This window comes from Pseudomonas sp. NPDC096917, from assembly GCF_044762555.1.
Taxonomy (GTDB): Bacteria; Pseudomonadota; Gammaproteobacteria; order Pseudomonadales; family Pseudomonadaceae; genus Aquipseudomonas.
Genome location: NZ_JBIWEO010000004.1, coordinates 172726 through 229085, shown reverse-complemented (window position 1 = coordinate 229085; position 56360 = coordinate 172726). Strand labels below are relative to the sequence as shown.

Sequence of the window (56360 nt, the reverse complement as noted above, 5' to 3'; positions counted from 1 at the left end):
AGGGGGAAATATGAAAGACAAACTGAAAAATTGGCTGCATGACGTCGGTGTTGCACTGGGCCTGATTGAGCCGCCGTTACAACCGGTACCGATTCCGGTCGAAGATCCACGTCGCCGCCCGCAACGTCGCCGCTAAGGTTTGAGTTGCGTAACAGAGCGCGTGTTTTTGAGGTCTGCTGATTCTTGGCTGCAAGGCAGCCAAGGCTCCAGGCTGGTAATACGAATACTGCATTGAAAAAAAGGGGCACGACCTCCGACGTCGTACCCCCTGAAGAGCGCGTGTATCAGACGGCGCTGGCCAGTGTGGCGGGGCGTCGATCCAGCAGGCTGACCACGATAAAACTGACAAGCGCTACGCCCAGGCTGTAGTAGATGGGGGTGTTGGCGTCCAGGCCATCCTTGAACATAAACACCAGTGCCGTAATAAAACCCAGGCTCATGCTGCTGATGGCGCCTGCGGTGGTGGCGCGCTTCCAGTAAATCGCCCCGATCAATGGCACCAGCATGCCGCCAACCAACAGGTTGTAGGCCAGCGTAAGGGCGCTGATCACATCGTTGACCACCAGGGCGATAGCCAGCACCGCAAAGCCGGTGAGCAGGGTGAAGAGGCGGTTGATCTTCAGGTTTGATTGCTTGCCGCCGCGCAACGTGGGCAGCAGGTCTTCGGTCAATACCGTGGATGCTGCGAGCAAGCCTGCACTGGCGGTCGACATCATGGCTGCCAGCGCCGCTGCAATCACCAGCCCGCGAATACCATCGGGCAGCGACACTTTAACGATGGCCGCAAACGCATTGTTGACGTTGTCCAGGTCCGGGATCAACACATGGGCAGCCATGCCGATCAGCGCGCAGGTCAGGCCGTACACAATGCAATAGAAGCCTGCGAACGTGCCGGCGTACTTGGCCACCTTGGCTGTTTTGGCGGTAAACACTCGTTGCCAAATGTCCTGGCCGATCAGAATCCCGAAAAAGTAAATCATGAAGTAGGTAATGATCGTGTCCCAGCCGATGCTGGTGAAGCTGAAGTTCGACGCAGGCAGCTTGCTCACCAGTTCTTCCCAGCCACCGACGCGGTACATGCAAATCGGCAGCAGGACGAACATCAGGCCCACGGTCTTGATCACAAATTGCACGATGTCGGTCAGGGTCAGCGACCACATACCGCCGATGGTCGAATACACCACGACCACACCGCCGCCGAGCAGAACCGAGACCCAGAACGGCAGCCCGAACAGCACTTCAAGCACGGTGCCGATGGCCAGAATCGAGGTCACGCCGATCATCAGAGCATAAGCCAGCATGATCACCGCGCTGGCCTGGCGGGCCATCGGGTTGTAACGCTTCTCCAGCACTTGGGTCACGGTGAAGATTTTCAGCTTGAGCAGCGGCTTGGCCAGAAACAGGTTGAGCGCGATGATCCCGCAACCCAGGGCTGCACACAGCCAGAAACCCGAAATGCCGTGTACATAACCCAAGCGCACGGTGCCGACGGTCGACGCGCCGCCCAGCACGGTGGCGGCCATGGTGCCCATGTACAGCGTCGGACCCAGGTTGCGTCCTGCGACCAAATAGTCTTCGTGGGTTTTTGCCTTGCGCATGCCGTAGTAACCCAGCACCAGCATGGCCGCAGCGTAGATAAGGACGACGAGTAGATCTAAAGCCATGATGGCAAGTCTCCGATTATTTTTTTTATGAGGCGGTCAGGCGGTGTGTGGCTTCACCGGGTTGTTGGCTGTGGTCTTGGGCGTGCCCCGTGAATCGTTGGGTGCGAACACCGCTGCAGGTTCCGGGAACAGACTGAGCAGAGCCAGGTACACCAGCGACGCCAACCCGAGGGTTACTGGCAAGCTGATATCAATGCCTTCGGCCAGATTGCCCAGCGGCCCGACGAACTGCCCCGGCAGGTTGACGAAGCACAGGCCCACCAGCGCGCTGGGGATCCAGGCGCCCAGACCGCGCCAGTTCCAGCCCTGCTTGAACCAGTAACGGCCGCCACTTTCGCCACGGGTGAAGACTTGCAAGTCATCCGAGCAATAGAAACCGCGCCGCACGATCAGGCCGATGATCATGATCACCATCCATGGCGTGGTGCAGGTGATGATCAACACGGCGAAGGTCGACACGCTTTGCACCAGGTTCGCCGCGAAGCGTCCGATAAAGATGAAGGCAATCGACAGCACGCCGATCAGCAACGTCGCTTTTACCCGTGAGAGCACTCGTGGAAACACACTGGACAAGTCCAGGCCGGTGCCATACAGCGATGTGGTCCCGGTGGACATGCCGCCGATCAGCGCGATCAGGCACACCGGCAGGAAGAACCAGCTCGGGGCCACGGCCAGCAGGCCACCCACATAGTTATTGGCCGCAATATAGTCCGGCGCCTTGCTGGCGACGATGGTCGCCGTGGCCAGGCCAAACAGAAACGGGATCAAGGTGGCGATTTGAGCCGCAATCACCGCCAGCATGATTCGCCGTTTCGGGGTGTTGCGCGGGATGTAGCGTGACCAGTCGCCGAGGAAGGCGCCGAAGGAGATCGGGTTGCTCATCGCCACCAGCGCCGCCCCGATAAAAGCGGCCCAGAAACCGGTTTGGCCGATCGCCACCGTGCCCGCGAAATGGCTATCAAACGTGGGAGCAAAGGCGAAGATGCCCAGCAGAAACAGCAAGCTGGCGGCCCATACGGCAATGCGGTTGACCCACAGCATAAAGCGGAAGCCATAGATGCACACCGTCAGAACCAGAATCGCGAACACGCCGTAGGCCAGGCCCAGGGTAAGGTCGGTCTCTGGAAGACCGATCATCCGTTTGGCCCCTCCGATCAACGCATCACCGGAACTCCACACCGACAGTGAGAAGAAGGCGATGGCTGTGAGCAACGAGAGAAACGAGCCGACAATTCGTCCGTGCACACCAAAGTGCGCCCCTGAAGACACTGCGTTGCTCGTGCCATTGATCGGGCCGAACAGGCCCATCGGTGCCAGGATCACTGAGCCCAGCAACACGCCCAGCACAATGGCGCAGGCGCCGGCCTGGAACGACAAGCCAAACAGCACCGCAAAACTGCCCAGCACTGCAGTGGCAAAGGTATTGGCGCCGCCGAAAATCAGTCGAAACAAATCGCTGGGTCTGGCATTGCGCTCGTTGTCCGGAATCTGTTCGACGCCGTGGGTTTCAATTTGACGCACAGTATTTTGGTTATTTTTATTATTCATGATCATCTCCGATCACATTGGCTAAGGGGGCGGCAGCCCTTCCGGCATAGCGGATAAATGTTCGTGACAGGCCAGCCACAGGCCTTCTTGTTCTTGTGTGCCAGACCGTTGTCTCTTGAAGACAATGGTCTCGCGCTCCTGGCTAAAGAATTGCTCCCCTTGCATGCGCAGCTCGGTGGCCACGTCATGCACAAAAATCGCCATGTCACCTTGCAGGCTGACAAAAGCGTTACTCGAGGTGCACGACAGCACCTCGAACCCTTCCTCCTGCCGCCAGCTGTCCCACAACGCCTGGTAGGCATCGCGACTCAGCAGTGGCTGGGGCAAGGTGTAAAACACAAAGCTGGCATCTACGCTGAAGGCGCCGAAGTAAGCCTCGCGATCATTGCGGGCGAAGGCTGACACCAGATCGGCGGCAGCGCTTAAAACCTCATCGTGTGCGCTCATGAGCGGGCCTCAGCGATGGGCTACGCCGGGCAATACGCAGAGCATTTCGTAGAGCAGGTTTGCGCCCAGCAACGAGGTGTTGCCGGTGGTGTCGTACGGCGGCGAGACTTCTACCAGATCGCAGCCGATCAGGTCGAGGCCTTGGCAGCCGCGAATCACCTCAATGGCTTGAATGGTGGTCAGTCCGCCGATTTCCGGTGTGCCGGTGCCGGGAGCCCATGCAGGGTCGATACCGTCGATGTCAAAGCTCAGGTACACCGGACCATCGCCGACTTTTTCCCGTACTTCAGCCATCAGCGGGGCCAAGGATTTGTGCCAGCACTCTTCAGCCTGAACCACGCGGAAACCTTGTTTTCGGCTCCAGTTGAAGTCTTCAGCGGTGTAGCCCTGGGCGCGCAGGCCGATTTGCACGACCCGGTCACAGTCCAGCAAGCCTTCTTCTACGGCGCGGCGGAACGTGGTGCCGTGGGCGATTTTCTCGCCAAACATGTGATCGTTCACATCAGCGTGCGCATCGATATGCACCAGGCCGACCTTGCCGTGCTTCTTATGAATGGCCCGCAGGATCGGCAGGGTGATGGTGTGATCCCCGCCCAGGGTCAGCGGGATGACATTGTGCTCAAGGATTTCGTCGTAGGCTTCTTCGATGATGCGCACAGCGTCCAGCAGATTGAAGGTATTGATTGCCACATCGCCGATGTCGGCCACCGACAGCGAGTCAAATGGCGCAGCCCCTGTGGCCATGTTGTAAGGGCGGATCATCACTGACTCGGCGCGGATCTCGCGCGGACCAAAACGGGTACCGGCGCGCAACGAAGTACCGATGTCCAGAGGTACGCCAATAAAGGCAGCGTCCAGGCCAGCGGCCGATTGCAGGTGCGGCAGGCGCATCATGGTGGCGATGCCGGCGAAGCGCGGCATTTCATTACCGCCCAGTGGTTGATGAAGAATTTTTTCCACGGGATAGGCCTCGTCGTCTGTTGTGGTTATTGCGGCCGATTCTGCGAAAGGGGCGCGCCGGGAAGAATCCCTGCGGGCAAATACTTACTTCAGGTTTTTCTAAACTAAGGGCAAGGCTCGGGTTAGACTTGGGCCTCAAAATTTAGGCTCAACATCGCCCGTAGGAGCGAGCTGAGGCCAGCTCGCCCCCAAGACAGATGTAGAAAGTGAGTCATTCATGAGCAACGCTTTACCCGATCTAAAACTATTAAGAATTTTTGCCAGCGTGGTCAGGCATCAGGGTTTCGCCAATGCGCAGCAGGCACTCAACCTGTCGACCTCGGCCATCAGCACCTACATGAGCCAGCTTGAGTCCAAACTGGGGCTGGTGCTGTGCCATCGCGGTCGAGGCGGGTTCACCCTGACCAGCAAAGGCGAATTGTTTCATCAGGAAACCTTGCGCCTGTTAGGCGAGCTGGAGGGCTTTGAGCAATATGCCGCCGCGCTCAAGGGCGAACTGCGCGGCACGCTCAATCTGGGTGTCATTGATTCCACCGTCAGCGATAAGGCCTTGCCCTTTGCCGAGGCCATTGGCGCCTACAGCCAGGAGCACCCGGCCGTGCACCTGCATTTGTCAGTCATGAGCCCCTACGAATTGCAGCTGGGTGTGCAAGACAATCGGTTGGACTTGGCCATTGGCGCATTTTCTTCGCGCATGAGCGGTCTGGTCTATCAGCCGCTGTATCGCGAGCAACACTGGTTGTATTGCAGCACGCGGCATCCTCTGTTCAGCGAGCGGCGGATTCCCGAGCCGGTGATTACTCAGCAGCGCATGGTCGGACGCGGTTACTGGAGCCAGGCCGAACTGGCGCGGCACGGCTTCAAGCACAGTGCAGCAACCGTCGACAGCATGGAGGCGCAACTGATTCTGGTGCTGTCGGGTGCTTATATTGGCTACTTGCCCGAGCATTACGCCGAGCCTTGGGTAGAAAAGGGCGACTTGCGCGTGCTGCTGCCAGCGACCTTTGGTTATCAGGCACCGTTTTCAATGATCGTACGCCGTGGCCGCAGTCGAGAGCCGCTGATCCAAACCTTCCGTGATCTGCTCAAAGCGCAGCTCAATCAACCCTGAACGAGAGCTTTACCTCTATGTCCCGAGCACAATGCCCTCGCTGCTTGCGCCCGCAAACGCACTGCCTGTGCGAATTGATCCCACAATTGCACAGCCGCACCCGTGTCTTGTTGTTACAGCATCCGAGTGAGGTCAACCATGCGCTGAACACTGCGCGTCTGGCAGCCTTGGGGTTGAGCAATGCCGAGTTGCGAGTGGGCGAAGTGTTTGAGGACCTGCAGAGCATGCTCAGCCCGCCGGAGTATCAGGCGTGCTTGTTGTTTCCGGGGGAGGGCGCGCAATTGCTCCAGCCGGGTATTGGCGAGGAGCAACCGCTGTTGCTGGTGGTGCCGGATGGCACATGGCGCAAAGCGCGCAAGCTGCTGCACCTCAACCCATTGCTGGCGCAACTACCCCGCGTGACCTTGCCCGAAGGCGCGCAATCGCGTTATCGGCTGCGTAAAGCCCCTGGGCCGGGCGCCTTGTCGACCGTGGAAGCCATCGTGCAGGCGCTGGACATTCTCGAAGCGCCCGCTTCATTCGCCCCTCTGCTGCGCCCGTTTGAAGCGCTGATCGGAGGGCAAATAGAAGCCATGGGCGCTGAGACTTATCAGCGTAACCATGGCGATAAATCGCAGTAACGCCATTTGTGGGAGCTGGCGGAGGCTTCGATCTTTCAACCCTCAAAAGATCGCAGCCTTTGGCAGCTCCCACCCAAAACAGAGAGCGGCTTAACGCTTTTCCAGGGTTTTTTGCCGCAGGATGTAAATGCTCACCAGCACCGCGCTGGTCAGCATAAAGCCGCGTGCCCACGGCAATGGCACCAGGAAGCAAGACACGCCAATGCTCAGCCACATCAACCCAATGGCGTAGACCTTGCCCTTGAGCGGAATGCCGTTGCCGTCCAGATAATCACGGATCCATGGCCCCAGCCGAGGATGCTCGACCAGCCATTGGTAAAAGCGCGGAGAACTGCGCGCAAAGCAGGCGGTAGCCAATAACAGAAAGGGGGTAGTAGGTAAAACTGGCAGGAAGATACCAATAACCCCCAGCACTACGCTCAGCCAGCCAATGGCAAACAGAACATAGCGCAACAGCCGCGAACGGCTGTTGAAAGGGGGTTGAGTCACTGAATCAGTGATGACGCGGCTTGAGGATGGCCGGCTTTTCGTCAGGTGCGTTGCACAGCAGGTACAAAGCGGTCAGGGCTTCCGGGATCTGGACAATCATGTCGTCCATCAGGTTGGCGTCCTGAGCGATGTCAGCGAATTCAGGCTGGTCGTCGAACAGACCCGACCCCACCATGATCGGCAGCAGCATCTCGCTGACTTCTTCTTCGGCGGTTTCGAACCAGGCGGCTTCGCGCATGAAAACGCCTTCCATGAAACCGACACACCAGCCGCGCAAATCGGAATCGTCTGGCTCGTCGCCCAGATCCAGATCGCAGGGCAGTTCGAATTCTTCATCCGAAGCCAGTTGGCGAGCGATGTGCGCCTTGAGTTGAATGAGGGTGCCTTCGATCTCGGCGCGCTGGGCGTCGTCCTTGTAATGCGGGGCTTCGGAGAAGATCGCATCAATCCACTCGCGCTCAGGGACTTCTTCGCTGCAGATGGAAAGAGCCGTCAGGTAGCCGTGAGTGGCTACGTAGTCCAGCGCCTCGTCATGCAGCTCGTCAGCGTCGAGGAAGGCTTGCAGGCGGGTTAGTTGCTCAGCGAAGGACATTGAAGGACTACCTAGAAAATAAACAATAACGAATTCTAGGCTTTCTTGAGCTTCCAAGCCAGTCGCAGGGCACATTTGCCATCACTTCCCGGTGATCGGCACTGCAATCAGAGCGCCCTGCGCGAGGGAGTGCTCGGGTATACTGCCGCGTTTTGTGATGCCCTGCGGTTCATGCAGCGGATCCAGCGCCCTGCGCCCGAGCTTTTTCAGATGCTTGCGGCCGCGCCGGATCCCGCTGGCGCAGGGGTGTTTCGGCGATTTCTGGAGTTTCTATGCTCGAACAGGCTCAACGCGTACTCAAAGACATCTTCGGCTACGACAGTTTCCGTGGCCGACAAGGTGACATTATTGAGCGCGTGGCCAGTGGTGGCGACGCTTTAGTGCTGATGCCCACCGGCGGCGGCAAGTCCTTGTGCTTTCAGGTGCCGGCCTTGCTGCGCGATGGACTGGCGGTAGTGGTCTCGCCGTTGATCGCGCTGATGGATGATCAGGTGGCCACGCTTGAAGAGCTGGGAGTGGCCGCCGCCGCCCTGAACTCGACGCTGAGCGCTGAACAGCAACGAGAGCTGGCCAGCCGTATCAAGCGTGGCGAAGTCAAAATGCTCTACCTGGCGCCTGAGCGCCTGGTGCAGCCGCGGATGATGGCGTTTCTGCAGGGCCTGGACATCGCCCTGTTTGCCATTGATGAAGCGCATTGTGTGTCGCAGTGGGGGCACGACTTCCGTCCCGAATACCTGCAATTGGGCCAACTGGCCGAAATGTTTCCGCATGTGCCGCGCATCGCCCTGACTGCCACGGCTGACAAGCGGACCCGTGAAGAAATCGTGACCCGTCTGCATCTGCAGGACGCGGAGCGCTTTTTGTCGAGCTTTGACCGGCCGAATATTTTTTATCGCATTGTGCCCAAAGAGCAGCCGCGCAAGCAGTTGCTGGCATTTCTCTCTGAGCGGCGCAGCGATGCCGGCATCGTCTATTGCCTGTCGCGCAAAAAAGTCGACGAAGTGGCGCAGTTTCTCTGCGATCAAGGTTTCCCGGCCCTGCCGTATCACGCGGGCTTGCCCAGCGAGACGCGTGCCGCCAACCAAAAGCGCTTCCTCAACGAGGAAGGGCTGATCATGGTCGCGACCATTGCGTTCGGCATGGGCATCGACAAATCCAACGTGCGCTTCGTGGCCCACCTGGACCTGCCCAAATCCCTCGAGGCCTATTACCAGGAAACCGGGCGCGCAGGCCGTGACGGTTTGCCGGCTGACGCGTGGATGGCCTACGGCCTGCAAGATGTGGTGATGCTCAAGCAAATGCTGCAAAACTCTGAAGGCGATGAGCGCCACAAGCGTCTGGAGCACCATAAGCTCGACGCCATGTTGGCTCTGTGTGAAGAAACCCGCTGCCGTCGTCAGACCTTGCTCGCTTATTTTGATGAAGACATGCCTCAGCCTTGTGGGCATTGCGACAACTGCGTCGACGGCGTGCAAACCTGGGACGCCACCGAACCTGCGCGTCAGGCGTTGTCAGCGATATACCGTACGGGTCAGCGTTATGGCACCGGGCACTTGATCGACGTGTTGCTGGGCCGTGAGAACGAAAAAACCCGCAGCATGGGGCATCAGCATCTGTCGGTGTTCGGTGTTGGCAAAGCCCGTGCAGAGGGCGAATGGCGCACGCTGTTCCGTCAATTGGTGGCCCGTGGTTTGGCTGACATTGATATTGAAGGTTATGGCGGGTTGCGTCTGAGCGACACCTGCCGCCCGTTGCTACGCGGTGAAGTGACACTGGAGCTGCGTCGCGAGCTCAAGCCGCAAACCTCGGTCAAGAGCAGTTCTGCCAGTCCGGCCAGCCAATTGGTTCGTGGCGACGAGCGCGAACAGTGGGAGGCCTTGCGTGCCTTGCGGCGCAAGCTGGCTGAAGAGCATGGCGTGCCGCCTTACGTCATCTTTCCCGATTCGACCTTGCTCGAAATGTTGCGCAGCCAGCCGACTTCGTTGTCCGACATGGCCAAGGTCAGTGGCATTGGTGCGCGCAAGCTGGAGCGCTACGGCGAGGCGTTCCTCGACGTGTTGGGCGGGCAGGCCGACACCCCGAAAGTGGTCGCGGACATTCGCCACGAACTGATCAGCCTGGCGCGCGCCGGTATGACCCCGCTGCAGATTTCCGGGCAGTTGCAATGCTCTGAAAAGAACGTCTACACGATGCTGGCAGAAGCCATCGGTCGGCAGGAGTTGTCGCTGGAGCAGGCCCTGGACTTGCCCGAAGACCTGATGGAAGAAGTGCAGGATGCGTTCCTGGATGGCGAAGGCGAGTTGCCAAGCGTCGCCAGCATTGCCGAACAGTTCAAGGGGCGGGTGCCCGAAGGCGTGCTGTACTGTGTGCGCGCCGCTCTGCAATCCGAGTTTGAGATGTAACGGTTATCAGAAAGTAACGAATTGATTGACTTATAGACCTTGCCTATGAGCAAGCTCCATGCTTAGCTGACTAACAATTAGTTTCACTCTATTTCAGTCTAACCGTTGAGTTTTTTATGCCGTTAACCGATCAACACCGCTTTGGTATGCAACTGGCCCAAATGTCCCGTGGCTGGCGCGCTGAACTGGATCGACGCCTGGCCGGTCTGGGCTTATCACAAGCGCGCTGGCTGGTACTGCTGCATTTGGCGCGATTTGACACTGTGCCGACTCAACGCGAGTTGGCACAGAGCGTTGGTGTAGAAGGGCCGACCCTGGCGCGCTTGCTCGACAGCCTTGAAGCGCAAGGGCTGGTGCAACGCCACGCGGTGCTGGAAGATCGCCGGGCCAAGAAAATCGTCTTAAGTGATTCTGCACGGCCTTTGATCGCACAGATCGAGGCCATTGCCAGCGCGCTGCGCCAAGAGCTGTTTGTCGGTGTTGATGAAGAAGAGCAGCGCATCTGTCTACGCGTGCACAAGCGAATCCTGGAAAACCTCGAGAAACAATAATTTTCGAGGCTTCTCACATTCTGTGTGAGCTGACGAAGGCTGCGATCTTGTGATCTTGAAAATCAAAAGATTACAGCCTTCGGCCGCTTCCACAAAAATAGAGGCATCAGCCTTTAAAACGTCTGCCCCAAGTTCAAATACAGCGCCTGCTGACTGTCCGTGTTGACGCCATAGCTGAAATTCAACGGGCCCAGCGGTGTGTCAAAGCCGATAAAAATGCTCGCTGCATTGATATAGCCGCTGTCGAATTCATTGTCGTTATTCCAGGCGCGACCACGTTCCAGTGAGGCACCGGCATACAGCGGGAAATCAAACGGCAAGTACGAGCGCGGCGTCAGGCGGCGGTAGTAAACGGCACGCATCAGGCTGATGTTCTGCCCCGAAATCGAGTCCTGCCTGAACCCCGACAACTGCCGCGCACCGCCGAGCAAGAAACTCGACGTGACGATGTTGGCCTGATCCAGCGTTCGCCCATAACGCCCGCCCAAAATCCAGGTGTTCGGACCTGAGCTCAAGGCCTTGTCCAGATTGAATTCCCATTGGCGGTAACGCTCATCCGAGCCCAGTCCAGGTTCAAATTGGCGCATGCTCAGGCTGATATCTTCGCCGGAGTGCGGAAAATAGACGTTGTCCAATGAATCGAATGAATACTTCACGTCATAGAAGCCCTCATTGAAGCTGGCGCTTGGTAAATCACGTTCGCCAATTCGCACATTGGCCTCACCCCAAGCTTCACCGACGCCTACACGGATTTCACCACTGTTACCAATTTGACGACCGAAGTTCAGGCCAAATCCGTAGCGCTCCAGGCGGTACTCAGCGATGGGGTCGTTATCGAGAATGGCTTCGATGTTCTGTGACTGGGCATTGATATACGGCGCGACAAAGTAGCGCGAGCCAGCATCCAGCGGCTGGTAGAACTCGCTGTACAACTCTTGCTGATCGCCAATCTGCGCCCGCGTCAGCCACTCGGCGCCCAGCCGATTGATGCCGTTGACCCGGTAGCTGGCGCCCAGATTAAACGCACTGCCTCCGCGCATGTCGTCTGACAGATTGATCCCCAGTCGCAGGTAATCAGTGCCGCTGCGCTTGGCTCGGGCCGTGATCACCAGCGTTCGATCCTGGCCCTTGTGCGCCACGCGGTATTGCACCTGGTCAAAATAATCCAGGCCATACAGCGTGCCCATGTCTCGTTGCAGGCGGGCCAGGTCGAGCGGCTCACCGACGGGCTGGCGAATGTAATAGCGGATGACCGAGTCATCGATTTTCGAGTCGTTTTCGATCTTGATCGCTGTAATGACCGGGGTCCGCTCCTCGGCGGAGCGGGCGCTGGTCAGTTGCGCATCGGCGGGTTGGCGCAGGCTTGCCATACGTTGTTCAAGGATCTGTGTGGCGCGATACCCGGCATTGATGATCTCTTCTGAGCGGCCAAAATCAGTCGCGCCAATGCTGGCAAGTGCAGGCTGAATCAGTATGTCGTTCGGCTTCAATGACGCCAGCTGTACTTCAGAGTTGCTTCGGGTCATCAGGGTGATGGATTGGTTAAGAATGTCGAATACAGTGTTGAGTTGCTTGCGCCCGCGCAGCGGGGTACCGATGTCGACCACAATCACTCTGTCGACACCCATCTCGCGCGCCACGTCCACCGGGATGTTGTCGACCATGCCACCATCGACCAGCAACTGGCCATTGATTTCAACCGGCGCAAACACCGCCGGGATCGACATGCTGGCGCGGATGACTTGCGGTAAGTGGCCTTTGCGAAACACGACTTTCTCGCCATTGACGATGTCGGTTGCCACCGCGCGGAACGGGATGGGCAGCTTGTCGAAGTCGCGAATGTCGCTGCTGTGGGCTAACAGGCTTTCGAGCAGTAACGCGAGGTTTTGCCCCTGAATCACCCCCAATGGCAGACCGAGGCTGCCATCGTCGCGAAAACTGAGTTTTTGTCTGACCAGAAAATCACGGTCGTCCTGTTTGCGTCGAAACGGTACGTCTTCTCGGGCGGGGCTGTCAGACAAGGCCTTTTGCCAGTCGATGCTCAGCGCGAGTTTTTCCAGTTCGTCGATCTTGTAACCCGAGGCATACAGACCGCCGATCACCGCGCCCATGCTGGTGCCAGCGATGGCATCAATGTGAATGCCTTGTTCTTCCAGTGCTTTGAGCACGCCGACATGGGCCAGGCCACGGGCTGCGCCGCCGGATAACACCAGGCCGATTTTCGGTTGTGTTTTTTCAGCGGCAAACAGCCCTAATGGGCATAAAAACAGGATCAGGCAGATCAGCAGGCGGCGCATCATGGGTCTCTGGGCAAGCGACAAAGGCGGCTATTATAGCGGCGCCTTTCACTCCAGGAGTTTGAGAAACATGTCTGCCAGCAAGCCGCAAATTGTCATTACTTATTGCACGCAATGTCAGTGGTTGCTTCGCGCTGCGTGGCTGGCGCAAGAGCTGCTCAGCACCTTCGCCGACGATCTGGGCCGGGTTGCGCTGGAACCGGCCACTGGTGGGGTGTTCCGTATTACCTGTGACGGCGTGCAAATCTGGGAGCGCAAGGCCGATGGCGGCTTTCCAGAGGCCAAGGTGCTCAAGCAGCGGGTGCGCGACCAGATCGACCCGCAGCGCGACCTTGGCCATAACGACCGGGCTTAGTGAGTCGCTGAATCAAGTGCTCCTTTAGCCGGGGGCGGGCCGCTGGCCATGCGACTCGACACGACAATCGCGACGATGATCAACATGCCGCCGAGCAGCATGCGCACGGTCGGGGTTTCGTGGAACAGCAGCCACGCCAGGGTGATGCCATACACCGGTTCCAGAGCGAAGACCACGGCGGCGGTGCGGGCCTTGATCACCGCCAGACTGGCGACAAACAGGCTGTGCGCAACGCCGGTGCAGAACACGCCCAGCAGGCCGATCCACAACCAGTCCTGCGCACGCACCTCGCTCAGGCCCGGCGCGGCGAAAGGCAGCAGGCACAAGGCGACCACCGCGTTTTGCCACATTGCCGCCTGCACGGCTGGAACCCGCCCGGAGTTGGCCCGGTTATTCAGCGACAACAGTGAGAACAATAGGCCGCTGGCAATTGCCCAGAGCAGTCCTTCAGTGGCCTGACTGGCCAGATCAAAGCTTGGGGTCACCAGAATCAGGCCAACGCTGACCAGCACCACCAGCACAATTTCGTTAAGGCGGATGCGCTCACGGAAAATCAGCCCTTCCAGAATGACTGTAAACGCCGGAAAGCTGGCAAAGCCCAAGGTCGCAATCGCCACCCCGGCAATCTTCACCGCCACGAAAAAGCTGACCCAATGCCCAGCCAGCAACAAGCCGCTGATCAACAGGTTGCGTGCGTCGCGCAGCGCCAGTTTTTTCCAGCTCGTGCCTTTGGCCAGTGCCGCAAAGCAGGCGAGTGCCAGCACCGCGAAGCCGGCGCGGCCAAACACAATAATGGAGGCCGACGCGGCGGCGAGTTTGCCGAACACGCCGGTCAGGCCGAACATCAACGCGCCAATATGCAGGGCGCCCAAGGCGGTACGCGGGGTCATTGCAATCCTTAAGTCGATACAGGCAAGGCGAGCAGTTTAAGGGGCGGGCGGCTGAGCTGTCTGTCGCCAGGCTTGCCTCAGTTGTCGCCAGACTCGCGGCGCAATGCCGAGGGCGAGGCGCCAAATTCGCGCAGCATTGCAGCGCTAAAAGCGCTTTGCGACGCGTAGCCGACCTGGCTGGCGACTTCACCTACCGGCAGATGGCTGTGACGCAACAACTGCAATGCGCTGTTCAGACGGCGCTGGCGGATGTAATCCATGGGCGTGAGCCCGCATTCACTGAGAAAGCGGCTGTGCAAGCGGGCGCAGGACAAACCGGCGATACGGGCCAGATCCGCGACTTGAAGCGGGTAGGCGGCATGTTGATCGATGTAGGCGTCCAGCGCGGCAAACGGCAGCCGTTTTGCCGCAACCGACTCGGCGGCGCTGTTATTGAGGCTGGCCAACAGCAAGATGGCGCCTTGGCGTGCAATCACGGGGTCGTTCATCGGGCTACTGGCCAGCCAACTCACCAACTGGTGCTGTTTGGCATCCAGGCTTAAATGCCCGGCATTGTCGAGCAGGCGGCGGCTGGCGTCGGCATGGCTGCCCAGCGATTCGCCCAGCCAATCCTGGTCTGGCACATCGAGTACCAGGCAATGGCTGCCTTGTTCACTGCCGCAGGTATGATGCGCGCCTGCGGGTACCACGACCAGATGCTGTTGACGCAGCAGGCGGACGCGGCCGTCGACCTCGAAGTCGAGCTTGCCGGACAAGCTGATCACCACTTGCGCGTGCTCATGGCTGTGCGCAATCACGTCGTGACGGTAATGACGCAGTGACAGGATCTGGCCCATGGTGACCTCTTGAATGACCGTACCCATCGCAGTGGGAGCGGGTTTGGCGATGTGAATCAGTGGCGCCAAAACGCTGGAATGCACAATACGAACACGGTAATGATCTCCAGGCGCCCAAGCAACATGCCGAGTGACAGGATCCACTTGGCGGCATCCGGCAGGCTGGCGAAGTTGCCGGACGGCCCGATGATTTCACCCAGCCCCGGCCCCACGCCGGATACAGTGCTGGCGGCGCCGGTGAGAGCCGTCATCCAGTCCAGTCCAAGCAGCGACAGTGCCAATGCGATCACGCAGATGGTGATAGCAAAGAAGAACGAAAAGGTCAGAATCGAGCGCACGATTTCTTCGTCGAGACGGTGGCCGTTGTATTTCTGCTTGATCACCGCTCGTGGGTGAATCAATTGGTTAAGGTTGGCCTTGAGCAGGATATAGGCGACTTGAAAGCGGAAAATCTTGATCCCGCCTGCTGTCGAGCCCGAACAGCCGCCGATAAAGCCCAGATAGAAAAACAGCATCAGTGAGAAATTGCCCCACAGGCTGTAGTCGCCCAGTGCAAAGCCGGTGGTGGTCACCACGGATGTCACGTTGAGGGCCACGTGGCGGAAAGCGTCCCACCACGGCATGTGAGTGGTCCACCACAACCAGGTGCCGAGTACGAGCCAGGTCACCACCAGTAGCCCGAGCAAGCCTTGGACCTGTTGATCCTTGATCAGCGCTCGGCGATGACCGCGCAAGGTGGCGACGTACAAGGTAAACGGCAGGCTGCCAAGAATCATCACCGCAATCGCCACCCAGTGCACCGCCGGTTGCGTCCACTTGGCCAGCGACTGATCAGACGTCGAGAACCCGCCGGTGGAAATCGCTGACATCGCGTGGTTGATCGCGTCGAACACGCTCATGCCCGCCCACCAGAACGCCAGACTGCCGACGATGGTGATGCTGACATAAGTGGCCACAATCAGACGCGCCACCATGTGCGAGCGGGGCATGACTTTTTCGGAGCGGTCAGATGACTCGGTCTGGAACAGGCGCATGCCGCCGATGCGCAGCAACGGCAGAATCGCTACCGCCATGGCGATAAAGCCGATGCCGCCGAGCCAGTGGAGCATCGAGCGCCACATCAGAATGCCGGGTGACATGGTGTCCAGGCCGCTTAATACGGTCGAGCCGGTAGCGGTGATTCCGGACATGCTTTCGAAAAACGAGTCGGTGTAACTGATGTGCTGCGTCAGCAAAAAGGGCAGCGCGGCGAAAATACACACCACCAGCCAACTGGAGACTGTCAGCAGGTACATATCGCGCGGGCGCAGGTGCACTTGCTCCGGGCGCCCAGGAATCACTAGAGCCAGACCGGCGACGAAGGTAATCAGGCTGGCCCACAGAAAGGATGGCAAGTCGCCCATGCGCTCAAAAATGACCAGCGTCAGCATCGGCACGGCCATGCTTACGGCGAGCGTAATCAGGAAGATGCCGATAATAAAACCGATGATCCGTAAGGTCGGCAACGCCATGAAGTCAGCTCGGGCAAGAAGGGGGGCGCCATTCTACCTGTGGGCCGGGTTATGTAAACCGCCAGACCTTCGGTGGATACCGTTAGAATAGCCGCACATTTTCTTCAGGAGGTGGCCAATGGAGGCTCTCGACGCTTTGCTTCACCGTGTTTCTGCTCCGCGCTTGCTGGACCCTGCGCCGTCGGCCGAGCAACGCGAAGTCCTGTTTGCGGCGGCCTTGCGCGCGCCGGACCATGGTCAACTGCGGCCTTACCGTTTTTTGACCGTTGAAGGCGAGGCGCGCAATCAATTGGGTGAAATCCTCGCCGAAGCTGTGCAGGGGCAGGGTGGCGACGTCACTCAGGCCGCACTGGACAAGGCCCGTGCCATGCCATTGCGTGCGCCGCTGGTGGTGGTGGTCATCGCTCGCTTGCAGGATCACTTCAAAGTGCCCAAGTCTGAGCAATTGATTACAGCGGGCTGCGCCGCTCACGCGATTGAACTGGCGGCCTACGCTCAGGGCATTGGCGCGGTATGGCGCACCGGCGAGCTGTCGTATAACGCCCATGTGGCCAAGGGCCTGGGGCTGACCGATGGGGAAGAAGTGGTTGCGTTCCTGTACTTGGGCACCCCGCAGAATGAACTGCGAGATGCGCCGAAAGTGAGCAGCGCCGAGTTCGTCAAGGCGTGGTCGGTGTAATACACATGCATGCCTTTTGTAGGAGCACGTTTGCTCCTACAGGCTGGCGTTGGGTTCCAATGGCAGTTCCAGCGTGGCAATAAACCCCCCCTCAGGGTGATTGCCCAACACCAATCGTCCGCCATGGCGTTCAGCCGCACGGCGGGCAATGGCCAAACCTAATCCATGCCCGGCAGCCGTTTGGCCCGGTGCGCGGAAAAATGGCTCGCCCAGTTGTGCCAGATATTCTTCAGCCACTCCCGGCCCGTGGTCGCGCACGCGAATGGCAATGTGTTCGCCAGTGCGTGCGGCAGTTAACTCAATAGGCTGCCCCGACGGGTTGAAGCGTTGTGCATTACGCAGCAGGTTATCGACTGCCCGTTCGATCATGGTCGGCCAGCCGCTGAGGCTTAAACCGGGCTCGGCATTGAGTTGCACCGGTTGTTCGGGGGCCGCCAGAGAGGCGTCTTTTTGGACGGCGTTGAGCAGCAGGTTCAACTCGATGTGTTCAGCGCTGGCCTGATCGGCATCTACCCTGGCCAATGTCAGAATTTCGCTGATCAATGATTCCAGGCGATCGCACTCACGCGTCAGGCGTGGCCAGAGCTTTTCGCGTTCTTCGGGGCCGGCACGTTCGGCCAGTGCCAGCGCGATGCGCAACCGCGCCAATGGCGAGCGCAGTTCGTGGGACACGTCGCGCAGCAACTGGCGCTGGCTGCCAATCAAACTTTGCAGACGGGCGCCCATGCGGTTGAAGTCAGTCGCCAGCACGCCAAACTCATCACGCCGCGACGCCAGTTGCGCCAGGCTGTTTTGCTGGTAGGTGGTTTGCCCCAGATCATGCACCGCGACGCGCAAGCGGCTAAGCGGGCGGGTTATCGACAGCGTCACCAGCAAGCTGAACAAGGTGAGCACCACCAGCGCGATCCCCAGCGCGCTGAGCGGCCAGATCAGGCTTTTACGGTGCCAGGCGTCGAGTTCGGGGTTCGGGATGCGATAAATCAGCAAATAGGTTTCGGCGGTCTTTGGGCTGGTGTATTCGACGGTCAGGCGGCGCCAGGGCAGTTCTTCCCTGCCATGCCCCTGACGAGCTTCCCAGGCGGCAGCCCGGCGCGGGAATGTGCCCGCCACCACAGGGTCGCCACTCTCGTTGAGTACTTGTACGTCAATGTGATAGCGGCGTTTGCGCCGTTCGAGCAACTCCTGGGCCGCGTCCGGGCCTTGGGTTTCGAAGCGTTCGGTCCACTGCTGCGCCAGATTATTGAGGCCGGGATGGCGGCTAAGGATCCAGGTGTCCTGATTGAGCATGTGCCCCAACAGGATCGATAACCCTGCGACCAAGGCTATCGCCAGCCAAAAGCTGGCCAGAATGCGCCAAAACAGTGATCGCACGGCAGTTCCTCACAAGTCGATGATTCAAACGAGCAAAGCCCAACGGCTGGGGGCCGCTGGGCTTGGCAAACATGCAGATTATTGCGCTTTTGGAGCCTGTTGTGCTTTCCACTCCTGGAACTGTTTCCATTCGGCTTGACGCTCAGCGCGTTTTTTTTGCAGCTCGTCGAAGGTTTTTTGCTGATCAGGTTTGAGCAAGGCACGAATATCGCTCTGAGTTTTCTGTTGCTTGGCAGCGATTTCGTCTTTCAGTGCTTTTTGATCAGCCGCCGGGAGTTTTTCCAGGTACTTCTCAACCAGTTGTTTGCGTTCGTGCATTTGTTCGCCCATCAACTTGCCAATCTGCTGGCGCTGTTCGCGGCTCAGGTCCAGTTGGCTGTAAGGGGCATCACCGCGACCGTGCTCACCGCCGTGACGTGGACCCATTGGGCCGTCGCCACCAGGCATGGCCATTGCGACGGTTGGCAGGGCTGCAGCAAACATCAAAGCAATTAGAGTCTTACGCATGGTGTGTCTCCTTATTACGATTCCGGTGAATCCGGATGCGCCCAGTTTAGGGAGATCAAGGTCAGTTGCTGTCAGTCAAGCGTAAAGCTTAGGTAAAGACGGTTTGGGCGTAGATTGACAAAAGGCTTGTGTGCGACGCATTCGTGGGCTTTTCCAGTCACGGCTGCAGGCTGCGACGGGTTGCCGCGCGACCCCGTGTCTGTGGGGGAAAAGCGAAGGTGCGCAGCCTGTGGCAGCGGCGACAACGTCTGGGTCCGCATTACGCGCTATAGAAATAGCCCCGGCTGCGCAAGGCGACGATGCGCGGGCGGCCATCGGGGTGCGGGCCTATCTTTTTACGCAGGTTGCTGACGTGCATATCGAGGCTGCGGTCGTAGAGGGTCAACTTGCGGCCCAGGGCAATTTGCGCGAGCTCCTGTTTGTCCAGCGGCTCGCCCGGCTGACGCAGTAATGCCTCAAGCAAACGGCTTTCGGACACTGTCAGGACAATGTCATGTTCATTGATCGTGACAACACCGCGTACCGGGCTGAAGCACAGATCGCCCAGTTCCATTTGGCTGGACACCGCCGCCGGGTGGCTGCGTCGCAGTACAGCACGCAGGCGTGCAGTCAGTTCACGGGGGTCACAGGGTTTGGCCAGATAATCATCGGCGCCCAGTTCAAGCCCCAGGATTCGGTCCAGCGGTTCGCCGCGAGCGGACAGCATCAGCACCGGCAGGTCTGGGTGGTCGTGGCGCAGTTGCTTGAGCAACTCCAGGCCGCTGCCGTCCGGCAACATGACATCCAGTACCACGGCGTCGGGGCTGGAATCGAGCAGCGCCTTGCGGGCGCTCAGGCCATCGTGGCAGGCGCGTACCTCAAAGCCTTCCTGGCTTAACCAACTGCTCAAGAGCTCACACAGCTCCTGGTCATCATCTATCAGTAACAGGTCGCTCATGTCTCACTCGATTTTAGCCAGTGGCCGCGGCAATTTGCGGCGGTCACTGGCAAAGATAGCCCGGATTAAGGCAGGACTTGCTTGAACGGCTTGACGATCACATTGGCGTATACGCCCGCGCCCACGTAAGGATCGACATCGGCCCAGGCCTGGGCAGCGCTCAGGGACTCGAACTCGGCAACCACCAGGCTACCGGTAAAGCCGGCAGCGCCCGGATCATTGCTGTCGATTGCCGGGTGCGGGCCAGCCAAAATCAAGCGGCCTTGTTCTTTTAGCTGAGTCAACCGCTCAAGGTGCGCCGGACGAACACTCAGGCGTTTTTCAAGTGAGTTTTCAACGTCTGTGGAAATGATTGCGTAGAGCATGTCAGTCCTCGGATTTTGTGTTGGTCGGTGCGGAGTCGGTGTCATGCAGGTGGCGTGACAGGTAGATGCCCTGAGCGATCAGGAATAGCACCGTCATGCCCAGGCTGCCGAATACTTTAAAGTCGACCCAGATGCTCTGATAGGTGAACGCAACGAACAGGTTGGCCGCGCCGCAAAACAGGAAAAAGCCGATCCAGGCCAGGTTCAGGCGGGTCCATACTGCATCGGGAAGGGTCAGTGCATGGCCCATGATGCGTTTGATCAGCAGCTTGTCGCCGATGAAGTGGCTACCGGCAAAGGCCAGTGCAAACAACCAGTTCACCACGGGCGCTTTCCACTTAAGGAAGGTTTCGCTGTGGAAGGCCAGGGTCAGGCTGCCAAAAACCAGGCAGGCGATCAGGGTCAGCCATTGGCTTTTTTCGAGCTTGCGCTGTTTCAAAAACAGAATGCCGTATACCACCAGGGAGCTGATGATCAACATCGCCGTAGCGCTGTAGATACCCCCGACGGTCAGGCTATGCCCGGCAATATCGACGATGCGTGGCTCGATTTTGTAGACGATGAAAAACAGTAACAGCGGGATGAAGTCGATGAATTGTTTCACAGTGGCAGCCAGAAGCAGGATGTGGCGGCATAATAACAAACATCAATGACAGCGAAAGCGTCAGCTAGAGGTTATTAAATCCCCGTGGAAATAGACTTGCATTGCCATAGCACGGCTTCTGATGGCGCTTTGGCGCCGGCGGCGTTGGTTGCGCGTGCGTTCGAGAAAGGTGTGCGAGTCCTGGCCCTGACCGATCACGATACACTTGAGGGCCTTGAAGAAGCCCGCGCAGCGGCGCAGGCCTTGAACATGACGTTGATTAACGGCATCGAATTGTCCTGCACCTGGGGTGGGGCGACGATTCATGTGCTGGGTTATGGTTTCGACCTCAACGCCCCGGCACTGCTCGACGCCATTGCCACATTGCATGATGGGCGCTGGCTGCGGGCTGAAGAAATAAGCCGCAAGCTGGCGCTTAAAGGCATGCCGGGGGCCTTGGAAGGTGCTCGGGCCATTCAGCAAGGGCTGGGTGACAGCGGCAACGCGCCGGCCCGTCCGCATTTTGCCGACTATCTGGTTCAGGCCGGGTACGTCAAGGACCGCGCCGAAGCGTTCCGCAAATGGCTGGGCGCAGGCAAGCTGGGCGACGTTAAACAGCATTGGCCAACCCTTGAAGACACCGTGGGCACGCTGCGTGCTGCTGGCGCCTGGGTCAGCCTGGCTCATCCTTCGCATTACGATTTCACCCGCAGCAAGCGACGCCGGCTGATTGGCGACTATATTCAAGCTGGGGGTCACGCAATTGAAGTCGTCAACGGCTATCAGCCTGCCGATCAAGTGGGCAGCTTGGCGATTCTGGCGCGTGAGTTCGGTCTGCTGGTGAGTGCCGGCAGTGACTTTCATGGCCCAGGAGGTTGGTCCGAGATCGGCGAATACCGTCCCGTACCAGAAGATCTGCCGCCATTGTGGTGTCGATTCAAATATGACCAGCCTGCTGCCACCGTCTGAACAGGAACATAACGTGAGTCAATTTTTCCAGATTCATCCGGAGAATCCCCAGCCACGCCTGATAAAGCAGGCCGTCGAGATTATTCGTAAGGGCGGGGTCGTCATTTACCCTACAGACTCGTCCTATGCCGTGGGTTGTCAGATGGGTGACAAGGGCGCGATTGAGCGCATCAAGCGCCTGCGTGGCCTGGACGACAAGCACAACTTCACCTTGATGTGCAGCGACCTGTCGCAATTGGGGTTGTTTGCCAAGGTGGACACGGGTGTGTTTCGTTTGCTCAAGGCCCACACGCCAGGGCCTTACACTTTTATTCTCAACGCCACCCGCGAAGTGCCGCGCTTGCTGCTGCACCCCAAGCGTCGCACCATCGGCATGCGCGTGCCGCACCACCCGATTGCCCTGGCTTTGCTGGCTGAACTGAACGAACCGCTGATGAGCGTGACATTGATCCTGCCGGGTGAAACCGAGCCGATGGAAGACCCTTACGAGATTCGCGATGCGCTCGAAAAGCAGGTCGACTTGATCATTGATGGCGGTTTTGGCGGTCATAAAGCGTCGACCGTCATCAGTCTGGTCGATGACGAGCCCGAAGTGGTGCGGGTGGGTTGCGGTGATCCGACGCCGTTTATGGTCGAGGCCTGATGTCTGACGTAGAAATAGTTGACGCTGTTGATGCCCAGGCCGGCGCCCAGCAAGAACTGCCGTTTGCCATGGTTTATGGCCAGGCTGTTATCGAAATGCCGATGGACCTGTACATCCCGCCGGATGCGCTGGAGGTATTTCTTGACGCCTTTGAAGGCCCGCTCGATTTGCTGCTGTACCTGATCCGCAAACAGAACATCGATATTCTCGATATTCCCGTGGCGGAAATTACCCGCCAGTACATGGGCTATGTCGAGTTGATGAAGACGGTGCGCCTGGAACTGGCCGCCGAGTATTTGGTGATGGCCGCCATGCTGGCCGAGATCAAGTCGCGCATGCTCTTGCCGCGTTCCGCCGAGATCGAAGAGGAAGAAGGCGACCCGCGTGCCGAACTGATTCGCCGCCTGCAACAGTACGAGCGATTCAAGGCGGCTGCAGAAGGCATTGATGGCTTGAGCCGGGTAGGGCGCGACGTCATCGTGCCCAAACTCGATGCCCCTGAAGCCCGTGCACGCAAACTGGTGCCGGATGTCGCGCTGGAAGAGCTGCTGATGTCCATGGCCGAAGTGCTGCGCCGCAGCGACATGTTTGAAAACCACCAGGTCAGCCGTGAAGCGTTGTCGACCCGTGAGCGCATGAGTGAAGTGCTGGAGCGTCTCAAGGGCGGCGGTTTTATACCCTTTGTTGAGCTGTTTACCGCCGAAGAAGGTCGTCTTGGCGTGGTCGTGACTTTTATGGCTATTTTGGAACTGGTCAAAGAGTCGCTGGTCGAGTTGGTGCAAAATGAGCCCTTCGCGGCAATCCACGTGCGAGCGCGAGCCGAATAAAGAGCTGAAACCATGAATCTGACTGAACCCCGCGAACTGGCCCCCTTGCTGGAGGCCTTTTTATTGGCCTCCGGAAAGCCGCAAAGCCTTGAGCGCTTGTTTGAGCTGTTTGAAGAGGGCGAGCGGCCTGAGCCACCCGTGTTCAGAAAAGCCCTGGAACTGCTGCGCAAGTCCTGCGAGGGCCGGGCCTTTGAACTCAAGGAAGTGGCGTCGGGTTATCGCCTGCAAATTCGTGAAAAGTTTTCACCCTGGGTCGGTCGGCTGTGGGAAGAGCGTCCGCAGCGTTACTCGCGGGCGATGCTCGAGACCATGGCGTTGATTGCCTATCGCCAGCCGATTACCCGTGGCGAGATCGAAGATGTGCGTGGCGTGGCGGTGAACAGCCACATCGTCAAAACCCTGCTCCAGCGTGAATGGATCCGCGTGGTGGGCTATCGCGACGTACCCGGCAAACCGGCAATGTTTGCCACCACCAAAGGCTTTCTGGACCACTTCAATCTGAAAAATCTCGACGACCTACCGCCTTTGGCCGAGTTGCGCGAGCTGGAGCCGGACCCGATTCTCGAGTTCGACGACGCCCCTGTGCCTGCACACCTGCAAGCCTTGGCCGACGAAAGCGCCGAGCCCGAAGAGCCCAAGGATGAAACCAGCTTCCGCACCCTGCTGGTGGAACTGGACAGCATGGAGGAGGGTCTTAAAACGGACTTTGAAGACCTGCTTCGCGATGGAGCGGCAAGCGATGAGCTGCAAGCTGCAACTGAAGAGCCAGAGCCAGAGCCAGAGCCGCAGCCGCAGCCAGAACCAGAACCGAGGCTCAGCGCAGCCGAGTTGGCGCGTGAGCGGTTGCGGGCTGCCGTGGCAGCACTTGAGGCGAGGCCAACCCTGAGTGATGACGAGCTCGAAGCCCGGGCCCTGGCCGAAGCCATCGAACAGGAACGCCGCGAACAGGAAGACTGACACCACGCTCTGTAGGCGCGAGCTTGCCTCTACAGGGCTCATCACGAGGCCTTTTCATGAGTTCAACCAAAGACCCCTGCATCGACGTGTGCAAGTTTACCGACGACATTTGCATCGGTTGCGGGCGCAGCAAACGCGAAATCAAAGCCTGGAAGAAGTTCGATAAGGAAGAGAAGCGCGCGGTGCTGGCCGAGGCATCCCTGCGTTTGCTGGCCCTGAAAGCAGCCGGTCGGCGGAAAAAGAAGTAAGCCATGCACTTCATGGCCCGGCATTGATGCGCAATGGCCAACATCAGCGTATGATTCGCGACCCCGCGGCGCTCGTTCGAGCCCCAGGACCTATTTTTAATGCCTCAGGCATAGCCTGAATCGACACACCGGGAGGTGCCCAGATGAGTGATCTAGACCCTAAAGACAGCCAGGAAATTGGCCCAGCAGGCGAAAAACTGCAAAAAGTTCTCGCCCGTATTGGTGTGGGCTCGCGACGCGACGTAGAGAGTTGGATCAGCCAGGGCCGCATCAAGGTCAATGGCAAGGATGCAACCTTGGGGCTGCGCGTAGACCTGCATGACGCCATCTCCATCGATGGCAAGGTGATCAAGCGTGAAGAGGCCGCCGAATCGGTGCGCCGCGTGATCATGTACAACAAACCCGACGGCGAAATCTGCACCCGTGACGACCCTGAAGGCCGTCCGACCGTGTTCGACAAGCTGCCGCGCCCAAAAGAAGGCCGCTGGATCAACATCGGCCGTCTCGACATCAACACCACCGGTTTGCTGATGTTCACCACTGATGGTGAGCTGGCTAACCGCCTGATGCACCCTTCCTACGAAATGGACCGTGAATACGCGGTACGTGTGCGTGGCGAAGTGGATGACGAGATGATCGAGCGCCTCAAGGCTGGCGTTGTGCTGGAAGACGGCCCGGCTCGTTTCACCGACATCAAGCAAGCACCGGGCGGCGAAGGCTTCAACCATTGGTACCACTGCGTGGTGATGGAAGGCCGTAACCGTGAAGTACGTCGCTTGTGGGAATCCCAGGGCCTGGTGGTTAGCCGCCTCAAGCGTGTGCGTTTCGGTCCGGTGTTCCTCAACTCCGACCTGCCGATGGGCCGCTGGCGCGAAATGAGCCAGTACGAAGTCGACATCCTCAGCGCTGAAGTCGGCCTTACGCCGGTTGCCATGCCCGAGATGAACGCCAAGAGCAAAGACAAGCTTGAGCGTATGCAGCGTAAGTCGTCGCGTCCTGTAGCACGTGCAGACCGTGTTGCACGTGTGCTGCGTCCGGCCGAAGGTGCGCCATTGGCACCGCGTCCAGCGCGTCAGCCGCACATCGAAGGCGAGCGCCCAGGTCGTCCGGCCCGTGATGAAGCTGCCCGTCCTGCGCGCAAGCCAGCCGGTCGCACCGATCGTGTACCTGCGGGCCGTGGCGCGCCAGTGGCCGAGCGCCCAAGCGACGTCAACAAGCGCCCAACCAAGCCAACCCGTTCGGGTCCAAGGCTGGTCGAAGATGCGCCGTCAGGCAAGCGTCGTGGCGCACCGGCCGGTTCCGGCCAGCGTCCAGGCTTCGGTCGTCGCAAGCCGCAGTAAACGCTCGGCGCTGCCATAAAAAACGCCAACCCCGCAGGGGGTTGGCGTTTTTTTTATGCCCATGAAAACCCGGGCTGTGTGTAGGCGCGAGCGGACCTCGCGATCTTTAGACCTTTTAAAAGATCGCGAGGTAGGCTGGTTCCTACAGGCGCAGTGTTTAACATGGAAATATTTCTTTACGCGTCGTAAAACTATTACTACGAAATCAATCGCTTACAGGCAACGAAAGAATGATTTCGGTCATTTGTAAAGAAAACTTTCCGCCTGAAAGCCTTTGTGCACCAATCCTGCGCAAAACCTGGCTTGTTTCGTGTTGCAAACGGCGGTGTGATGAGAACTTGCCTACAAGCGGGTGTACAATGCGCCACGTTTTAACTGTGACCCAATTGCGTACCCGCGCATTTTGCGCCGATCGGCGATGTGCTGATTGGCCAAAAATCGAGGCTAACCCGCCTTGTTAACTCCGCATCGCCACAAGCGTTGCGGGTTCGATTCCGTCACAGATAAAAACAAACAGGTGACGCATGACTCGTGAAACAACCTTGGATTCCTGGCGCCTGCGCTGGGGTTTGATTTGTGTTGTAGACCCTTCGATCACTGCCTCTGGTGCTCAAGTTACAACGCACTGAACCTTATCAAACCTTGTGTAGGATCCTTTAAATGAGTGGACAAACCACGCATTCGGGCGAGCTTAAGCGCGGCCTGAAAAACCGTCATATCCAGCTGATTGCCCTGGGTGGCGCGATTGGCACTGGCCTGTTCCTTGGCTCTGCCGGGGTACTGAAATCGGCTGGCCCATCGATGATTCTGGGCTACGCCATCTGCGGTTTTATTGCTTTTATGATCATGCGCCAGCTCGGCGAAATGATTGTTGAAGAACCTGTCGCCGGCTCCTTCAGTCACTTCGCCCACAAGTACTGGGGCGGTTTCGCCGGCTTCATGTCGGGCTGGAACTGCTGGGTGCTGTACATCCTGGTCGGCATGTCAGAACTCACCGCCGTCGGTAAATACGTGCACTACTGGTGGCCAGAGATCCCGACCTGGGCCTCGGCGGCCGCTTTCTTCATCCTCATCAACGTGATCAACCTGACCAACGTCAAAGTGTTCGGCGAAGCCGAGTTCTGGTTCGCGATCATCAAGGTGGTGGCGATTGTCGGCATGATCGCCCTGGGCAGCTACTTGCTGGTCAGCGGCAGCGGTGGCCCGCAGGCGTCGGTCACTAACCTGTGGGAGCGCGGCGGGTTCTTTCCGCACGGGATCACCGGCCTGGTGATGGCCATGGCCTTCATCATGTTCTCCTTTGGCGGTTTGGAAATGCTCGGTTTCACCGCCGCGGAAGCCGACAAGCCGCGCACCGTGATCCCGAAAGCGATCAACCAAGTGATCTACCGCATCCTGATTTTCTATATCGGTGCACTGGTGGTTCTGCTGTCGTTGACCCCGTGGGACTCGCTGCTTGAAACCCTGAATGCCGGTGGCGACAGCTACAGCAGCAGCCCGTTTGTGCAAGTGTTCTCGATGCTGGGCAGCAACACTGCTGCGCACATCCTCAACTTCGTGGTCTTGACCGCGGCGCTGTCGGTGTACAACAGCGGTACTTACTGCAACAGCCGCATGCTGCTGGGCATGGCCCAGCAGGGCGATGCGCCCAAAGTACTGGCCAAAATCGACAAGCGCGGTGTGCCGGTCAACTCGATCCTCGCCTCGGCGGCGGTCACCGTGATTGCCGTGCTGCTCAACTACCTGATGCCGCACGATGCGCTGGAACTGCTGATGTCGCTGGTCGTGGCCACGCTGGTGATCAACTGGGCAATGATCAGCTTCTCGCACTTCAAGTTCCGCCAGCACATGAACAAAACCGCGCAAACGCCTTTGTTCAAGGCGCTTTGGTACCCGTACGGTAACTTCATCTGCCTGGCGTTTGTGGCGTTCATTTTGGTGGTCATGCTGATGATCCCCGGCATCCGTGTCTCGGTGTTCGCGATTCCGGTGTGGGTGGCCTTTATGGGGCTGTGCTACTGGTGCAAAGGCAAGAACCCCGAGCAGGCCTCGTCTGCGGCTTACGGCTCGGCCAAGTAAGCTGACGGGTAAAACCACAAACCCGGCCGTTGCGCCGGGTTTGTGGTTTGTGGGGTATCCTGCACGCCCAGATCACGGACCTTTTTAATGCTGGTTATCTCCAACAACGTTCATATCCCCGATGCTGAAATCGAACTGACGGCCATTCGTGCCCAGGGGGCGGGGGGGCAGAACGTCAATAAAGTTTCAAGCGCCATGCACTTGCGCTTTGATATTCCCAACTCCTCGTTGCCGCCTTTCTACAAAGAGCGGCTGCTTGCGCTGCGTGACAGTCGTATCACCAGTGACGGGGTGTTGATCATCAAGGCCCAGCAATACCGCACTCAGGAGCAGAACCGGGCGGATGCGCTGGAGCGGTTGGTTGAATTGATCGTGAGCGCGACGAAAGTCGAGAAAAAGCGGCGTCCGACCAAGCCCACGCTGGGTTCAAAAAAGCGTCGCCTGGAATCCAAGACCAAGCGTGGCAGTATCAAGGCCGGGCGGGGCAAGGTGGATTTCTAGCAAAGATGCAACACCTGTTGGACCTAGGTAGGTCGTAAGCGTTTCGCCTGCCGATACAAATACATACTCAGCAGCAAGCCACTAAACGCTGCCAATGCCGCAAACAAAAAGATCGAGGCAAAGCCAAAACCTGCCGCGACGGCGCCCACCAGTGGCCCGGTGATGCCCAGTGACAGGTCGATAAACAGCGAATAGGCCCCCACGGCCGCGCCACGGCTGGAGGCAGGCACCAGGTTGACCGCCTCAACCCCCAGTGCCGGAAACACCAGCGAAAAACCAAAGCCGCTCAGCGCCGCGCCCGCCAATGCCAGTTGCGGGCTGGGCGCCAGCCACAGCAACAGCAAGCCGAGGGTCTCGACGCTGAGGCAGGCAATGGCCACCCGAAAGCCGCCAATACGATTGATCAGGTTGCCGAACAGCAGTCGCGCGCTGATAAAGCTGGCGCCAAACAAGCTCAGGCACAAGGCGGCGTTTTCCCACTGATGGGTGGCGTAGTACAGGGTGATAAAGGTGGCGATGGTGCCAAAACCAATGGAGCCCAGTGCCAAGCCAGTGCCGTGGGGCAGGACGCGGCCCAGCACGTGCAGAAACGGCAAGCGCACGCCGCTGACAATCGGAGCGGCCTGCTTTGGCCAGGCCAGTGCCAAACCCAGCGCGGCCAGGGCCATGATGCTCACGCCCATGCTCCACATGCCCAAGTGCCCGACCATGACCACGCCCAGTGGCGCGCCAATCGCGATGGCGCCGTAGCTGGCGATGCCGTTCCAGGAGATCACTTTGGCAGTGTTGGCTGCGCCGACCCGGCCAATGCCCCAGCCAATGCAGCCCGAGCCGATCAGGCTTTCTGCGCTACCCAATACCAGACGGCCGAGCAACAGGCAGGCGAGACTCAAGGCCGGGGTGGTGGACAGCCCGCTGGACGCCAGCATCAGTGCGCCACTCAGGCCGCAGCCTGCCAGACCGTACATCACCGCGAGTTTGCTGCCGCGGGTGTCAATAATGCGGCTGGCATAGGGCCGACTGAGCAATGTGGCCAAGTACTGCACGCTAATCACCAGGCCGGCGATGACGGTTCCATAGCCAAGGTGGTTGTGAACGTAACCGGGCAATACCGCCAGCGGAATGCCGATATTCAAATAGCCAATAAAGGTAAACAGAACGATGGAAACCACTTGCAGCGTGATCGCCATAGAGCGTTGTGTTTCGGGCATGGGGTAGGGGTCCTGCGGGGCGCGGTAGGGTGCAGATTACAACTGTGAAACCAATTGTGTCGCGATTAAAGCAGCCAAAGCGTTTTCTTGGGTGCCAAAACGTTTGAGAAGCAGGGCCTGTTTTTCCGGGCTGAGACGTTGCCAAAGGTCGATCATTTTTTCGGCGGTGCCGATCAGCACGCTGGCCTGGGTGTCGCTAAAAGTGTCGGTCACGCTGCAATCCAGGGAGAGAGAGGGGTGGAGCGATTGTGTCAGGCGGTATGAAAAACCAGAAGCTTTTCGCACCGCCTGATAGATGGCCGGTCAGTCTTCGCTGTCGGCCTGGAGGCTATCTTGAGCCTCTTCCAGTGCGTGGTTGTCGCCACTGGTGTGTTGCGGGGTTGGCTGCTGAGGTTCATGCAGGCTTGGGAAGGGGAGGTTTGGGATCTCGTGCATCGTCGCGCTCCTCGTAAGGTGTGTTTTTAAATCGCTGGGTACATCGGCGCTTTTAAAAAGCAAGGGCAGGATACAGGAGGGAGTGTGACAATTTGTCTTTTTCTTGCGTCTGGCGCGGATTGTGGCGAATTTTTCATGATTCCAACCGTAGCGGTTGCCGCAGGCTGCGATGGGCTGTGCAGCGGCCTCCAGGCTTCTTGTTTGAAAGAAGGCGAAGGTCATGGGCCCTTATCGCAGCCTGCGCCAGCGGATGGCAGGTGTGGCTTTTTAGTCGGTGCACACTTGCGCAATCGCTTTGGCCAGCAGGTTCAGGCGGGTGCCATCCACTCCGGCCATGTTCGCGCGCCCTGAGCCGACCATGTACACACTGTGCTTTTCGCGCAGCAATTGCACTTGTTGTGCCGTCAGGCCGGTGTAGGAGAACATCCCGCGTTGCTGGTTGATATGGGCAAAGTGCTCGGCCAGTCCGAAGGGCGCCAGCGCTTCTACCAGCCCGCTGCGCAATTGCGCGATGCGGTTGCGCATGGCTTGCACCTCGTCAGCCCACAGCGCTTTGAGCTGTGGGTCAGCGAGGATGGTTGCCACCACCGCAGCGCCGTGGTCGGGCGGGTTAGACCACAGGTTACGGGCTACATGGGCCAGCTGGCTGCGGACATCCTTGAGTTTTTCGGCGTCGTTTGCGCACACGATCAAGGCGCCGACACGCTCGCGATACAGGCCAAAGTTCTTCGAGCACGAACTGGTGATCAGCACTTCCGGCAATTCGCGGGCGAACAGCCGGGTAGACCACGCATCCGCTTCCAGCCCGTCTCCAAAGCCCTGGTAGGCAAAGTCGATCAGCGGCAGCAGTTCACGGCGGCGCACCACGTCCAGCACTTGCAGCCAATCGGCCTGCGACAGGTCGAAACCGGTCGGGTTATGGCAGCACGCGTGCAGCAGCACCACGTCACCTTTGGGCACTTGCTCCAGGGTTTGCAGCATGGCAGCCACGTTTAGCGTGTTGTCGCTGCCCACGTACGGGTAGTGACTGACCTTCAGTCCGGCGGCCGCGAAAATACTTTCGTGGATCGGCCAGGTTGGATCGCTCAGCCAGATCCCGCGTCCCGGCAGGCAGTGCGCGATAAAGTCAGCCGTCAGGCGCAGTGCGCCGGTGCCGCCCGGGGTTTGTGTCGCGCCTGCACGCTGGGCGGCGAGCAGCGCTGAGTCGGCACCCAGTACCAGCGCACTGATCAGCTCACCAAAACGGCTGTCGCCGTGGCCGCCGATGTAAGTTTTGGTCTGCTGCTGATCCACCAGTCGCTGTTCGGCCTGTTTGACCGACTGCAAAATGGGTGTCAGGCCGTTGGGGTCCTTATAGACGCCAACCCCCAGATCGAATTTGTTCGGGTTGCGGTCCTGATTATAGGCGTCGATCAATCCCAGAATCGGGTCGCCCGGCACTCGGCCAATGGCTGCGAAGTGCATTACTTGCGGCCCTCGGCGGTTTTAGCCACTTCATCGGTACGTGCAGCCATGATGAAATCGTTGCGGTGCAGGCCCTTGATCGAGTGGCTCCACCAGGTCACGGTCACTTTGCCCCACTCGGTGAGCAGGCCCGGGTGATGGCCTTCAGCCTCAGAGATCTCACCCACGGCGTTGGTAAAGGCCAGTGCGTGTTTAAAGTTTTTGAACAGAAAAACCTTTTCCAGCTGCATCACGCCGTCGCGGACTTCGATGTTCCAGTCCGGGATCTGCTTGATCAGAATCGGCAACTCTTCGTCGCTGACCTGTGGAGCGTCGGCGCGGCAGGCTTCGCAGTGGGCTTGGTTCAATGTGCTCATGGTGTATTCCTGAAATCGATTTTTTATTGGTCTGGAAAAATTGGGGTCAGGCCGCTTTTGGTTTTGGCGCGAACTTGGGTGCGTGCAGCCCCATCGCCATGCCTTTTTCGACCAGGCCCATAATGTCTTCGTGGGCCAGGTCAAACAGTCGCTTCAAGTCCGGCAGGACAAAATACAGCGGCTGCAAAATATCAATCCGATACGGCGTACGCATGGCTTCCAGCGGATCGAAGGCCTGATGTTCAGGCTCTGACGACAAGCTGTAAACCGTTTCTTTAGGCGATGAAAGAATTCCACCACCATAAATGCGTTTGCCTTGCGGCGTATCCACCAGGCCAAACTCAATGGTCATCCAGTACAGGCGGGCCAGGTAGACGCGCTGTTCCTTGGTCGCTTGCAGGCCGACTTTGCCGTAGGTATGGGTGAACTCAGCGAACCATGGGTTGGTCAGCAGTGGGCAGTGGCCGAAAATCTCGTGGAAAATATCCGGCTCTTGCAGGTAGTCCAGCTCTTCGGGGGTGCGAATAAACGTCGCCACCGGGAATTGCTTGTTGGCGAGCAATTCAAAAAAAGTCTGGAAGGGAATCAGTGCCGGCACGCGGGCCACTTGCCAGCCGGTGGTTTCGCCCAGCACTTTGTTGATCTCGCTCAATTGCGGGATGCGGTCATGGGGCAGGCCGAGTTTTTCGATGCCTTGCAGGTACTCAGGGCAAGCGCGGCCTTCCAGCAGTTTTAACTGACGGGTGATCAGCGTGTTCCACACCCCGTGTTCCTCGGGTGTGTAGTCGATAAAGCCATGGGCATTCGGCTCACGGGCGACGTATTTCGTTTGCTTCATGGGGCTCTCCGCAGGGCAATCATTCTTATTTTTCTGAAGGGGCGGCGGGTGTTCGTTGCCTTAAGTGATACCCCAAGTGTCTGCCGAGTGCAGCTGGGCACAAGCCTTTGATACTGGGAGTGGGTGTGCATTCCGTAAATATTTCGTTACGGCAGGGCAATTGAACTGTCATTCTGGCGTGAGTGATTGCAAAATCGTCACAAAATCGTGACAGCGAAATGCTTTCCCGAACAAATAAACATCCCTGTAGGGGCGAGCAATCGAGCGTCGACCGGCTGCTCCTACAGTTAGCAGATCAATAGCCGAGCCTTGCCCCATGCGTATCAAAGTTCACTGCCAAAACCGGATTGGCATCCTGCGTGACATTCTCAACCTCTTGGTGGCCTACGGCATAAACGTCAAGCGCGGCGAGGTGGGTGGCGACCAGGGCAATGCGATCTATCTGTACTGCCCCAACCTGATCAACCTGCAATTTCAGGCCCTGCGCCCGAAATTTGAAACCATTGCCGGGGTTTTTGGCGTCAAGCGTGTAGGGCTGATGCCCAGCGAGCGCAGGCACATGGAACTCAATGCCTTGCTCGGCGCACTGGAGTTTCCGGTGCTGTCGATTGACATGAGTGGCTCGATTGTCGCGGCCAACCGCGCCGCTGCGCAGTTGCTCGGGGTGCGGGTGGATGAAGTGCCGGGGATTGCCCTGTCGCGTTACGCCGAAGACTTCGATCTGCCGGAGCTGGTGCGGGCCAACAAGTCGCGGATCAACGGCCTGCGAGTCAAAATCAAGGGCCATGTGTTTCTGGCAGATATTGCGCCGTTGCAACTGGAACACGATGACAGCGAGGCCATGGCCGGCGCGGTGCTCACGCTGCACCGTGCCGACCGCCTCGGTGAGCAGATCTACAACGTGCGCAAGCAAGAGCTGCGTGGCTTCGACAGCATCTTCCAAAGCTCGAAAGTCATGGCCGCGGTTGTGCGTGAGGCGCGGCGTATGGCGCCGCTGGATGCACCGCTATTAATAGAAGGCGAAACCGGCACCGGCAAAGAATTGCTGGCGCGGGCCTGCCACTTGGCCAGCCCGCGTGGGCAATCACCGCTGATGGCGCTCAACTGCGCGGGTTTGCCCGAGTCAATGGCCGAAACCGAGCTGTTCGGTTACGGGCCCGGAGCGTTTGAAGGGGCGCGGGCCGAGGGCAAGCTGGGCCTGTTGGAACTGACCGCCGGCGGGACGTTGTTTCTCGATGGCGTGGGCGAGATGAGCCCGCGCTTGCAGGTTAAATTGCTCCGCTTTTTACAGGACGGTTGCTTCCGGCGTGTTGGCAGCGACGAAGAGGTCTACCTCGATGTGCGCGTGATGTGCGCCACTCAGGTCGACTTGTCCGAGCTGTGCGCCCGCGGCGAATTCCGTCAGGACCTTTACCACCGCCTCAACGTGCTGTCGCTGCACATCCCGCCGCTGCGCGATTGCCTGGATGGCCTGGAGCCATTGGTCGAGCATTTTCTGGATCAGGCCAGTCGGCAGATCGGTTGCCCGCTGCCACGCCTGGCGCCAGCGGCCATGGATCGCTTGAGCCACTACCACTGGCCGGGCAACGTGCGGCAATTGGAAAACGTGCTGTTCCAGGCGGTGTCGCTGTGCGATGGCGGGGTCGTCAAAGCCGAACACATCCGCTTGCCGGACTATGGCGTGCGCCAGCCGCTGGGCGAGTTTTCGATGGAGGGCGGGCTGGATCAGATCGTCGGACGCTTCGAAAAGGCCGTGCTGGAGCAGTTGTACTCCGAACACCCGAGCAGCCGCTTGCTGGGCAAGCGACTGGGCGTGTCGCATACCACCATCGCCAACAAATTGCGCGAGTACGACATCATCAAGCCGGGTAAGGAATCCTGAATACCTGAAGAGTGTGCGGCAGCGGCCACGGGTCACGCGTTGCCGCAATCGGCATAACCGCGCCGTTTTTACGGCCGCAACTGCTTCATCCTCAGCCGCTCAACACGCCTCTAGCCCAGTCAATACAGCCTTTCGCGGCGTCAAAAAAAAGTTGGTGCGCAAATTGCTAGTACCTCTTTAGTACAGCGGTGGGCGGCAAGCGTCCGTCAGACAGAGGAAAGACTGTGGACAAGTACCTTTATGTGGCAATGACCGGCGCCAGTCAGAATGCTCTGGCGCAGAAGGCGCATGCCAACAATCTGGCGAACATCTCTACCAACGGCTTTCAGCGCGATCTGGAACAGGCGCGCTCGATGCCGGTGTTTGGCGACAGCTTTCCTGCCCGGGCCTTTGCCTTGACCGAACGGCCTGCCACCGATTTCACCCCAGGCGCGCTGGTGCAAACCGGCCGCGATCTGGACGTGGCCGTGTCAGGCGATGGTTGGCTGGCCGTGCAGGCGCCCGATGGCAGCGAAGCCTATGTGCGCACCGCAAGCATGAATGTGGATGCCCTGGGCATTCTGCGCGCCGGTAACGGCATGCCGATCATGGGCAACGCCGGGCCGATTGCCGTGCCGCCGCAGCAGCAAATTGAAGTGGGTGAAGACGGCACCATCAGCGTCCGCGCCATGGGCGAAGGCCCGCGGGTAATGGCTGAAGTGGATCGCATCAAGCTGGTCCAGCCCGACCTGAAAAATATGACCAAAGGCCAGGACGGTCTGATCCATACCGCTAACGGCCAGCCCGCGCAGGCTGATGCCAATGTGCGGGTCACTTCGGGGTTTCTGGAGGCCAGCAACGTCAATGCCGTGGAAGAAATGACCTCGGTGCTGGCCCTGTCCAAGCAGTTCGAGCTGCACATCAAAATGATGAACACCGCCAAAGAAGACGACCAGGCCATGACTCGCGTCCTGGCAATGAGCTAATTACTGACACGTCGCGCCGAAAAACCGGCGCACGAGGAGAACACGCATGCTTGCGGCACTGTGGGTTGCAAAAACAGGTTTGGCGGCACAAGACACCAACCTGACGACCATTTCCAACAACTTGGCCAACGTTTCGACCACTGGCTTCAAGCGTGATCGTGCCGAGTTCCAGGACTTGCTCTACCAGATCAAACGCCAGCCTGGCGCGCAATCGACCCAAGACAGTGAGCTGCCATCGGGCCTGCAAGTGGGCACTGGGGTGCGCATCGTCGGCACGCAAAAGAACTTCACTGCCGGCAACCTGCAAACCACCGAGCAGCCGCTGGACATGGCCATCAATGGCCGTGGTTTTTTCCAGATCATGCAGCCGGACGGCACCACGGCCTACACCCGAGACGGCACTTTCCACCTGGACGCCAACGGCCAGATCGTGACCGCCAGCGGCTTCGCTCTGGAACCGGCGATTGTGGTGCCGGCTGATGCCCAGACCTTCACGGTCGGGCAGGACGGCACGGTGTCGGTGACTATCCCCGGCAACGCGGCCGCACAAGTGATTGGCAACCTGCAAACCGCAGACTTCATCAACCCGGCCGGTTTGCAGTCCCAGGGCGGCAACCTGTTCCTTGAAACCGCGTCCAGCGGCGCGCCGCAAATCGGTACACCGGGCCTCAACGGCTTCGGTACCACCATGCAAAGCACGCTCGAAACCTCGAACGTCAGCACCGTGGAAGAAATGGTCAACATGATCACCACTCAGCGCGCTTACGAGATGAACTCCAAAGTGATCTCAACGGCCGACCAAATGCTGTCGTTCGTGACACAAAATCTGTAAAGACGTGAAGGAGTGGGAAAGGTCATGAAGCGCTTGTTTTCTGTTCTGGCACTGGGCGGCATTACGTTCCTGGCGGGTTGTGTCAGCCCGCCACCACGGCCGAACGATCCGTACTACGCCCCTGTGCTGCCGCGTACACCGCTGCCGGCAGCGGCCAACAACGGCTCGATTTACCAGGCGGGCTTTGAACAGAACCTGTACAGCGACCGCAAGGCTTTTCGCATCGGCGACATCATCACCATCAGCCTCAATGAAAAGACTCAGGCGAGTAAAAACGCCAACTCGGCCATCGGCAAAAACAGCAACACCAGCATCGGCCTGACGTCGCTGTTTGGTGGCGGTTTGACCACCAACAACCCTTTGGGTAGCGGTGACCTGAGCCTGAACGCTGGCTACAGCGGCAGCCGCGCCACCAAGGGCGACAGCAAGGCCGGGCAGGGCAACAGCCTCACCGGCTCGATCACCGTGACCGTGGCCGATGTGCTGCCCAACGGCATCATCGCTGTGCGCGGCGAGAAGTGGATGACCCTTAACACCGGTGACGAACTGGTGCGCATTGCGGGTCTGGTTCGGGCCGATGACATCAGCACCGACAACACCGTGTCCTCGACCCGCGTGGCCGATGCGCGCATCACGTACTCGGGGACCGGCTCGTTTGCCGATGCCAGCCAGCCAGGCTGGTTTGATCGCTTCTTCCTTAGCCCACTGTTTCCTTTTTAAACGGACTTGACATGCCCAACCTCAAACAACTGCTGGCAGCCGTATTGCTGTTGTCGACATCGCTGGGCGCTCACGCCGAGCGGTTGAAGGACATCGCCAGCATTTCGGGCGTGCGTACCAACCAACTGATTGGTTACGGCTTGGTGGTCGGGCTGAACGGCACGGGCGACCAGACCACGCAAACCCCGTTCACCCTGCAGACCTTCAACAACATGCTCTCGCAGTTCGGCATTAAAGTGCCGCCGGGTTCGGGTAACGTGCAGTTGAAAAACGTCGCAGCGGTGTCGATCAGTGCCGATTTGCCTGCGTTCGCCAAGCCGGGGCAGGTGATCGACATCACCGTGTCTTCGATCGGTAACTCTAAAAGCTTGCGCGGCGGCACATTGCTGCTGACCCCGCTCAAAGGTATCGACGGCAACGTGTACGCGGTCGCCCAAGGCAATTTAGTCGTCGGCGGCTTTGATGCCGAAGGCCGTGACGGTTCCAAAATTACGGTCAACGTGCCGTCTGCCGGGCGTATTCCGGGCGGGGCTTCGGTGGAGCGTGCCGTGCCCAGTGGTTTCAATCAGGGCAACAGCCTGACCCTTAACCTCAATCGCTCAGACTTCACCACCGCCAAGCGTGTGGTCGACAAAATCAACGACCTGCTCGGCCCCGGCGTTGCGCAGGCGATTGACGGCGGCTCGATCCGTGTCACTGCGCCGCTGGACCCTGGCCAGCGTGTTGATTACCTGTCGATTCTGGAGAATCTCGAAGTCGATCCGGGCCAGGCGGTGGCCAAGGTCATCATCAACTCGCGCACCGGCACCATTGTGATCGGGCAAAACGTCAAGGTGTCACCCGCCGCCGTCACCCACGGCAGCCTGACGGTGACCATCACCGAAGACCCGATTGTCAGCCAGCCGGGCCCGCTGTCCAACGGCCAGACCGCGGTGGTGCCGCGCTCGCGGATCAATGCCCAGCAAGAGGCCAAGCCGATGTTCAAGTTTGGTCCGGGCACCACCCTGGACGAAATCGTACGGGCGGTGAATCAGGTGGGCGCGGCGCCGGGGGATTTAATGGCAATTCTCGAAGCGTTGAAACAGGCCGGCGCCTTGCAAGCCGACTTGATCGTGATCTGAGGCAGATGTCATGGACATGCGTAAGAGCGGCGTGGTCAGTGGCAGCGATTCGGGAGCGTTCAGCGACCTCAATCGTCTGAACAACCTGAAGGTGGGCGACCGCGAAAGCGACGGCAACATGCGCAAAGTTGCGCAGGAATTCGAGTCGCTGTTCCTCAACGAAATGCTCAAGTCCATGCGTTCGGCCACCGAAACGCTGGGCAAGGACAACCCGCTCAACACCCCGGCCGCCAAACAGTATCAGGAAATGTACGATCAGCAACTGTCGGTGACCTTGTCGCGCCAGGGCGGCGGCATCGGTCTGGCGGACGTGTTGATGCGTCAGATGTCGAAGAATAAATCGGCGGTGCCGGGTGAGACGCCCGCCGTCACGGGGCTCACGTCTCAAGCCAAGGCGGCCACCGAAACGCCTGTCACCCCGACCACCCGCTCGTTTGTGCGCTCCAATGGCCAGCGTGCCTTGTGGGCATCGCGCGTGGCGACGCCTGCCGTTGAAGGCGGGCATGAAAATGACAGAGCGCTGCTCAATCAGCGGCGCCTGGCGTTGCCGAGCAAACTGACCGATCGCCTGCTGGCCGGCATCGTGCCCTCGGCAGACCCTGCGCGTTCCACCCTCAATACCGGCGTTGTACCCGGTCGTACCCGTGCCTCGATGGATGCTGTCATCAAAGGCAGCCGCCAGCCGATGCTCAGCGCGTCGGGTGTGCAGGGGCGCATGCAGATTTATGGCCGTGCCGTGGCGCAGCCGCCGTTGGCGCCCGCCAAGCAAGCGTTCGAATCGCCGGATGCATTTGTCGCTACCCTGTTGCCAATGGCGCAGCAGGCAGCTGACCGCATCGGTGTCGACCCGTTGTACCTGGTGGCGCAAGCCGCACTGGAAACCGGCTGGGGCAAATCGGTCATGCGCCAGCAAAACGGCAGCAGCAGCCACAACCTGTTCGGCATCAAGGCCACCGGCAATTGGCAGGGCGCGCAGGCGCGGGCCATCACCAGTGAGTTCAAGGGCGGGCAAATGGTCAAGGAGACGGCAGACTTCCGTTCCTACGACTCTTACCAAGACAGCTTCCACGACCTGGTCACGCTGTTGCAGAGCAACAGCCGTTATAAAGAAGTGCTCAACGCGGCCGATAGACCAGAACAGTTTGTCCGCGAATTGCAGAAGGCCGGTTACGCGACCGACCCTGAGTACGCGAGCAAGATTTCGCAGATTGCCAAGCAAATGAAAACCTACCAGAGCTACGTCTCGACGGGTTCTCTCACGCATTTATAGGGTTTGAACCATGGCGAGTTTGATCAACATCGGGATGTCGGGGCTGAACGCCAGCCAAGGGGCTTTGGCGACGGTCGGTAACAACATTGCCAACGCCAACACCTCGGGCTACTCGCGTCAGCAGATCGTGCAGAGCAGCGCCGCCTCGCAGCAAGTGGGCGGGGTGTTTATCGGCACCGGCACCACCCTGGCGGACGTGCGCCGGGTGTACAACGCCTACCTCGACGCCCAGTTGCAAACCACCACCTCGCTCAACGGCGATGCCCAGGCCTACCTTGATCAAGTCGGTTCGGTGGACAAATTGCTCTCGGACAAAAGCACGGGCGTCTCGGCGGCGCTGAACAGCTTTTTCGCCTCGCTGCAAACTTCGGCGGCCGCACCCGGCGACAGCTCCTCACGGCAGTTGCTGTTAACCAGCGCGCAAACCCTGAGCAACCGTTTCAACGCGATCTCGGCCCAGCTCAACCAACAGAACGAAGGCATCAACAGCCAACTGGACACCTTGACCTCGATGGTCAACCAGCACACGGCCAGCATTGCCTCGCTGAACAAGCAAATCGCCCAGGCCACCACCGCGGGCAATACGCCGAACGACCTGATGGACGCGCGCAACGAAGCCGTGCGCACCCTCAACGAACTGGTCGGGGTCTCGGTTCAAGAGCACGACAACGTGTACGACATTACCCTGGGCACCGGTCAGGCGCTGGTGCAGGGCAATACGGCCAACACCTTGTCGGCGGTGCCGAGCAAAACCGACAAAAGCCAGTTCAGCATCCAGATCAATTATGCGCAGTCCAGCTCCGACGTCACCTCGGTGATCAGTGGCGGCAAAGTCGGCGGCTTGCTGCGTTATCGCTCCGACGTACTGGCCCCGGCCATCAATGAACTGGGGCGCACTGCGATTGTGCTGGCCGATGCGGTCAACCAACAGCTGGGCCAAGGTTTGGATGCCAATGGCGAGTTTGGTGCGTCGATGTTTAGCAGCATCAACAGTGACAAGGCCATCAGTCAGCGCAGCCTGGCTGCGACCGGCAATAGCGCCGGCTCGGGCAACCTGGATGTAAACATCAGCAACAGCGGCGCGCTGACCACCTACGACTATCAGGTCACGTTCAGCAGCGACAACGAGTACACGGTCAAGCGCTCGGACGGCACCCCTATGGGGGCTTTCAAGCTCGATCAAGATCCGCCAGCGGTGATCGACGGTTTCACCCTGAGCCTCAATGGCGGCGCGCTGAGCAAGGGCGACAGCTTCAAGGTCAGCCCTACCGCCAATGGCGCCAGCGGCATCAGCGTGCAAATGACCGATGCCAGTAAATTGGCGTTCGCCGGGCCGTTGGCGGCCACCAAAGGCGGCTCCAACGCCGGCACCGGGGCTGTAAGCGGTCTTAACCTGTCGCAAGCGCTGAACATTTATGGCGGTGCTGAGCTGGGCAAGACGCAAAGCGACATTGAAGGCGCCATGCCCGTGCGTATTACCTTTGGCGAGGCCAGCGGCGGCACTCAGGGGTACCGCATCCTGAACGAGAAGGGCGAGAAAATCGGCGAAGGCACCCTTGTGCCCGGGCAGGACAATAAAGTCACGATCAAGGTGCCGGTATTCGACGCCTCCGGCGTGGCCGTCACCAACCCGGACGGCACCCCCAGGACCGTCGACTTTGACACCACCCTCAGCGGCTCGCCGGCCAATGGCGACAGCTTCGACATCAAGTTCAACAAGGACGCCAAGGCCGACAACAGCAACGCCAACCAGTTACTGGCCCTGCAAACCAAGCAGACCGTGGGCGTAACGGGCGGCGGCGGGGTGAGCCTGGGCACCTCGTACAGCCAGTTAGTCGCCAAAGTGGGTGGCAAGGCCAGCCAGGCGGCCGTCGACGGTACTGCCAACACCGCTGCGCTGGCCTATGCCACCCAAAGCCGCAGCTCGGTGTCGCAGGTTAACCTCGACGAAGAAGCATCCAACCTGGTCAAGTTCCAGCAGTACTACACCGCATCGTCGCAAATCATCAAAGCGGCGCAAGAAACCTTCAGCACGCTGATCAACAGTCTTTAAGGGAGCACTCGACGATGCGTATTTCTACTGCCCAGTTTTTTGAGTCGACCAGCACCACCTACCAGAACAACTTCTCGTCGGTGATCAAGACCCAGCAGCAGATCGACTCCGGCGTGCGAATCCAGACCGCGGCAGATGATCCGGTCGGTGCGGCCCGCTTGCTGCAATTGCAGCAGCAAAAAGACATGCTGGGGCAGTACACCACCAACATGAACAGCATCAAGTCGTCGCTGAGCAATCAGGAAAGCGTGCTCGACAGCATCAACACCGCGCTGCAAAAGGCCGGAGAACTGGCCTTGCGCGCAGGCGGCCTGATCGTTGATGCCGACCGAACCGCCGTTGCCAACGAGCTGGGAAGCATCGAAGACCAGGTGTTCAGCCTGCTCAACAGCAAGGATGCCTCGGGCAACTACATGTTCTCCGGCTCCAAGACCGATACTCCGCCTTACACCCGCAACAACGACGGCACGTATTCCTATCAGGGCGACGACACCCAGCTCAACCTTAAAGTCTCGGACACCCTGAGCATGGCCAGCAGCGACACGGCCAAAAGCTTTATGGAAAATTCGGTCAATACCGGACGTACCCAAGCCACCTTGCAGCCGGTGCTGGACGCTGATGGCGCCGTGGTGCCGGACAATGGCGTGGTGTCGGTGTCGTCGGGGCTGATCACGTCGAGCGCGGTGTTCAACAAAAGCTTTGCGTCCGGGCAGCCCTACACGCTGGAGCTCACCAGCAGCACCCAGTACAAATTGACGGATGCTAACGGCAAAGAGGTGACCTCCGAAGTGCCCGGCAATGGCGTGTTTGATTCGACCAAAGACGGCGGGCACAGCGTCAGCCTGCGTGGGGTGTCGTTCGACATCAACCTGAACCTTAAAGACGTTGCGGCGGCGGACCAGGATGCAGCGGTCGCGGGGCATTTTTTTACCCTGCAAGCCAAGCCCGATACCTTCAACGCTTCGCGTACCCCGAGCAATACCTCGACGGCGCAACTCACCGGTTCGACCGTGACCAATGCAGACACCTACAGCGACAGCTTTCCGGGCAATGGCGCGGTGATCAAATTCACCAGCGGCACCGAGTACGAGGTGTACGCTCAACCGGTGAGCGACAGCAGCAAAGCGATTGCCAAAGGCACGCTGACTGATGGTTCGCTCAACGCCATGGGCGTCAAGATGGACTTCACGGGGGCGCCAGCGGCGGGCGATCAGTTCGTGGTCAGCAAAAACAACCACCAAAGCCAGAGCGCGCTGGACACCATCAGCCAGTTGCGCAAAGCCTTGGTGCTGCCGAGTGAAAAAGACCCGGCGGCCCAGCAGATTCAGAAAGATGCGATCAACACCGCGATTGGCAACCTGAAAAACGCCAGCACCAGCATTGACGCGGCGCGCGGTTCCATCGGTGCGCGCCTGAGCGCGGTGGACGTTCAGTCGGACGAAAACATCAGCCTGGGTTTGGCCAACGACTCCACCACCGCCGCGATTGGCAACACCGACATGGCGAGTGCCGCGACGCAACTGGCGTTCCAGAAATCCATGCTTGAAGCCTCGCAACTGGCGTTCGTCAAAATCTCCCAGTTGAGCCTGTTCAACCAGCTCTAACCCCAAAAACCGTAGTCGCTGTCGAGGCACGAGGCTGCGATGCGGGCCGCAGGACCGTCATAAAGGGGCCGCTTCGCAACCCAGCGCAGCCTCGCACCTCGCCAGCGGCTACAGGAATCTCTTCCTGTAGTCTGAAATCTTTTGTAAAAAACCCCACAAAATAGAGTGACCTGTGAGTCACAACGCGCATCTTCACTGTATCGTGTGAAACGTACGGGCGGGTGCCGGTCCATTTTTAGTTTTTTTGTGTGGTTATTTACAAGGTTTCAGGCGCCCATTTTCGCCGCTGCTGCGCGCGACAAAGCCCTCATATTGTCACGCCCCTCGATTGTGCGAGCGGGTGATCTCCAGCTATTCAGTATTGGGAAGCCACAATGATTGGCATTAAAAGCATCGCCAGTTACGTGCCTGCAAACGGCGTAGACAACTACGCCCAAGGCGCGAAGTTCTCCAAGGACGAAGACTTCATTCTTGGCAAGATTGGCTCGGCGTTTTTGCCGCGTAAAGATGCTGACCAGGAAACCTCGGACCTGTGTGTCGAGGCCGTGAACGCACTGTTCGCCAACAACCCGCAGCTCAAGCGCGAATCCATCGACGCGCTGATCGTCGTCACCCAAAACGGCGACGCTGAAGGCCTGCCGCACACCGCCGCCATCGTGCAAGACAAACTGGGCCTGCCGACCCACGTGGCCGCGTTCGATATTTCCCTCGGCTGCTCGGGCTACGTCTACGGCATCTACGCGATGAAAGGCTTTATGGAAGCCACTGGCCTGAAAAACGGCCTGTTGATCACCGCCGACCCGTATTCGAAAATCGTCGACCCTGAAGACCGCAACACCACCATGCTCTTCGGCGACGCGGCGACTGCTACCTGGATGGGCGAAGACGCGCCTTGGCAGCTGGGCAAAGCTAAGTTCGGCACCGACGGCTCGGGCGCGCCGCACTTGAAAGTCAGCGACGGCGTGTTCTTTATGAACGGTCGTCAGGTGTTCAACTTCGCCTTGCTCAAAGTGCCAGCCCACCTGCACGAACTGCTCGACGAGTCTGGCCTCAAGGCAGCCGACATCGACGCTTTCTGCATTCACCAGGGCAGTGCGGCGATTGTTGACGCCGTGGCGCGTCGTTTTGAAGAAAGCGACCCCGAGAAGTTCATCAAAGATATGGTCGAGACCGGCAACACCGTGTCATCGAGCATTCCCTTGCTGCTGGAAAAACACGTGATGGACGCCACCTGGACGCGCGTCGCCCTGAGTGGCTTCGGCGTGGGCCTGTCGTGGGGCTCGGCAATTATTTACCGACCTTAAGCGGTTGCTAGAAACACAAAACGCCCATGGCCAGAAAAGCCATGGGCGTTTTGCGTCGTGCACGACCCTTTTTGCAGGATTTGCGCGTTGCCACCCCGTCATACACCTCTCGCAACCCCTTGAAACACAAGGCATGGCCCCCGGCCAGTAAAAAAATTCAAAAAAGCCCTCAAGCAACCTGCATTCACGACGATAACTATTACGAAGGTTCTCTTGGCCACACCCGGCGGTTGCCAGGGCCGGAAGCCGCAGTAATCATCCAATGAGGATTTCGTCATGGCTTTATCTGTAAATACCAACGTAACGTCCCTGACCGTTCAGAAAAACCTGAACAAAGCCGGCGATGCGCTGAGCACCTCGATGACCCGTTTGTCCTCCGGCCTGAAAATCAACAGCGCCAAAGACGACGCCGCTGGCCTGCAGATGGCCAACCGTCTGACCTCGCAGACCAAAGGCATGACCGTAGCGATTGCCAACGCCAACAACGGCAACTCGATCGCCCAGACTGCTGAAGGCGCGATGCAAGAGTCGACCAACATTCTGCAACGTCTGCGTGAACTGGCCCTGCAGTCCGCGAACGGTGACAAAAGCGACGCTGACCGTGCGTCTCTGCAACAAGAATTCACAGCAAAAACCGGTGAACTGACCCGTATTGCTCAAACCACTACCTACGGTGGTCGTAACATCCTGGACGGCTCGTTCACTAACCAGTCTTTCCAGGTCGGCGCTGATGCCAACCAGACCATTTCGTTCGGCATGAGCGATATCAGTGCTACTGCTTTGAAGGGTTCTTACAGCGAAGCAAGCGCTAACAGCACCGCTTTGACGGGGCTGACTGCATCGACTGTCGGTACAGCGTTGGGCGCACAGGTTACGGGTACTGCCGCTACTGCGACTACTGCTACAGATAAGATCAAGATTAATGATGTAGAAATTTCATTTGGAGTTGCCGTAGCCGGTGAAGCTGCGGGTACTGCTGCAGCGAAAGCCATCAACGAGCAAAGCGCTAAAACCGGCGTTACTGCTACTTCGGATGCGGATGGAAAGCTGACTTTATCGTCTAAGGGCGATATTAAGCTTGAAGCCTCAATTGATGACCCTGCCGGTGCTGCAACAACGAATGCCGGCTTGGCTAACCTCGGCTTAACAGCTGCCACTACTTCTCCTAAAGACCTAGCGCTTACATCAGAAATAGGTGGGGTCGGTGGCATCACTGTTAATGGCGAAGATGTTACCTGGGCGGCAGATGACACTTTGGGTGATGTTTTGACAAGCTTGCAGACTGCTGCTGGTACTGGCTCCACAGCCGCTTTTAAAGATGGGCGCATCTCTTTAACTACCAGCGACGGTAAGGACATCAAGCTTGCAAACACTGTAGGCGGCTCTTTGGCTCAACTGGGTCTGTCGGCAGGCTCTTCCCAGGCAAAGCTGACTCAAGACACTTCGATTGAACTGAACGGCGTTGAAGTCAAGTTCAAGAAGGGCGATAGCGCAGACGCAATCGTCTCCTCGATCAACAGCGCTAGCACCGGCGTAACGGCCAGCAAAAATGATGACGGCACTCTGAAGCTGTTCTCCAACAAAGACATCACTATCAAGGATGGCGCCGCAGGTTCGGGCCTGCAAGCACTGGGTCTGACTGCTGCTTCTGACGCTGGCACTGCTAAAGCAACCACCGTTGAAACCAGCGTTGCCAGCCTGAGTGTTCTGACTGCCGCTGATTCGCAGCGTACCGTTCAAGCTCTGTCTGATGCGATTCAGCAGATCGATACCCAGCGTTCGGCTCTGGGTGCCGTGCAAAACCGTTTCGACAGCACCGTGGCTAACCTGCAAAGCATTTCCGAGAACTCCACCGCTGCACTGGGTCGTGTTCAGGACACTGACTTCGCTTCCGAAGCGGCTCAGTTGACCAAGCAACAAACCCTGCAACAGGCTTCTACGGCGATCCTGTCTCAGGCGAACCAACTGCCTTCCGCTGTGATGAAGCTGCTTCAGTAATTTCAGCGCTCGGTTGATAACGGAAGGGCGCGTTTACGCGCCCTTTTGTTTTTTCAGAGGTGAGGTGATGACATGGACATGAGCATCAAACTGAATGCCGCCTACCCAGCCGCCGTCGGGCCGTCCAGCCCAGCGCCTGCGCCGGTTGCAATCCCTAGGGCCGAGGTTGACGACATCGCGCTGCCCGGCAAGCCGCCTGAACGTGTCGAGGTGGAAAAAGCAGTCAGTGATTTGCGTGAGTTTGCGCAGTCTACCCAGCGCCAGCTGGATTTCTCGATCGATGACACCACCGGCATCATGGTGGTCAAAGTCATCGCTACGCAAAGCGGAGAGGTGATTCGCCAGTTGCCTTCAGAAGTGGCTCTTAAGCTCGCGCAAAATCTGGCAGACCCTAATAGCCTGCTTTTTAACGCCAGCGCTTGAAGGTGGCATGAAATGTGAAGCTGTCCGTGGCTTCGGCATTCTTTGTCAATAAAGTGTTCGCCAATAAAGCGGCAGCCACCGGATAAGGAGAATAAAGATGGCCAGTTCAACCATTACAGGTGTGGGGTCGGGTTTCGATACGGTTGGTATCGTAAAAGCCCTGGTCGATGCTGAAAAAGCACCCAAGCAAGCTCAAATCACCAAGCTTCAAACAACGACCACGACTCAACTGTCGGCGGTGGGGACCGTGAAAGCCTCGCTCGAGACTTACCGGACAGCCATTGCCAAGCTCAACAGTGTCTCCAGTTTCAACGGTTTGGCGGCGACGTCATCCGACGAGAAAATTGCCAAGGTCACCCTCGGCGACAAAGCCGCCAGCGGTACCTATGCGCTGAAAGTCACGCAATTGGCAACGGCTCCAAAAATCACCAGCAAGGTGTTTGAAGGCAGCTCGGCCGTTGTGAACGCCAGCGAAAAAGATCAAACCCTGACCCTCTCGCAGTCCGATAGCAGCTACGATGTGAAGATTCCGGCGGGTGCGACCATGCAGCAGACCCGTGACGCGATCAACACGCAGCTGCAATCCAAAGGCTTTAGTGCCAACGTGCTGACGGACGCCAACGGCTCGCGGCTGGTGATCAGTTCGCAGACCACCGGCAAAGGTTCCGACATCACCATCAGTGGTGATTCAGAACTGGCGACGGGCTATGACGCCGGTACGCCACCAGTGAATGCTGAATACACCATCGATGGCATTGCCATGGAGTCGACGAGCAACAAGGTGACGTCGGCCATCAGTGGCGTGAGTCTTGAGCTGCTGGACACCAAGGATTCGACGATTACCGTGGCGTCCAACACCACGACCCTGAAAACCTCGGTCCAGTCGTTTGTGAGTGCGTACAACGCGCTGATGACCAGTATCAACACTCAAACCAAAGTGACCGCCACCGGTGATGCGGCGACCACCACCAAGGGCGCCCTGACGGGTGACTCGTCGATGCGTCAACTGGTTAACGGTATACGCAGCGAGCTGCTGCAAAACACCAGCGGCTCTTCCATCGGCAATCTGGCGCAAATGGGCATCAGTACCGACCAGAAATCCGGCTTGCTGACCCTCGACGACACCAAGTGGAACGCCGCCGTGGCGCTGCCTAACGGGGCGGGCGAAATTGCCAAGGTGTTTGCCGGTGACGCCGGATTGATCTCGCGCATGACCAAGGCCACCGACAGCTATGTGGGGACTGCCGGACTGCTGACCACCCGTGCGGCTGACTTGAATACCAAGTTGACGGACCTCACGACCCAACAGAGCGATCTGGATCGTCGAATGGACTCGCTGAAAACATCCCTGACCGCCAAATACACGGCGATGGACGGTCTGATCGCGAAAATCAACGCCAGCAGTTCCAGCATCATGACCACGCTTAATTCCTTGAATAATGCGAAGTCCGATAGTTGATTTTTTAGGCATTTGGCTCGGCTGCATGGCTAAAGTTTTCAGCGCCACAGTCGACATATGGGTTAAGTCCCAGACAATTTGTTACGAGGTAAGAACATGAACCCGATGCGCGCCCTTCGTCAGTATCAGAAGGTCAATTCCCACGCTCAAATTTCCGAAGCCAGCCCGCACCGTCTGATTCAGATGCTGATGGAAGGGGGCCTGGAGCGCATGGCGCAAGCCAAAGGCGCGATGAGCCGTGGCGATGTGCCGCAAAAGGCCCTATTGCTGACCAAGGCGATCGACATCATCACCGGCCTGCGCCAAGGCCTGGATGAAGACAAGACCGACGACAAGGCGGCGCTGCAACAGCTGGACAGCCTGTACGAATACATGACCGTGCGTCTGACCCAGGCCAACATCAAAAATGACCCTGAAATCATCGACGAAGTCGCGCGCCTGCTGATCACTGTTAAAAGTGGTTGGGACGAGATCGCGCCACACTAAACGTAATGGCCTGAGGAGTGCGTCATGAGCCAATTGCAACGAATTCAAGAAACCCGTGACGCGCTGATTGATGCGTTGGCGGCGCGTAACTGGGACGCCATTGGCGAGCTGGATTCAGCGTGCCGTGAGTGTGTCGAGACGGTGCTGGACGAAACACCGCTGGACGAGGCCGTGTTACGCGAAAATCTGGAGGGCTTGTTGGTGGTGTATCGCATGCTGCTGGAGGCCGCGACCGATGAGCGGCAGCTGGTGGTCGAGCAGATGGCGCAGATCAATCAAGCAAAAAATGCTTCAAAGGTTTACCATCTATTCGGTTAAGGCATAAGAAGTATGGGGTTAATCCCTTTGGCGGCGCCATAAATTTGACTGTGTATGTTTTTTTGACTTAACTAGTGCGTGTTCTGATTTCAGTCGTCTTACAGATCCAACAGGGTTAGGGCGACTAGCGTGCCCAAACTATCCGGGCACTGAGTTGACTAGGGAAGTTGCTATTGCATGTGGCGTGAAACCAAAATTCTGCTGATCGATGACGATAGCGTTCGCCGCCGCGACTTGGCGGTGATTTTAAGTTTTCTCGGCGAAGAGAATTTAACCAGCCCCAGCGTCGAGTGGGAGCAGTCGGTCAGTGCCTTGGCATCCAGTCGCGAGGTGCTCTGTGTGCTTGTCGGCACGGTGAGCGCCGTCGGTGGGCTATCAGCGTTGCTTAAGACACTGGCAGCCTGGGATGAGTTCCTTCCGATTATGTTGTTTGGCGATATTTCTGCCGCTGACCTGCCAGAAGACCAGCGGCGCCGCGTGTTATCCAGCCTCGAAATGCCCCCCAGCTACAGCAAATTGCTTGATTCCCTGCACCGTGCCCAGGTTTATCGTGAGATGTACGATCAGGCCCGTGAGCGCGGCCGTCATCGTGAACCCAATTTGTTTCGCAGTTTGGTCGGCACCAGCCGGGCGATTCAGCACGTGCGCCAGATGATGCAGCAAGTGGCCGATACCGACGCCAGTGTGTTGATCCTCGGAGAGTCCGGGACGGGCAAGGAAGTGGTCGCGCGTAATCTGCACTACCACTCCAAGCGCCGCGACGCGCCGTTTGTGCCGGTAAATTGCGGGGCGATTCCCGCTGAACTGCTCGAAAGCGAGTTGTTCGGTCATGAGAAGGGCGCCTTCACCGGGGCGATCACCAGCCGCGCCGGGCGTTTTGAATTGGCCAATGGCGGCACGCTGTTCCTCGATGAAATTGGCGACATGCCGCTGCCGATGCAGGTCAAACTGCTGCGCGTCTTGCAGGAGCGTACCTTTGAGCGCGTGGGCAGCAACAAGACCCAAAGCGCCGATGTGCGGATCATTGCCGCGACGCACAAAAACCTCGAAAACATGATTGAAGTCGGCGCTTTCCGCGAAGATTTGTACTACCGCCTTAACGTGTTCCCAATTGAAATGGCACCGTTGCGTGAGCGGGTGGAAGACATTCCGCTGCTGATGAATGAGCTGATTTCGCGCATGGAGCACGAAAAGCGCGGTTCGATCCGCTTCAACTCCGGTGCCATCATGTCCTTGTGCCGTCATGCGTGGCCGGGCAACGTCCGCGAGCTGGCCAACCTGGTCGAGCGCATGGCGATCATGCACCCGTATGGGGTGATTGGCGTTGCGGAGTTGCCGAAAAAATTCCGTTACGTGGACGACGAAGACGAACAGTTGGTCGACAGCATGCGCAGCGACATGGAAGAGCGCGTGGCCATCAACAACACCACGCCGGACTTCAGCGCTACGGCGATGCTGCCACCCGAAGGCCTTGACCTTAAGGATTACCTGGGGGGGTTGGAGCAAGGCTTGATTCAGCAAGCGCTGGATGACGCCAACGGCATCGTTGCCCGCGCGGCCGAACGCCTGCGGATTCGCCGCACGACCCTGGTGGAAAAAATGCGCAAATACGGCATGAGCCGTCGCGAAGGCGAAGAACAGCTAGAGAATTGACGCGTTAACCCGGTAGCCCGCTCCCGCGGGTTTTTGGCGCACGATGCGTGGGAGCTGCCGAAGACTGCGCTCCCTTGATGTAGATCAAAAGAGCGCAGCCTTCGGCAGCTCCCGCGCTGAATCGTATTCTTTCGGGCACGGGTATTGCTTTGCTTGGGTTAACGAACCGTTTTATGACGGTCAGCCAAGCGAGAACGCACCATGCCCCATGTCGCCCAACCGTCCTCGGTCCCTGATCTCCCCGGATCTGCCATGTCTTTGGCAGCTACGCCTGCCAACGCGGCGCAGCTTGAGCACGCGTTCTCGTTGTTCAATCACATGTCGACCCAGTTAACCGACTCTTACAGCGTGCTTGAAGCCCGGGTGACCGAGCTTAAAAGCGAGCTGGCGTTGGCCGGTGAGCAGCGCGTGGCTGAACTGGCCGAAAATGAACGCTTGGCCAATCGTCTACAACATCTGCTCGACCTTTTGCCCGGCGGGGTCATCGTGATGGATGGCAGTGGTCGCGTGCGAGAGGCTAATCCTGCGGCGTGCGAGCTGTTGGGCCTGCCGTTGGAGGGTGAGTTATGGCGTCATGTGATTGCCCGCTGCTTCGCCCCGCGTGATGACGATGGTCATGAGGTGTCGCTTAAAGATGGGCGTCGGTTGTCGATTGCGACCCGCTCGCTGGATCCTGAACCGGGGCAATTGGTGTTGCTCAACGACCTGACAGAAACCCGGCGCCTGCAAGACCAACTCGCCCGCCATGAGCGCCTGTCGTCTCTGGGGCGGATGGTCACCTCCCTGGCGCATCAGATCCGTACGCCATTGTCGGCCGCGTTGATCTACGCCAGCCATTTGACTGAGCAAGCGCTGCCTGTCGAGACCCAGCAGCGTTTTGCCGGCCGCCTGAAAGAGCGTCTGCATGAACTGGAACACCAGGTGCGCGACATGCTGGTGTTTGCTCGCGGCGAGCTGCCATTGGCGGATCGTGTCTCCCCGAAAGCCTTGATGCAGGCGCTGCAAGCGGCGGCGCAGACCCATGTTCAGGGCGTGTCAATGCGTTGGCAGTGCGACCTGCACACCGGTCTGGTGCTGTGCAACCGCGACACCCTGGTCGGCGCGTTGCTCAATCTGATTGAAAACGCGCTGCAAGCGGGAGCGGTGGGATTGAAAGTTCATGTCTATCGCCGCGATAACACCGTGCGGCTGTGTGTGAGTGACAGCGGCAGCGGCATCGAACCCAAGGTGCTTGAGCGGCTGGGCGAACCGTTCTTCACCACCAAGGCCACCGGCACCGGGCTCGGACTGGCGGTGGTCACGGCTGTGGTGCGCGCGCATCAGGGCGATTTGTCATTACGCTCGCGGCTGGGGCGTGGCACCTGCGCCTTGCTCAGTCTGCCGTTGATTCCCGGCGCAGGGGAGGCCAACTGATGGCGATGCAAATCAAGGTTTTACTGGTCGAAGATGACCATGCCCTGCGCGAAGCGTTGGCGGACACGTTGCTGCTCGCCGGGCACGACTTCAAGGCGGTCGGCTCCGGCGAAGACGCGCTGCTGGCCGTCGCTGGCGAGGCGTTCAGTCTGGTGATCAGTGACGTCAACATGCCGGGCATGGATGGCCACCAGTTGCTCAGCCGCTTGCGTGCCAGCCACCCGCAATTGCCCGTGTTGCTGATGACTGCCCACGGTGCGGTGGAGCGTGCAGTAGACGCCATGCGCCAAGGTGCCGCGGATTATCTGGTCAAGCCCTTCGAGCCCAAAGCCTTGCTCGATCTGGTGGCCCGTCACGCTTTGGGCAGCCTGAGCGCAGCCGACTCTGAAGGTCCGGTGGCGGTAGAGCCGGCCAGCGCACAGCTGTTGACGCTGGCGGCGCGGGTGGCGCGCAGTGATTCGACGGTGTTGATTTCCGGGGAGTCGGGCACCGGCAAGGAAGTGCTGGCGCGTTACATTCATCAGCATTCCCGGCGGGTTAATCAGCCGTTTGTCGCGATCAACTGTGCGGCGATCCCCGACAACATGCTCGAAGCCACCTTGTTTGGTCATGAAAAAGGCTCGTTCACAGGTGCGATTGCGGCGCAGCCAGGCAAGTTTGAGCAAGCGGACGGTGGCACCCTGTTGCTGGATGAGATCTCGGAAATGCCGTTGGGCTTGCAAGCCAAACTGCTGCGGGTGCTGCAAGAGCGTGAAGTGGAGCGTGTGGGCGGGCGCAAGCCGATTTCCCTGGATATTCGCGTGGTCGCCACCACCAACCGCGACCTGGCCGGCGAAGTAGCGGCGGGGCGCTTCCGTGAAGACTTGTACTACCGGCTTTCGGTGTTCCCGCTGGCCTGGAGTCCGTTGCGCGAGCGCACCGCCGACATTCTGCCGCTGGCCGAGCGACTGCTGGCTAAACACATCAGCAAAATGAAACACGCACCCGTGCGTTTTTCGGCGCAGGCCCAGGCCTGCCTGATCGGCTACCCGTGGCCGGGCAATGTGCGAGAGTTGGATAACGCCATTCAGCGGGCGTTGATCCTGCAACAGAGCGGGTTGATCGAGGCGCCAGACTTTTGCCTCGCCGGGCCGGTAGCGTGTGCACCTTTGCCGGTGGTAGCGCCTGCCAGTGTTGCGGCGCCCGCCGAGTCGGCCGGAGCCCTGGGTGATGATCTGCGCCGTCGCGAGTTTGAAATGATCATCGACACCTTGCGTGCCGAGCGCGGGCGGCGCAAAGAAGCTGCCGAACGCCTGGGCATCAGTCCGCGCACCTTGCGCTACAAACTGGCGCAAATGCGCGATGCCGGAATGGATGTCGAAGCGTATTTGTTTGCCGCCACCTAACGAATTCACTCCCTTCTCTGCAGGCGCGAGCTTTTGATCTTTAAAAAGATCGCAAGGCAGAGAGGTGACTGTTCCGCGCCTGCGACGATTTGTAACGATAATTGTGCGAAAACGACAAAGAGCTGGCACCCTTGTTGCTTCGTCTGGGTAAGCGCTTTGAAAGTGTCAAAAAAATGCGGGTCGTCGGAGGCAGTTGTCCATGAGCCAAGGTATTGAATTCAATCGATTGATGCTGGATATGCGGGCCATGCAAATGGACGCCATGGCGCAATCGAAATCGACTGTGCAGGCCGCTCCTGAAGCGGGTGCGCCGAGCTTCTCCGACATGCTCGGCAACGCGATCAACAAGGTCAGCGACACGCAGCAGGCGTCGTCACAGCTGTCCAACGCGTTCGAAATCGGTAAAACCGGTGTAGACCTGACTGATGTGATGATTGCATCGCAAAAGGCCAGTGTTTCCTTTCAAGCATTGACTCAAGTCCGTAACAAGCTGGTTCAAGCCTACCAAGACATCATGCAGATGCCGGTTTAAGGACGATATCAAGTCATGGCAGATGCACTCCCAGAGAACGTTCCGGCCAAGGCAGGCCTGGGTGGCGGCAAAGGGCCGCTGTTCGGCTTGTCCTTTCTGGACAACCTGGCCGAGATGACCATGTTGCGTCAGGTTGGCCTTATGGTCGGCCTGGCAGCGAGCGTGGCGATTGGTTTTGCCGTGGTGTTGTGGTCGCAACAACCCGATTACCGGCCGCTGTATGGCAGCCTGGCCGGTATGGATGCCAAGCAGGTCATGGAAACCCTGGCCGCCGCTGATATTGCCTACACCGTTGAACCCAATTCCGGTGCCTTGCTGGTCAAGGCCGATGACGTTTCGCGTGCGCGACTCAAACTCGCCGCCGCAGGCGTCACGCCTACCGATGGCAATATCGGTTTTGAAATCCTCGATAAAGACCAGGGCCTGGGCACCAGTCAGTTCATGGAAGCCACGCGTTATCGCCGTGGTCTGGAAGGCGAGTTGGCGCGGACCATTTCCAGCCTCAACAACATCAAGGGTGCACGTGTGCACCTGGCGATCCCTAAAAGCTCTGTGTTCGTGCGCGATGAGCGCAAGCCCAGCGCTTCGGTGCTGGTGGAGTTGTATGCCGGGCGTTCGCTGGAGCCGAGTCAGGTGCTGGCGATCATCAATCTGGTGGCTACCAGCGTGCCTGAGCTGAGCAAGTCTCAGGTCACCGTCGTCGACCAAAAAGGCAACTTGCTGTCGGATCAGGAGCAAAACTCCGAGTTGACCATGGCGGGCAAGCAATTCGACTACAGCCGCCGCATGGAAGGCATGCTCACCCAGCGTGTGCACAACATTCTGCAACCGGTGCTGGGCAACGATCGCTACAAGGCCGAAGTGTCGGCTGACGTCGATTTCAGCGCCGTCGAGTCCACCTCCGAGCAGTTCAACCCCGATCAACCGGCCTTGCGCAGCGAACAGTCGACCAGCGAGCAGCGCACGGCCAGCAATGGCCCGCAAGGTGTGCCGGGTGCCCTGAGCAACCAGCCGCCAAGCCCGGCAACGGCCCCGCAGCAAACCGGTCAGGCCGGGGCGGGTGGCGCAGGCATGATCCAGCCAGGGCAACCGTTGCTGGACGCCAACGGCCAGCAAATCATGGATCCGGCCACTGGCCAGCCGATGCTGGCGCCGTACCCGGCAGACAAGCGCTCACAGTCGACCCGAAACTTTGAGCTTGACCGTTCCATCAGCCACACCAAGCAGCAACAGGGCAAGGTCAATCGTTTGTCGGTGGCCGTGGTGATCGACGATCAGGTCAACGTCAACCCGGCCAACGGTGAAGTCACCCGTGCGCCGTGGAGCACCGATCAACTGGCGCGCTTCACCCGGTTAGTCCAGGACGCGGTCGGCTTTGATGCCAGTCGTGGCGACAGCGTGAGCGTGATCAACGTGCCGTTCTCGACCGAACGTGGCGAGGTGATTGCCGACATCCCGTTCTACTCCCAGCCGTGGTTCTGGGACGTGGTCAAACAAGGGCTGGGTGTCCTGTTTATTCTGTTACTGGTGTTTGGTGTGCTGCGTCCGGTGCTCAACAACATCACCGGTAATGGTCGCAAAGGTGTGGCCGGTATCGGCAACGACGCTGAGATGGGCGGCATGGGGGGGCTGGACGGCGAGTTGGCCAATGACCGTGTCAGCCTGGGCGGCCCGCAAAGCATCATGTTGCCAAGCCCTAGCGAGGGCTATGACGCCCAATTGAATGCGATCAAGAGTCTGGTAGCCGAAGACCCGGGCCGAGTGGCCCAGGTTGTCAAAGAATGGATCAACGCTGATGAGTGATAACCGAGCTGGCGCCAACGCAAAGCTGACCCGGGTCGACAAAGCGGCGATCTTGCTGCTGTCGCTTGGCGAAACCGACGCTGCCCAAGTGCTGCGGCACATGGGGCCCAAAGAAGTCCAACGCGTCGGCGTGGCGATGGCGCAGATGCGCAATGTGCATCGCGAGCAGGTCGAGCAGGTGATGAGCGAGTTCGTCGAAATCGTCGGCGACCAGACCAGTCTGGGCGTCGGCTCCGACAGCTACATTCGCAAAATGCTCACCTCGGCGCTGGGCGAAGACAAGGCCAATGGCCTGATCGACCGTATTCTGCTGGGTGGCAACACCAGCGGCCTCGACAGCCTGAAGTGGATGGAGCCGCGTGCAGTGGCCGACGTGATTCGCTTTGAGCACCCACAGATTCAAGCCATTGTCGTGGCTTACCTCGACCCCGATCAGGCAGGTGAAGTGCTCGGTCACTTCGATCAAAAGGCGCGCCTGGACATCATCCTGCGGGTGTCCTCGCTCAACACCGTGCAACCGGCGGCGCTGAAGGAGCTGAACCAGATTCTCGAGAAG

The 56360-nt window shown here is 58.9% G+C and carries 56 protein-coding genes (1 of these 56 running past the window's edge); 35 read left to right on the top strand and 21 right to left on the bottom strand.

Annotated elements, in window-relative coordinates; all coding sequences use genetic code 11:
• The first annotated feature begins 10 nt into the window (after window positions 1-10).
• Complete coding sequence (locus ACIQYF_RS07060; protein WP_401093853.1) at window positions 11-136, top strand: PA1414 family protein; 126 nt, start codon at window positions 11-13, stop codon at window positions 134-136.
• Between the two features lie 148 nt (window positions 137-284).
• Here the strand turns inward: ACIQYF_RS07060 and ACIQYF_RS07055 are convergent, their stop codons facing one another.
• Genes ACIQYF_RS07055 through speB form a run of 4 tightly spaced genes read right to left on the bottom strand, consistent with a single transcriptional unit; the run spans window position 285 to window position 4619 of the window.
• Window positions 285-1664 carry a sodium:solute symporter gene (locus tag ACIQYF_RS07055; protein ID WP_402858606.1) on the bottom strand — a complete coding sequence of 460 codons (1380 nt, stop codon included), beginning with the start codon at window positions 1662-1664 and terminating at the stop codon, window positions 285-287.
• A gap of 36 nt (window positions 1665-1700) precedes the next feature.
• Complete coding sequence (locus ACIQYF_RS07050) at window positions 1701-3212, bottom strand: purine-cytosine permease family protein (protein ID WP_402858602.1); 1512 nt, start codon at window positions 3210-3212, stop codon at window positions 1701-1703.
• Between the two features lie 21 nt (window positions 3213-3233).
• A complete protein-coding gene (locus ACIQYF_RS07045) occupies window positions 3234-3659 on the bottom strand; it encodes a YybH family protein (protein ID WP_402858599.1) in 426 nt (141 codons plus the stop codon).
• A 9-nt stretch (window positions 3660-3668) separates the two neighbouring features.
• On the bottom strand, window positions 3669-4619 hold the full coding sequence (speB, locus tag ACIQYF_RS07040) for an agmatinase (RefSeq protein WP_402858596.1): 951 nt from the start codon (window positions 4617-4619) through the stop codon (window positions 3669-3671).
• Between the two features lie 217 nt (window positions 4620-4836).
• Here speB and ACIQYF_RS07035 point away from each other — a divergent pair, with 217 nt between their 5' ends.
• Together ACIQYF_RS07035 and ACIQYF_RS07030 are read left to right on the top strand one after the other, a co-directional pair.
• Window positions 4837-5730: a LysR family transcriptional regulator gene (locus ACIQYF_RS07035; protein ID WP_402858593.1), complete on the top strand. Its 894-nt coding sequence runs from the start codon at window positions 4837-4839 to the stop codon at window positions 5728-5730.
• A gap of 17 nt (window positions 5731-5747) precedes the next feature.
• Window positions 5748-6350, top strand: coding sequence for a tRNA-uridine aminocarboxypropyltransferase (locus tag ACIQYF_RS07030; protein ID WP_402858590.1), 603 nt, complete (start codon window positions 5748-5750; stop codon window positions 6348-6350).
• Window positions 6351-6440: 90 nt separating this feature from the next.
• Here the strand turns inward: ACIQYF_RS07030 and ACIQYF_RS07025 are convergent, their stop codons facing one another.
• Together ACIQYF_RS07025 and ACIQYF_RS07020 are read right to left on the bottom strand one after the other, a co-directional pair.
• Window positions 6441-6839, bottom strand: coding sequence for a YbaN family protein (locus ACIQYF_RS07025; protein WP_402858587.1), 399 nt, complete (start codon window positions 6837-6839; stop codon window positions 6441-6443).
• A gap of 4 nt (window positions 6840-6843) precedes the next feature.
• The gene (locus ACIQYF_RS07020) at window positions 6844-7431 is read right to left on the bottom strand and encodes a UPF0149 family protein (RefSeq protein WP_402858584.1); all 588 of its coding nucleotides are present in this window, start codon (window positions 7429-7431) and stop codon (window positions 6844-6846) included.
• A gap of 272 nt (window positions 7432-7703) precedes the next feature.
• Between ACIQYF_RS07020 and recQ the strand changes: the two genes are divergently transcribed.
• Window positions 7704-9833: a DNA helicase RecQ gene (gene recQ, locus ACIQYF_RS07015; protein WP_402858581.1), complete on the top strand. Its 2130-nt coding sequence runs from the start codon at window positions 7704-7706 to the stop codon at window positions 9831-9833.
• 116 nt (window positions 9834-9949) lie between these two features.
• Window positions 9950-10384: a MarR family transcriptional regulator gene (locus ACIQYF_RS07010; RefSeq protein ID WP_402858578.1), complete on the top strand. Its 435-nt coding sequence runs from the start codon at window positions 9950-9952 to the stop codon at window positions 10382-10384.
• A gap of 113 nt (window positions 10385-10497) precedes the next feature.
• Here ACIQYF_RS07010 and ACIQYF_RS07005 read toward each other — a convergent pair whose 3' ends face one another.
• Window positions 10498-12681: a patatin-like phospholipase family protein gene (locus ACIQYF_RS07005; protein ID WP_402858776.1), complete on the bottom strand. Its 2184-nt coding sequence runs from the start codon at window positions 12679-12681 to the stop codon at window positions 10498-10500.
• Between the two features lie 70 nt (window positions 12682-12751).
• On the opposite strand from ACIQYF_RS07005, the gene ACIQYF_RS07000 reads away from it, so the two are divergent.
• Window positions 12752-13036 carry a SelT/SelW/SelH family protein gene (locus ACIQYF_RS07000; protein WP_402858575.1) on the top strand — a complete coding sequence of 95 codons (285 nt, stop codon included), beginning with the start codon at window positions 12752-12754 and terminating at the stop codon, window positions 13034-13036.
• Here ACIQYF_RS07000 and ACIQYF_RS06995 read toward each other — a convergent pair.
• The 3 genes from ACIQYF_RS06995 to ACIQYF_RS06985 all read right to left on the bottom strand — a co-directional run bounded on the left by ACIQYF_RS06995 (window position 13033) and on the right by ACIQYF_RS06985 (window position 16273).
• A complete protein-coding gene (locus tag ACIQYF_RS06995; RefSeq protein WP_402858572.1) occupies window positions 13033-13926 on the bottom strand; it encodes a DMT family transporter in 894 nt (297 codons plus the stop codon). The genes ACIQYF_RS07000 and ACIQYF_RS06995 overlap by 4 nt on opposite strands.
• A 77-nt stretch (window positions 13927-14003) precedes the next feature.
• On the bottom strand, window positions 14004-14762 hold the full coding sequence (locus ACIQYF_RS06990) for an AraC family transcriptional regulator (RefSeq protein WP_402858773.1): 759 nt from the start codon (window positions 14760-14762) through the stop codon (window positions 14004-14006).
• Window positions 14763-14818: 56 nt separating this feature from the next.
• Window positions 14819-16273 (bottom strand): TrkH family potassium uptake protein, encoded by a 1455-nt coding sequence (locus ACIQYF_RS06985; RefSeq protein ID WP_402858569.1) that lies wholly within the window; start codon window positions 16271-16273, stop codon window positions 14819-14821.
• A gap of 118 nt (window positions 16274-16391) precedes the next feature.
• Between ACIQYF_RS06985 and ACIQYF_RS06980 the strand changes: the two genes are divergently transcribed.
• Window positions 16392-16952, top strand: a complete 561-nt coding sequence (locus ACIQYF_RS06980; protein WP_402858566.1) for a nitroreductase family protein — start codon at window positions 16392-16394, stop codon at window positions 16950-16952.
• 36 nt (window positions 16953-16988) lie between these two features.
• Here the strand turns inward: ACIQYF_RS06980 and ACIQYF_RS06975 are convergent, their stop codons facing one another.
• From ACIQYF_RS06975 to ACIQYF_RS06955, 5 genes are all read right to left on the bottom strand, one after another.
• Window positions 16989-18323 carry a sensor histidine kinase gene (locus ACIQYF_RS06975; RefSeq protein ID WP_402858563.1) on the bottom strand — a complete coding sequence of 445 codons (1335 nt, stop codon included), beginning with the start codon at window positions 18321-18323 and terminating at the stop codon, window positions 16989-16991.
• Between the two features lie 78 nt (window positions 18324-18401).
• Window positions 18402-18830 carry a Spy/CpxP family protein refolding chaperone gene (locus ACIQYF_RS06970; protein WP_402858560.1) on the bottom strand — a complete coding sequence of 143 codons (429 nt, stop codon included), beginning with the start codon at window positions 18828-18830 and terminating at the stop codon, window positions 18402-18404.
• Window positions 18831-19089: 259 nt separating this feature from the next.
• Window positions 19090-19767: a response regulator transcription factor gene (locus ACIQYF_RS06965; protein WP_402858557.1), complete on the bottom strand. Its 678-nt coding sequence runs from the start codon at window positions 19765-19767 to the stop codon at window positions 19090-19092.
• A gap of 65 nt (window positions 19768-19832) precedes the next feature.
• Window positions 19833-20132 (bottom strand): YciI family protein, encoded by a 300-nt coding sequence (locus tag ACIQYF_RS06960; protein ID WP_402858554.1) that lies wholly within the window; start codon window positions 20130-20132, stop codon window positions 19833-19835.
• Window position 20133: 1 nt separating this feature from the next.
• Window positions 20134-20736: a septation protein A gene (locus ACIQYF_RS06955; protein WP_402858551.1), complete on the bottom strand. Its 603-nt coding sequence runs from the start codon at window positions 20734-20736 to the stop codon at window positions 20134-20136.
• 84 nt (window positions 20737-20820) lie between these two features.
• On the opposite strand from ACIQYF_RS06955, the gene ACIQYF_RS06950 reads away from it, so the two are divergent.
• The 8 genes from ACIQYF_RS06950 to arfB all read left to right on the top strand — a co-directional run bounded on the left by ACIQYF_RS06950 (window position 20821) and on the right by arfB (window position 28279).
• Window positions 20821-21684: a PHP domain-containing protein gene (locus tag ACIQYF_RS06950; protein ID WP_402858548.1), complete on the top strand. Its 864-nt coding sequence runs from the start codon at window positions 20821-20823 to the stop codon at window positions 21682-21684.
• Between the two features lie 13 nt (window positions 21685-21697).
• Window positions 21698-22327 carry an L-threonylcarbamoyladenylate synthase gene (locus ACIQYF_RS06945; protein WP_402858545.1) on the top strand — a complete coding sequence of 210 codons (630 nt, stop codon included), beginning with the start codon at window positions 21698-21700 and terminating at the stop codon, window positions 22325-22327.
• A gap of 128 nt (window positions 22328-22455) precedes the next feature.
• Window positions 22456-23154, top strand: coding sequence for a segregation and condensation protein A (locus tag ACIQYF_RS06940; RefSeq protein WP_402858770.1), 699 nt, complete (start codon window positions 22456-22458; stop codon window positions 23152-23154).
• 12 nt (window positions 23155-23166) lie between these two features.
• A complete protein-coding gene (gene scpB, locus ACIQYF_RS06935) occupies window positions 23167-24111 on the top strand; it encodes an SMC-Scp complex subunit ScpB (protein ID WP_402858542.1) in 945 nt (314 codons plus the stop codon).
• A 56-nt stretch (window positions 24112-24167) separates the two neighbouring features.
• The gene (locus ACIQYF_RS06930; RefSeq protein WP_402858539.1) at window positions 24168-24359 is read left to right on the top strand and encodes a DUF1289 domain-containing protein; all 192 of its coding nucleotides are present in this window, start codon (window positions 24168-24170) and stop codon (window positions 24357-24359) included.
• Between the two features lie 143 nt (window positions 24360-24502).
• A complete protein-coding gene (rluB, locus tag ACIQYF_RS06925; RefSeq protein ID WP_402858536.1) occupies window positions 24503-25699 on the top strand; it encodes a 23S rRNA pseudouridine(2605) synthase RluB in 1197 nt (398 codons plus the stop codon).
• Between the two features lie 660 nt (window positions 25700-26359).
• On the top strand, window positions 26360-27778 hold the full coding sequence (locus ACIQYF_RS06920; RefSeq protein WP_402858533.1) for an amino acid permease: 1419 nt from the start codon (window positions 26360-26362) through the stop codon (window positions 27776-27778).
• Between the two features lie 87 nt (window positions 27779-27865).
• Window positions 27866-28279: an alternative ribosome rescue aminoacyl-tRNA hydrolase ArfB gene (arfB, locus tag ACIQYF_RS06915; RefSeq protein WP_019828782.1), complete on the top strand. Its 414-nt coding sequence runs from the start codon at window positions 27866-27868 to the stop codon at window positions 28277-28279.
• Window positions 28280-28302: 23 nt separating this feature from the next.
• On the opposite strand, the gene ACIQYF_RS06910 is transcribed toward arfB, so the two are convergent.
• From ACIQYF_RS06910 to phhA, 6 genes are all read right to left on the bottom strand, one after another.
• Window positions 28303-29490: an MFS transporter gene (locus ACIQYF_RS06910; RefSeq protein WP_402858529.1), complete on the bottom strand. Its 1188-nt coding sequence runs from the start codon at window positions 29488-29490 to the stop codon at window positions 28303-28305.
• Window positions 29491-29526: 36 nt separating this feature from the next.
• Window positions 29527-29703 (bottom strand): hypothetical protein, encoded by a 177-nt coding sequence (locus tag ACIQYF_RS06905; RefSeq protein ID WP_402858526.1) that lies wholly within the window; start codon window positions 29701-29703, stop codon window positions 29527-29529.
• A 90-nt stretch (window positions 29704-29793) separates the two neighbouring features.
• Window positions 29794-29925, bottom strand: a complete 132-nt coding sequence (locus ACIQYF_RS06900; protein ID WP_402858523.1) for a hypothetical protein — start codon at window positions 29923-29925, stop codon at window positions 29794-29796.
• A 267-nt stretch (window positions 29926-30192) separates the two neighbouring features.
• Window positions 30193-31389 (bottom strand): amino acid aminotransferase, encoded by a 1197-nt coding sequence (locus ACIQYF_RS06895; RefSeq protein WP_402858520.1) that lies wholly within the window; start codon window positions 31387-31389, stop codon window positions 30193-30195.
• On the bottom strand, window positions 31389-31745 hold the full coding sequence (locus ACIQYF_RS06890) for a 4a-hydroxytetrahydrobiopterin dehydratase (RefSeq protein WP_019412174.1): 357 nt from the start codon (window positions 31743-31745) through the stop codon (window positions 31389-31391). The genes ACIQYF_RS06895 and ACIQYF_RS06890 overlap by 1 nt, the downstream gene beginning before the upstream one ends.
• A gap of 46 nt (window positions 31746-31791) precedes the next feature.
• Window positions 31792-32583, bottom strand: a complete 792-nt coding sequence (gene phhA, locus ACIQYF_RS06885) for a phenylalanine 4-monooxygenase (protein WP_402858516.1) — start codon at window positions 32581-32583, stop codon at window positions 31792-31794.
• Window positions 32584-32899: 316 nt separating this feature from the next.
• Between phhA and ACIQYF_RS06880 the strand changes: the two genes are divergently transcribed.
• From ACIQYF_RS06880 to fliG, 20 genes are all read left to right on the top strand, one after another.
• Window positions 32900-34465 (top strand): sigma-54-dependent transcriptional regulator, encoded by a 1566-nt coding sequence (locus ACIQYF_RS06880; protein ID WP_402858513.1) that lies wholly within the window; start codon window positions 32900-32902, stop codon window positions 34463-34465.
• Between the two features lie 224 nt (window positions 34466-34689).
• Window positions 34690-35430, top strand: a complete 741-nt coding sequence (locus ACIQYF_RS06875; RefSeq protein WP_402858510.1) for a flagellar basal body rod protein FlgF — start codon at window positions 34690-34692, stop codon at window positions 35428-35430.
• 46 nt (window positions 35431-35476) lie between these two features.
• Window positions 35477-36262 (top strand): flagellar basal-body rod protein FlgG, encoded by a 786-nt coding sequence (gene flgG / locus ACIQYF_RS06870; RefSeq protein ID WP_402858507.1) that lies wholly within the window; start codon window positions 35477-35479, stop codon window positions 36260-36262.
• Between the two features lie 24 nt (window positions 36263-36286).
• A complete protein-coding gene (gene flgH, locus ACIQYF_RS06865; protein WP_322240313.1) occupies window positions 36287-36982 on the top strand; it encodes a flagellar basal body L-ring protein FlgH in 696 nt (231 codons plus the stop codon).
• An 11-nt stretch (window positions 36983-36993) separates the two neighbouring features.
• Window positions 36994-38103, top strand: a complete 1110-nt coding sequence (locus tag ACIQYF_RS06860) for a flagellar basal body P-ring protein FlgI (protein ID WP_402858503.1) — start codon at window positions 36994-36996, stop codon at window positions 38101-38103.
• Window positions 38104-38113: 10 nt separating this feature from the next.
• On the top strand, window positions 38114-39373 hold the full coding sequence (flgJ, locus tag ACIQYF_RS06855) for a flagellar assembly peptidoglycan hydrolase FlgJ (protein ID WP_402858500.1): 1260 nt from the start codon (window positions 38114-38116) through the stop codon (window positions 39371-39373).
• 10 nt (window positions 39374-39383) lie between these two features.
• On the top strand, window positions 39384-41426 hold the full coding sequence (gene flgK / locus ACIQYF_RS06850) for a flagellar hook-associated protein FlgK (protein WP_402858497.1): 2043 nt from the start codon (window positions 39384-39386) through the stop codon (window positions 41424-41426).
• 14 nt (window positions 41427-41440) lie between these two features.
• A complete protein-coding gene (locus ACIQYF_RS06845; protein ID WP_402858494.1) occupies window positions 41441-43030 on the top strand; it encodes a flagellar hook-associated protein 3 in 1590 nt (529 codons plus the stop codon).
• 374 nt (window positions 43031-43404) lie between these two features.
• The gene (locus tag ACIQYF_RS06840) at window positions 43405-44334 is read left to right on the top strand and encodes a ketoacyl-ACP synthase III (RefSeq protein ID WP_402858491.1); all 930 of its coding nucleotides are present in this window, start codon (window positions 43405-43407) and stop codon (window positions 44332-44334) included.
• 276 nt (window positions 44335-44610) lie between these two features.
• Window positions 44611-46332, top strand: a complete 1722-nt coding sequence (locus tag ACIQYF_RS06835) for a flagellin (RefSeq protein WP_402858488.1) — start codon at window positions 44611-44613, stop codon at window positions 46330-46332.
• 72 nt (window positions 46333-46404) lie between these two features.
• Complete coding sequence (locus tag ACIQYF_RS06830; protein WP_402858485.1) at window positions 46405-46755, top strand: flagellar protein FlaG; 351 nt, start codon at window positions 46405-46407, stop codon at window positions 46753-46755.
• Between the two features lie 97 nt (window positions 46756-46852).
• A complete protein-coding gene (fliD, locus tag ACIQYF_RS06825; protein WP_402858482.1) occupies window positions 46853-48214 on the top strand; it encodes a flagellar filament capping protein FliD in 1362 nt (453 codons plus the stop codon).
• A 96-nt stretch (window positions 48215-48310) separates the two neighbouring features.
• Window positions 48311-48700 carry a flagellar export chaperone FliS gene (gene fliS, locus ACIQYF_RS06820; protein WP_402858479.1) on the top strand — a complete coding sequence of 130 codons (390 nt, stop codon included), beginning with the start codon at window positions 48311-48313 and terminating at the stop codon, window positions 48698-48700.
• A gap of 24 nt (window positions 48701-48724) precedes the next feature.
• Window positions 48725-49018, top strand: a complete 294-nt coding sequence (locus ACIQYF_RS06815) for a hypothetical protein (protein ID WP_019409941.1) — start codon at window positions 48725-48727, stop codon at window positions 49016-49018.
• A gap of 177 nt (window positions 49019-49195) precedes the next feature.
• On the top strand, window positions 49196-50671 hold the full coding sequence (locus ACIQYF_RS06810) for a sigma-54 dependent transcriptional regulator (protein WP_402858475.1): 1476 nt from the start codon (window positions 49196-49198) through the stop codon (window positions 50669-50671).
• A gap of 252 nt (window positions 50672-50923) precedes the next feature.
• The gene (locus tag ACIQYF_RS06805) at window positions 50924-52084 is read left to right on the top strand and encodes a sensor histidine kinase (RefSeq protein WP_402858472.1); all 1161 of its coding nucleotides are present in this window, start codon (window positions 50924-50926) and stop codon (window positions 52082-52084) included.
• Between the two features lie 5 nt (window positions 52085-52089).
• The gene (locus tag ACIQYF_RS06800; protein WP_402858767.1) at window positions 52090-53469 is read left to right on the top strand and encodes a sigma-54-dependent transcriptional regulator; all 1380 of its coding nucleotides are present in this window, start codon (window positions 52090-52092) and stop codon (window positions 53467-53469) included.
• 199 nt (window positions 53470-53668) lie between these two features.
• A complete protein-coding gene (fliE, locus tag ACIQYF_RS06795) occupies window positions 53669-54001 on the top strand; it encodes a flagellar hook-basal body complex protein FliE (protein ID WP_322240338.1) in 333 nt (110 codons plus the stop codon).
• A gap of 15 nt (window positions 54002-54016) precedes the next feature.
• Window positions 54017-55804, top strand: a complete 1788-nt coding sequence (fliF, locus tag ACIQYF_RS06790) for a flagellar basal-body MS-ring/collar protein FliF (protein ID WP_402858468.1) — start codon at window positions 54017-54019, stop codon at window positions 55802-55804.
• Window positions 55797-56360, top strand: partial view of a flagellar motor switch protein FliG gene (gene fliG / locus ACIQYF_RS06785; RefSeq protein ID WP_402858465.1) — the 5' portion only. 459 nt of this gene lie beyond the right edge of the window; only the first 564 of its 1023 coding nucleotides appear in the window; the start codon lies at window positions 55797-55799; its stop codon lies off the right edge, out of view. Before fliF ends, fliG begins: the two co-directional genes overlap by 8 nt.

Excerpts from the sequence above, each read along its gene's own strand:
- ACIQYF_RS06965 (WP_402858557.1), bottom strand. The coding sequence starts at position 19,767 with ATGAGCGACCTGTTACTGATAGATGATGACCAGGAGCTGTGTGAGCTC.
- ACIQYF_RS07045 (WP_402858599.1), bottom strand. The coding sequence starts at position 3,659 with ATGAGCGCACACGATGAGGTTTTAAGCGCTGCCGCCGATCTGGTGTCA.
- ACIQYF_RS06970 (WP_402858560.1), bottom strand. The coding sequence starts at position 18,830 with ATGCGTAAGACTCTAATTGCTTTGATGTTTGCTGCAGCCCTGCCAACC.
- fliF (WP_402858468.1), top strand. The coding sequence starts at position 54,017 with ATGGCAGATGCACTCCCAGAGAACGTTCCGGCCAAGGCAGGCCTGGGT.
- ACIQYF_RS06805 (WP_402858472.1), top strand. The coding sequence starts at position 50,924 with ATGTCTTTGGCAGCTACGCCTGCCAACGCGGCGCAGCTTGAGCACGCG.
- ACIQYF_RS07050 (WP_402858602.1), bottom strand. The coding sequence starts at position 3,212 with ATGAATAATAAAAATAACCAAAATACTGTGCGTCAAATTGAAACCCAC.
- ACIQYF_RS06880 (WP_402858513.1), top strand. The coding sequence starts at position 32,900 with ATGCGTATCAAAGTTCACTGCCAAAACCGGATTGGCATCCTGCGTGAC.
- ACIQYF_RS06990 (WP_402858773.1), bottom strand. The coding sequence starts at position 14,762 with ATGGGCCAGATCCTGTCACTGCGTCATTACCGTCACGACGTGATTGCG.
- ACIQYF_RS06920 (WP_402858533.1), top strand. The coding sequence starts at position 26,360 with ATGAGTGGACAAACCACGCATTCGGGCGAGCTTAAGCGCGGCCTGAAA.
- ACIQYF_RS06800 (WP_402858767.1), top strand. The coding sequence starts at position 52,090 with ATGCAAATCAAGGTTTTACTGGTCGAAGATGACCATGCCCTGCGCGAA.
- ACIQYF_RS06810 (WP_402858475.1), top strand. The coding sequence starts at position 49,196 with ATGTGGCGTGAAACCAAAATTCTGCTGATCGATGACGATAGCGTTCGC.
- ACIQYF_RS06835 (WP_402858488.1), top strand. The coding sequence starts at position 44,611 with ATGGCTTTATCTGTAAATACCAACGTAACGTCCCTGACCGTTCAGAAA.
- ACIQYF_RS06890 (WP_019412174.1), bottom strand. The coding sequence starts at position 31,745 with ATGAGCACATTGAACCAAGCCCACTGCGAAGCCTGCCGCGCCGACGCT.
- ACIQYF_RS07030 (WP_402858590.1), top strand. The coding sequence starts at position 5,748 with ATGTCCCGAGCACAATGCCCTCGCTGCTTGCGCCCGCAAACGCACTGC.
- flgJ (WP_402858500.1), top strand. The coding sequence starts at position 38,114 with ATGGACATGCGTAAGAGCGGCGTGGTCAGTGGCAGCGATTCGGGAGCG.
- ACIQYF_RS06830 (WP_402858485.1), top strand. The coding sequence starts at position 46,405 with ATGGACATGAGCATCAAACTGAATGCCGCCTACCCAGCCGCCGTCGGG.
- ACIQYF_RS07035 (WP_402858593.1), top strand. The coding sequence starts at position 4,837 with ATGAGCAACGCTTTACCCGATCTAAAACTATTAAGAATTTTTGCCAGC.
- rluB (WP_402858536.1), top strand. The coding sequence starts at position 24,503 with ATGAGTGATCTAGACCCTAAAGACAGCCAGGAAATTGGCCCAGCAGGC.
- ACIQYF_RS07055 (WP_402858606.1), bottom strand. The coding sequence starts at position 1,664 with ATGGCTTTAGATCTACTCGTCGTCCTTATCTACGCTGCGGCCATGCTG.
- ACIQYF_RS06845 (WP_402858494.1), top strand. The coding sequence starts at position 41,441 with ATGCGTATTTCTACTGCCCAGTTTTTTGAGTCGACCAGCACCACCTAC.
- scpB (WP_402858542.1), top strand. The coding sequence starts at position 23,167 with ATGAATCTGACTGAACCCCGCGAACTGGCCCCCTTGCTGGAGGCCTTT.
- ACIQYF_RS06995 (WP_402858572.1), bottom strand. The coding sequence starts at position 13,926 with ATGACCCCGCGTACCGCCTTGGGCGCCCTGCATATTGGCGCGTTGATG.
- ACIQYF_RS06980 (WP_402858566.1), top strand. The coding sequence starts at position 16,392 with ATGGAGGCTCTCGACGCTTTGCTTCACCGTGTTTCTGCTCCGCGCTTG.
- fliE (WP_322240338.1), top strand. The coding sequence starts at position 53,669 with ATGAGCCAAGGTATTGAATTCAATCGATTGATGCTGGATATGCGGGCC.
- recQ (WP_402858581.1), top strand. The coding sequence starts at position 7,704 with ATGCTCGAACAGGCTCAACGCGTACTCAAAGACATCTTCGGCTACGAC.
- flgG (WP_402858507.1), top strand. The coding sequence starts at position 35,477 with ATGCTTGCGGCACTGTGGGTTGCAAAAACAGGTTTGGCGGCACAAGAC.
- flgH (WP_322240313.1), top strand. The coding sequence starts at position 36,287 with ATGAAGCGCTTGTTTTCTGTTCTGGCACTGGGCGGCATTACGTTCCTG.
- ACIQYF_RS06815 (WP_019409941.1), top strand. The coding sequence starts at position 48,725 with ATGAGCCAATTGCAACGAATTCAAGAAACCCGTGACGCGCTGATTGAT.
- ACIQYF_RS07005 (WP_402858776.1), bottom strand. The coding sequence starts at position 12,681 with ATGCGCCGCCTGCTGATCTGCCTGATCCTGTTTTTATGCCCATTAGGG.
- arfB (WP_019828782.1), top strand. The coding sequence starts at position 27,866 with ATGCTGGTTATCTCCAACAACGTTCATATCCCCGATGCTGAAATCGAA.
- ACIQYF_RS07060 (WP_401093853.1), top strand. The coding sequence starts at position 11 with ATGAAAGACAAACTGAAAAATTGGCTGCATGACGTCGGTGTTGCACTG.
- fliD (WP_402858482.1), top strand. The coding sequence starts at position 46,853 with ATGGCCAGTTCAACCATTACAGGTGTGGGGTCGGGTTTCGATACGGTT.
- ACIQYF_RS06985 (WP_402858569.1), bottom strand. The coding sequence starts at position 16,273 with ATGGCGTTGCCGACCTTACGGATCATCGGTTTTATTATCGGCATCTTC.
- ACIQYF_RS06910 (WP_402858529.1), bottom strand. The coding sequence starts at position 29,490 with ATGCCCGAAACACAACGCTCTATGGCGATCACGCTGCAAGTGGTTTCC.
- phhA (WP_402858516.1), bottom strand. The coding sequence starts at position 32,583 with ATGAAGCAAACGAAATACGTCGCCCGTGAGCCGAATGCCCATGGCTTT.
- ACIQYF_RS07000 (WP_402858575.1), top strand. The coding sequence starts at position 12,752 with ATGTCTGCCAGCAAGCCGCAAATTGTCATTACTTATTGCACGCAATGT.
- ACIQYF_RS06895 (WP_402858520.1), bottom strand. The coding sequence starts at position 31,389 with ATGCACTTCGCAGCCATTGGCCGAGTGCCGGGCGACCCGATTCTGGGA.
- ACIQYF_RS06860 (WP_402858503.1), top strand. The coding sequence starts at position 36,994 with ATGCCCAACCTCAAACAACTGCTGGCAGCCGTATTGCTGTTGTCGACA.
- fliS (WP_402858479.1), top strand. The coding sequence starts at position 48,311 with ATGAACCCGATGCGCGCCCTTCGTCAGTATCAGAAGGTCAATTCCCAC.
- ACIQYF_RS06930 (WP_402858539.1), top strand. The coding sequence starts at position 24,168 with ATGAGTTCAACCAAAGACCCCTGCATCGACGTGTGCAAGTTTACCGAC.
- ACIQYF_RS06960 (WP_402858554.1), bottom strand. The coding sequence starts at position 20,132 with ATGCTCTACGCAATCATTTCCACAGACGTTGAAAACTCACTTGAAAAA.
- ACIQYF_RS07020 (WP_402858584.1), bottom strand. The coding sequence starts at position 7,431 with ATGTCCTTCGCTGAGCAACTAACCCGCCTGCAAGCCTTCCTCGACGCT.
- ACIQYF_RS06900 (WP_402858523.1), bottom strand. The coding sequence starts at position 29,925 with ATGCACGAGATCCCAAACCTCCCCTTCCCAAGCCTGCATGAACCTCAG.
- ACIQYF_RS07010 (WP_402858578.1), top strand. The coding sequence starts at position 9,950 with ATGCCGTTAACCGATCAACACCGCTTTGGTATGCAACTGGCCCAAATG.
- flgK (WP_402858497.1), top strand. The coding sequence starts at position 39,384 with ATGGCGAGTTTGATCAACATCGGGATGTCGGGGCTGAACGCCAGCCAA.
- ACIQYF_RS06840 (WP_402858491.1), top strand. The coding sequence starts at position 43,405 with ATGATTGGCATTAAAAGCATCGCCAGTTACGTGCCTGCAAACGGCGTA.